42 protein-coding genes and 3 pseudogenes are annotated in these 44,781 nt (G+C 44.2%); 19 read left to right on the plus strand and 26 right to left on the minus strand.

What is annotated here, in order from left to right; genetic code table 11:
* The 3 genes from F6K57_RS17820 to F6K57_RS17830 form a co-directional block, all read left to right on the plus strand.
* Nucleotides 1–1,378: AAA family ATPase (locus F6K57_RS17820; RefSeq protein ID WP_293069621.1), on the plus strand; the 1,378-nt coding region annotated here is incomplete at its 5' end.
* 6 nt (nt 1,379–1,384) lie between these two features.
* The gene (locus F6K57_RS17825; RefSeq protein ID WP_293069623.1) at nt 1,385–1,837 is read left to right on the plus strand and encodes a hypothetical protein; all 453 of its coding nucleotides are present in this window, start codon (nt 1,385–1,387) and stop codon (nt 1,835–1,837) included.
* Nucleotides 1,838–1,968: 131 nt separating this feature from the next.
* Nucleotides 1,969–2,277, plus strand: a complete 309-nt coding sequence (locus F6K57_RS17830) for a DNA adenine methylase (RefSeq protein ID WP_293069625.1) — start codon at nt 1,969–1,971, stop codon at nt 2,275–2,277.
* Here F6K57_RS17830 and F6K57_RS17835 read toward each other — a convergent pair.
* From F6K57_RS17835 to F6K57_RS17850, 4 genes are all read right to left on the minus strand, one after another.
* Nucleotides 2,199–2,447: a hypothetical protein gene (locus F6K57_RS17835; protein ID WP_293069662.1), complete on the minus strand. Its 249-nt coding sequence runs from the start codon at nt 2,445–2,447 to the stop codon at nt 2,199–2,201. The two genes, F6K57_RS17830 and F6K57_RS17835, sit on opposite strands and share 79 nt — an antisense overlap.
* Nucleotides 2,416–2,754, minus strand: coding sequence for a hypothetical protein (locus F6K57_RS17840; RefSeq protein WP_070395690.1), 339 nt, complete (start codon nt 2,752–2,754; stop codon nt 2,416–2,418). The genes F6K57_RS17835 and F6K57_RS17840 overlap by 32 nt, the downstream gene beginning before the upstream one ends.
* A gap of 406 nt (nt 2,755–3,160) precedes the next feature.
* Nucleotides 3,161–3,592, minus strand: a complete 432-nt coding sequence (locus F6K57_RS17845) for a hypothetical protein (protein ID WP_293069627.1) — start codon at nt 3,590–3,592, stop codon at nt 3,161–3,163.
* Nucleotides 3,593–4,393: 801 nt separating this feature from the next.
* Nucleotides 4,394–4,729 carry a XisI protein gene (locus tag F6K57_RS17850; RefSeq protein WP_293069629.1) on the minus strand — a complete coding sequence of 112 codons (336 nt, stop codon included), beginning with the start codon at nt 4,727–4,729 and terminating at the stop codon, nt 4,394–4,396.
* 370 nt (nt 4,730–5,099) lie between these two features.
* Here F6K57_RS17850 and F6K57_RS17855 point away from each other — a divergent pair, with 370 nt between their 5' ends.
* The gene (locus tag F6K57_RS17855) at nt 5,100–5,741 is read left to right on the plus strand and encodes an LON peptidase substrate-binding domain-containing protein (protein ID WP_293026920.1); all 642 of its coding nucleotides are present in this window, start codon (nt 5,100–5,102) and stop codon (nt 5,739–5,741) included.
* A 9-nt stretch (nt 5,742–5,750) separates the two neighbouring features.
* Complete coding sequence (locus F6K57_RS17860) at nt 5,751–5,903, plus strand: hypothetical protein (RefSeq protein ID WP_293036581.1); 153 nt, start codon at nt 5,751–5,753, stop codon at nt 5,901–5,903.
* Here F6K57_RS17860 and pheA read toward each other — a convergent pair.
* Nucleotides 5,900–6,760, minus strand: a complete 861-nt coding sequence (gene pheA / locus F6K57_RS17865) for a prephenate dehydratase (RefSeq protein ID WP_293069631.1) — start codon at nt 6,758–6,760, stop codon at nt 5,900–5,902. The genes F6K57_RS17860 and pheA overlap by 4 nt on opposite strands.
* 593 nt (nt 6,761–7,353) lie before the next feature.
* Here pheA and F6K57_RS42045 point away from each other — a divergent pair.
* Nucleotides 7,354–8,361: pseudogene (locus F6K57_RS42045) on the plus strand (cobalamin biosynthesis protein); the annotation flags it as partial.
* On the opposite strand, the gene F6K57_RS42050 reads toward F6K57_RS42045, so the two are convergent.
* Nucleotides 8,356–8,484: a pentapeptide repeat-containing protein gene (locus tag F6K57_RS42050; RefSeq protein ID WP_364303417.1), complete on the minus strand. Its 129-nt coding sequence runs from the start codon at nt 8,482–8,484 to the stop codon at nt 8,356–8,358. The pseudogene F6K57_RS42045 and the gene F6K57_RS42050 overlap by 6 nt on opposite strands.
* A gap of 357 nt (nt 8,485–8,841) precedes the next feature.
* On the opposite strand from F6K57_RS42050, the pseudogene cobJ reads away from it, so the two are divergent.
* Nucleotides 8,842–9,573: pseudogene (gene cobJ, locus F6K57_RS42055) on the plus strand (precorrin-3B C(17)-methyltransferase); the annotation flags it as partial.
* A gap of 95 nt (nt 9,574–9,668) precedes the next feature.
* Here cobJ and F6K57_RS17875 read toward each other — a convergent pair.
* Entirely contained in the window at nt 9,669–10,085 is a 417-nt protein-coding gene (locus F6K57_RS17875; RefSeq protein WP_293069633.1) for a hypothetical protein, read from the minus strand.
* A 397-nt stretch (nt 10,086–10,482) separates the two neighbouring features.
* On the opposite strand from F6K57_RS17875, the gene F6K57_RS17880 reads away from it, so the two are divergent.
* Nucleotides 10,483–11,328, plus strand: a complete 846-nt coding sequence (locus F6K57_RS17880) for an alpha/beta fold hydrolase (protein ID WP_293069666.1) — start codon at nt 10,483–10,485, stop codon at nt 11,326–11,328.
* A 21-nt stretch (nt 11,329–11,349) separates the two neighbouring features.
* Here the strand turns inward: F6K57_RS17880 and F6K57_RS17885 are convergent, their stop codons facing one another.
* Nucleotides 11,350–11,556, minus strand: a complete 207-nt coding sequence (locus F6K57_RS17885) for a DUF433 domain-containing protein (protein ID WP_293069635.1) — start codon at nt 11,554–11,556, stop codon at nt 11,350–11,352.
* A 170-nt stretch (nt 11,557–11,726) separates the two neighbouring features.
* Nucleotides 11,727–12,344: a hypothetical protein gene (locus F6K57_RS17890; protein ID WP_293026931.1), complete on the minus strand. Its 618-nt coding sequence runs from the start codon at nt 12,342–12,344 to the stop codon at nt 11,727–11,729.
* A gap of 926 nt (nt 12,345–13,270) precedes the next feature.
* Between F6K57_RS17890 and psbQ the strand changes: the two genes are divergently transcribed.
* From psbQ to F6K57_RS17910, 4 genes are all read left to right on the plus strand, one after another.
* Nucleotides 13,271–13,771, plus strand: coding sequence for a photosystem II protein PsbQ (psbQ, locus tag F6K57_RS17895; RefSeq protein ID WP_293069637.1), 501 nt, complete (start codon nt 13,271–13,273; stop codon nt 13,769–13,771).
* A gap of 235 nt (nt 13,772–14,006) precedes the next feature.
* Nucleotides 14,007–15,143, plus strand: a complete 1,137-nt coding sequence (locus F6K57_RS17900) for an FAD-dependent oxidoreductase (RefSeq protein WP_293069639.1) — start codon at nt 14,007–14,009, stop codon at nt 15,141–15,143.
* A 233-nt stretch (nt 15,144–15,376) separates the two neighbouring features.
* The gene (locus F6K57_RS17905; protein WP_293069641.1) at nt 15,377–16,093 is read left to right on the plus strand and encodes a hypothetical protein; all 717 of its coding nucleotides are present in this window, start codon (nt 15,377–15,379) and stop codon (nt 16,091–16,093) included.
* Nucleotides 16,094–16,122: 29 nt separating this feature from the next.
* Nucleotides 16,123–16,953: a biotin--[acetyl-CoA-carboxylase] ligase gene (locus tag F6K57_RS17910; protein ID WP_293069643.1), complete on the plus strand. Its 831-nt coding sequence runs from the start codon at nt 16,123–16,125 to the stop codon at nt 16,951–16,953.
* A gap of 85 nt (nt 16,954–17,038) precedes the next feature.
* Here F6K57_RS17910 and F6K57_RS17915 read toward each other — a convergent pair whose 3' ends face one another.
* Nucleotides 17,039–17,209 carry a hypothetical protein gene (locus F6K57_RS17915; protein ID WP_293028244.1) on the minus strand — a complete coding sequence of 57 codons (171 nt, stop codon included), beginning with the start codon at nt 17,207–17,209 and terminating at the stop codon, nt 17,039–17,041.
* Between the two features lie 159 nt (nt 17,210–17,368).
* Between F6K57_RS17915 and F6K57_RS17920 the strand changes: the two genes are divergently transcribed.
* Entirely contained in the window at nt 17,369–18,853 is a 1,485-nt protein-coding gene (locus F6K57_RS17920) for a peptidoglycan DD-metalloendopeptidase family protein (RefSeq protein ID WP_293069645.1), read from the plus strand.
* 151 nt (nt 18,854–19,004) lie between these two features.
* On the opposite strand, the gene F6K57_RS17925 is transcribed toward F6K57_RS17920, so the two are convergent.
* Complete coding sequence (locus tag F6K57_RS17925; RefSeq protein ID WP_293028250.1) at nt 19,005–19,970, minus strand: GDP-mannose 4,6-dehydratase; 966 nt, start codon at nt 19,968–19,970, stop codon at nt 19,005–19,007.
* Between the two features lie 1,077 nt (nt 19,971–21,047).
* On the opposite strand from F6K57_RS17925, the gene F6K57_RS17930 reads away from it, so the two are divergent.
* The 3 genes from F6K57_RS17930 to F6K57_RS17940 all read left to right on the plus strand — a co-directional run bounded on the left by F6K57_RS17930 (nt 21,048) and on the right by F6K57_RS17940 (nt 23,286).
* The gene (locus tag F6K57_RS17930) at nt 21,048–22,769 is read left to right on the plus strand and encodes an SLBB domain-containing protein (RefSeq protein ID WP_293028285.1); all 1,722 of its coding nucleotides are present in this window, start codon (nt 21,048–21,050) and stop codon (nt 22,767–22,769) included.
* Between the two features lie 92 nt (nt 22,770–22,861).
* Nucleotides 22,862–23,062, plus strand: coding sequence for a type II toxin-antitoxin system HicB family antitoxin (locus tag F6K57_RS17935; protein WP_293069647.1), 201 nt, complete (start codon nt 22,862–22,864; stop codon nt 23,060–23,062).
* Nucleotides 23,062–23,286, plus strand: a complete 225-nt coding sequence (locus tag F6K57_RS17940; RefSeq protein WP_070395705.1) for a type II toxin-antitoxin system HicA family toxin — start codon at nt 23,062–23,064, stop codon at nt 23,284–23,286. Before F6K57_RS17935 ends, F6K57_RS17940 begins: the two co-directional genes overlap by 1 nt.
* A gap of 30 nt (nt 23,287–23,316) precedes the next feature.
* On the opposite strand, the gene F6K57_RS17945 is transcribed toward F6K57_RS17940, so the two are convergent.
* The gene (locus F6K57_RS17945; protein WP_293069649.1) at nt 23,317–23,721 is read right to left on the minus strand and encodes a type II toxin-antitoxin system VapC family toxin; all 405 of its coding nucleotides are present in this window, start codon (nt 23,719–23,721) and stop codon (nt 23,317–23,319) included.
* A complete protein-coding gene (locus F6K57_RS17950) occupies nt 23,721–23,963 on the minus strand; it encodes a hypothetical protein (protein ID WP_293028263.1) in 243 nt (80 codons plus the stop codon). The genes F6K57_RS17945 and F6K57_RS17950 overlap by 1 nt, the downstream gene beginning before the upstream one ends.
* A gap of 365 nt (nt 23,964–24,328) precedes the next feature.
* On the opposite strand from F6K57_RS17950, the gene F6K57_RS17955 reads away from it, so the two are divergent.
* On the plus strand, nt 24,329–25,642 hold the full coding sequence (locus F6K57_RS17955; protein ID WP_293028267.1) for an acetyl ornithine aminotransferase family protein: 1,314 nt from the start codon (nt 24,329–24,331) through the stop codon (nt 25,640–25,642).
* 245 nt (nt 25,643–25,887) lie between these two features.
* Here F6K57_RS17955 and F6K57_RS17960 read toward each other — a convergent pair whose 3' ends face one another.
* The 4 genes from F6K57_RS17960 to F6K57_RS17975 all read right to left on the minus strand — a co-directional run bounded on the left by F6K57_RS17960 (nt 25,888) and on the right by F6K57_RS17975 (nt 28,002).
* The gene (locus tag F6K57_RS17960; RefSeq protein ID WP_293028270.1) at nt 25,888–26,010 is read right to left on the minus strand and encodes a hypothetical protein; all 123 of its coding nucleotides are present in this window, start codon (nt 26,008–26,010) and stop codon (nt 25,888–25,890) included.
* A 21-nt stretch (nt 26,011–26,031) separates the two neighbouring features.
* Nucleotides 26,032–26,235 (minus strand): hypothetical protein, encoded by a 204-nt coding sequence (locus tag F6K57_RS17965; RefSeq protein ID WP_293069652.1) that lies wholly within the window; start codon nt 26,233–26,235, stop codon nt 26,032–26,034.
* 113 nt (nt 26,236–26,348) lie between these two features.
* Nucleotides 26,349–27,380, minus strand: a complete 1,032-nt coding sequence (locus F6K57_RS17970; protein WP_293069654.1) for an alpha/beta fold hydrolase — start codon at nt 27,378–27,380, stop codon at nt 26,349–26,351.
* Nucleotides 27,381–27,387: 7 nt separating this feature from the next.
* On the minus strand, nt 27,388–28,002 hold the full coding sequence (locus F6K57_RS17975; protein ID WP_293028282.1) for a class I SAM-dependent methyltransferase: 615 nt from the start codon (nt 28,000–28,002) through the stop codon (nt 27,388–27,390).
* 205 nt (nt 28,003–28,207) lie between these two features.
* Between F6K57_RS17975 and F6K57_RS42060 the strand changes: the two are divergent.
* Nucleotides 28,208–28,351 (plus strand): annotated as a pseudogene (locus F6K57_RS42060) (transposase); the annotation flags it as partial.
* Nucleotides 28,352–28,513: 162 nt separating this feature from the next.
* Here the strand turns inward: F6K57_RS42060 and rpsJ are convergent.
* From rpsJ to F6K57_RS18015, 8 genes are all read right to left on the minus strand, one after another.
* Entirely contained in the window at nt 28,514–28,822 is a 309-nt protein-coding gene (gene rpsJ, locus F6K57_RS17980) for a 30S ribosomal protein S10 (protein WP_198954346.1), read from the minus strand.
* A gap of 104 nt (nt 28,823–28,926) precedes the next feature.
* Complete coding sequence (gene tuf / locus F6K57_RS17985; RefSeq protein ID WP_293036344.1) at nt 28,927–30,156, minus strand: elongation factor Tu; 1,230 nt, start codon at nt 30,154–30,156, stop codon at nt 28,927–28,929.
* A 23-nt stretch (nt 30,157–30,179) separates the two neighbouring features.
* Nucleotides 30,180–32,255 (minus strand): elongation factor G, encoded by a 2,076-nt coding sequence (gene fusA, locus F6K57_RS17990; RefSeq protein WP_293069657.1) that lies wholly within the window; start codon nt 32,253–32,255, stop codon nt 30,180–30,182.
* A gap of 142 nt (nt 32,256–32,397) precedes the next feature.
* Nucleotides 32,398–32,868 (minus strand): 30S ribosomal protein S7, encoded by a 471-nt coding sequence (gene rpsG, locus F6K57_RS17995; RefSeq protein WP_008179641.1) that lies wholly within the window; start codon nt 32,866–32,868, stop codon nt 32,398–32,400.
* A 595-nt stretch (nt 32,869–33,463) separates the two neighbouring features.
* A complete protein-coding gene (gene rpsL / locus F6K57_RS18000) occupies nt 33,464–33,835 on the minus strand; it encodes a 30S ribosomal protein S12 (protein ID WP_071106977.1) in 372 nt (123 codons plus the stop codon).
* 88 nt (nt 33,836–33,923) lie between these two features.
* The gene (locus F6K57_RS18005; RefSeq protein WP_293036351.1) at nt 33,924–34,268 is read right to left on the minus strand and encodes an iron-sulfur cluster assembly accessory protein; all 345 of its coding nucleotides are present in this window, start codon (nt 34,266–34,268) and stop codon (nt 33,924–33,926) included.
* Nucleotides 34,269–34,540: 272 nt separating this feature from the next.
* The gene (locus F6K57_RS18010; RefSeq protein WP_075904465.1) at nt 34,541–34,969 is read right to left on the minus strand and encodes a cupin domain-containing protein; all 429 of its coding nucleotides are present in this window, start codon (nt 34,967–34,969) and stop codon (nt 34,541–34,543) included.
* Nucleotides 34,970–35,285: 316 nt separating this feature from the next.
* On the minus strand, nt 35,286–37,346 hold the full coding sequence (locus F6K57_RS18015; RefSeq protein WP_293036355.1) for a phosphodiester glycosidase family protein: 2,061 nt from the start codon (nt 37,344–37,346) through the stop codon (nt 35,286–35,288).
* 938 nt (nt 37,347–38,284) lie between these two features.
* Between F6K57_RS18015 and F6K57_RS18020 the strand changes: the two genes are divergently transcribed.
* On the plus strand, nt 38,285–43,093 hold the full coding sequence (locus F6K57_RS18020; protein ID WP_293069694.1) for a glutamate synthase-related protein: 4,809 nt from the start codon (nt 38,285–38,287) through the stop codon (nt 43,091–43,093).
* A 714-nt stretch (nt 43,094–43,807) separates the two neighbouring features.
* Here the strand turns inward: F6K57_RS18020 and F6K57_RS18025 are convergent.
* The gene (locus F6K57_RS18025; RefSeq protein WP_293069660.1) at nt 43,808–44,107 is read right to left on the minus strand and encodes a hypothetical protein; all 300 of its coding nucleotides are present in this window, start codon (nt 44,105–44,107) and stop codon (nt 43,808–43,810) included.
* Between the last annotated feature and the right edge of the window lie 674 nt (nt 44,108–44,781).

Consider the following 44,781-nt stretch of genomic DNA (forward strand, 5'->3'; position numbering starts at 1 on the left):
TAAAAATTTTGCTGGTATCGAGGAACTAGAGATTGAGGTTAAACGAATCAATATCGTGATTGGACCTCAAGCTAGTGGCAAAAGTGTATGTGCTAAACTTCTTTTTTACTTTAAAAACTTTGTTTGGGAAATTTTAGATACAGTAGAAAATGAACAAACTCAACTTGATCTAGATTATAGTTACTCTCAAACTTTTCAAGAGTACTTTCCACCAGATTCCTGGGGAGAATATGATTTCTGTATTAAGTATGAAATATCTAATGTTTTTATTGAAATTACCAGAAGTAAAGAGAATAAAAACAAAATCAATCTTAATTACTCAGAGTTTTTAAAAAATTTAAAAGGAGAGCTATTAGAGAAACTAAATAATTTCGATAGAGAACGAGATTTAATCAATCTTTTGATAGAAATTCAAAATAATTTAATAGAAGCAAATATCCTAAAATATGATGATATAACTTCTTTATTAAAGGATATTGACCTCTTCTTAAAAAGAACAAAAAAAAATCCAGAAAGTAATAAAACTATAATAAAAAAATTATTTTCAAGAGAATATTTAATAGAATTATTGAGGAGTTCATTATGCGATGATGCAGCTTATACCCAGCTTTTTATTCCTGCTGGTCGCTCTTTCTTTGCTAATCTCAAAAGTAGTATATTTTCTTTGATGTCTAAGAAGACCGTTATCGATCCATTTCTGATCGAGTTTGGTTCCACTTATGAAAGTATAAAAGCTTTGAATGGGAGAATCATCAAAGAAACTGAAGATATAAACAAAAAAAAGATAAACGATGAAATCGACACGCTGATCAATAAAATTTTATGTGGAGAACATATAGAGGAAGAAGGCGAAGATTTTGTGAAGATGGCAGATGGAAGACGGATTAGTATTGCTAACTCTTCTTCTGGTCAGCAAGAAACATTTCCCCTGATGATTATACTTTCAGCATTACCTTTTTTAGTTGATGCTAGTTCGGCTGGACAAACTGTTTATATTGAGGAACCAGAAGCTCATCTATTTCCAAGCGCACAACGAAACATGGTTGAGTTAATCGCCTGTGTTTTTAATTCTGATCGGGAAAAACTTCAATTCTTTATCACCACCCATAGTCCTTACATCCTAACTTCAATTAATAATCTGATTCAAGCTGGTATTCTCTATCAAGAATCTAGCCAGGATGTCTTACCTAAATTAGAAAAAATCCTTCCTAGGTATAAAGCCCTGAGGACTTCTGATTTATCAGCCTATGTCCTAGAAAATGGCAAGGCTAAAAAAATTTTAGACGACAAAGAGACAGGTCTGATCAATGCCAATCTTATTGACGGTGTTTCTGATGAGCTAGCGATTGAATTTGATGAACTTTTGGACTTAGCGTGAGTATTTATGAAACGTTTCCCAGATTGTGAGGAATATAAAGATGACAATGAAATCGTATTAAAGGAAAACAAAAGTAAACTAACTTTTGAGAATTCCAAGCAATATCAAATAAGAATAATTAAAGTTGATGGCTGCCCTATCCTAGATAAGGAGGGTAAGCGCTGTGATTATGCTCTTGTTTGTAGTAACGTAGAAATTTATGTAGAGTTGAAAGGAAGTAAGATTGCCCATGCAGTTGAGCAGATAGAATCGACGATTAAGTTACTTTCAGATAACCCACAAACAATCAAAAAGCTGTGCTTTGTAGTTTTTACTCGCTTTGGCCTACCCAAAGGAAGAACGAATATACAAATTATAAAAAGTAAGTTTAATAAGAAATATAATGCTACTTTAATAGTTGAGAAAACTCCATTTACTTATGATTTAAGTAATATCACCATCAAGAAAAAAAGTAGGTAAGCCTAGGCTTATGCTTCTTTTTCTTGACTTTCTTGAGAGTAAAGTCACTGTATGCTACTTCAGTCTCCTGATTTTGAGCGTAACTGTTAGAGCTGTGTCTATTTTATAGGGAAGTCTGAAGAAAGGTGACAATGACTCAACTTGAGCTATTTAATACTGCCTCTCTCACCAGTCCTAAAAAAGTCATAAATGTAGCTAGTGTCCCCCAACGTAGCCCATTTCGCTATGCTGGTGGTAAAACTTGGCTAATACCCCAAATTCGCCAATGGTTGTATAATAAAGGTGGTACAGATAAGGAACTTTTTGAACCTTTTGCTGGTGGAGATCGTGAAACCCGCGAATGTAGAATGAACAGGAATCTTTATAACTCCGATGCTGAAAGTCGCCCTTCCATTGGCTCGTATTCATCTTCCAACAGCCAAGTTTGGGTTTCATCATAGGTTGCTCCAGTAAACACAACCTTGTAATTCTCAGCAGGATCGTACACACGACAACTACCTGATGAATTACCGAGTAACAGCAGGATGTAGGGAGGGGATAGCATGGGGTCAATCCAAACTTCAGCGAAATCCCACTCACTATTGGCTGGGTCGAGTACGGGGAATAACATGGTATTGGTTTTTTCCATCAATTTTCACCTCTCCATAAAACAAGGGAGTGCTTGGGCTACCATCGGGGCTGATTCTGTAACCAATTGAATCAGCGAAGAACAAACCGTAACGCTCATATCCTCGTATGACTCCGGTAAACTCTCCTGTCTCTATGATGGCTTGAGCAACTCTTTCCATTGTGGCTTGATTGTTAAAAACATGAGCCGATCGGCCTCGCCTGAGTAACCGCTGTACTTGTGGTGTGCCAGGTAGATGCTTGGCAATGTGTCTAGAATCCAGAAAAATCTCACGATCGATGCCACTCATACACTAGAAAGATCGAGTGTTTTGATCATACCAAATTTATGGTATCGAGCAAGACCACAAAACCCCCTCAACTGCAGCAGACAAAAACCTCTCCTTGAGACTAGAAATACATCAGCAACTTTCGGGATGACTGATCGCCTCCACCCCCTAGAGCATCTGCTGTGATAAATGGTTAGGAAACCAAGCAACCTCAAAAATTCCAGCACTTTTGTGCTTAGCAGACTAACCGTCAATTAATGATGGGTTACGCTATCACTAACCCATCCTACTGGACTTACTGATTACTGACGGCTTTGAGGTCTGGGGGTGCTACTTAAGATCGTATTGGTTTTCTCCATGCTTGATTGAATGTTCAGCAACAATCGGAGATTAAACGGTTTATGGAATTCTCCCATCAAGCTTTAGTCTAAACTCCAGTTCTACGATACGGCTTGCTTGCATTACCTTGAAGACTTTGCATCTCTTCTTGAACAGTTATTCCAATTTGGATAGCTTCATTGAATAACCGACCATATTCACTCGATTGCTCACTCAGCTTTAGAATCTGTAAAGGTTCTAAATTGACGGCAAAACTATTTGAAGTGAAATCTGGATTTTCTCTGAATATTTTTTCGAGTTTTAAGGCAGCAATTAAATCAGCTCTAATAATTGTCAGAGCTTCAATCACTTTTTCTTTATTTTCCAATCTATCTAAACCAACTGAACGCCCAGCCTGATCCAAGGCGTCAACTCCTTCAACAAGAGAATTAAAGTTTTTCACTGATTTATATAATCTCTTGAGATGCCTGAATTTATGGTAACCTTTTTTAGCCTCTTTAATTAAAGTATTAATTAACAAAAAAGTAATTATTAAAGAAGTTGAATCTACTAAAAATTTAAAAAATGCACTAAAATCATGGTTATCAATAAAGACTTCAGTGCATAAAACAATAAAAATAATTAATACAATAATAATAAAAAATAATATGTAAAAATAATCAGTTGTTTATGATACTTTTTATCATAAACTAACTCAAAAACATTTTTTTATAAGTTTGAAGCCTGTAAAACCTCTGTATGGGATATCTTTAGATTTGCAGGGTCATATTTATGCATAAGTACTTGGCAAGTTTTGTCTAAAGTTAACTGTGCAAGCAATCAGGGATCTATAGGAGAGTATCTATATAAAAAATATCAAGAAAAACTCCTGAGAGGGAGCAATTGGAAAAAATAATAGGTAAAAATCAGCTACAATTAGTCAGTGGAGATGAGTCGTCAATCCTACAGAACTGATTTGAGTAACCAACACTGGAAATTAATTCAGCCTTTTTTCCCCTCCCCTAAATCAGAAACAGGAAGAGTAAAAATTTGCTTGGTTAGGTAAACAAAGAGATTTAATTAAGATTATGAGAGACTGCCAGAAGTAAGTTAATCAGTTGCTTATGTGGCACGGATTCCACTAATGTAAAATTCTCTGACTACTTAATAGTCTAGTTATAGAAACTTTCTAGTGTCAAGCTCACTGGCGGTAGAAATATTTCGGCAATGCAACAGATCGCCAGTGCTTCCAGTGCATCGACCCTTCCGATAACTGCAATTTTGTTGCCTGCAAGCCTTTTGTCTGATAACTACGGCAAGGTCTGATGGCAGCGTTACTATATCAAGCGACACCATAATCAGTGTACTGCCGCTTGTAAGGAGCCTGTAAACCCAAGACAATATCTTCTCGTGGAACGCCCATGTCAACTAAATCCTCAGCAGGATTAAGATCTGTAAGATTTTGCTGGAGCCAAATTTTTCCGTCTTTGATATCTAAATGAACGATAGAACGGTAAATTCGATTCAAATCTTCCCAACCCACATTCATCCACTGATAATGATCCCGAAGAGTGTCAAAAATTAGTTGTACTTCCACCTCATCATTAGAAATATCATCCTTGGCGTAGTCGTTCAGTAATCTCTGAACGTACTCGCGGTATTGAGCTACTTTCTCCATTCCACAATCACCTCTTTCGCTGAATCATACACAATTATCAAGACCTGATACTGTTGTATACCAGCATGCTTTAGCGTAAAGATCCGCTGTAAGAGTTGGAAGTTATAGCACTAGGCATTAATATGTTTGACATTTCTAAACTCCGAAACCTAATCCTAGCTTACTTTTGACTTCTGACTTTTAACTTCTGACTTGCGCGTAGCGCTATATCACTGCTATTGCTGACAAGCTCAAGCCTACACTCCCCTACCCTCGTGAGTGTAGCTATGTCACTACAAAAGACTACAGGACGAATTATGCCTTGGAGTGTCAAACACAAAATCCGTTACAGTATGTAAATAAGCGAAGTTACCTTTTTAACCCAGGCACAATGGTATCCTCTTCCTCGATAGCTGTCAGAGAACTCCCCATCTTTCCCCTACCTGAAGTCGTTTTATTTCCTGGACGCCCTCTGCCGTTACACATTTTTGAATTTCGCTACCGAATCATGATGAACACGATTTTGGAGAGCGATCGCAGATTTGGTGTCTTAATGTGGGATCCTGTAAAACAGGAACCAGCTACAGTTGGCTGTTGCGCTGAAATTATTCACTTTCAGCGTCTTCCCGATGACCGGATGAAAATAGTAACGTTAGGTCAGCAGCGGTTTCGGGTCTTAGAGTACGTTCGTGAAAAGCCCTATCGGGTTGGACTAGTGGAATGGATTGAAGACCAGCCACCCGCTGAAGACCTCAGACCAAAGGCAAAAGAGGTGGCACAGTTATTGCGGGATGTTGTGCGTCTTTCCGCGAAGTTGACCAACCAGAAAATTGAGCTACCAGAAGACCTGCCCGATCTACCGATTGAGTTGTCTTACTGGGTTGCTAGCAATCTGTACGGTGTAGCCTTAGAACAACAGGCACTTTTAGAGACCCTGGACACCGCACAACGTCTAGAACGGGAAACAGAAATTCTCACTTCAACTCGCAATCACTTAGCAGCACGCACTGTACTCAAAGATGCATTGACTTAAGCTTTATCTATGAGGTACACAGGATTTTTTGCCAGATCCGCTGCTCTCGACTCCCGACTCCCGACTCCCGACTCCCGACTCCCTACTTCCATTAACCCAGAACGAAAGTACCTCACCCAATTAGTAACTGCTATAACAGTTTTGTTCACGGTTGACGGTTAACTGTTGAAAGTCAAATTATCAACATTTATGAGGGTGTAGCTGCCAAAAATCTTGAGGATTTCCTGATCAGGAATTATTTCCTCAAGAGCAGCTTTAAATAATGGTGCATAGAGATCTGATTCCAGTTCAATAAAGAATATGTACTCACCAAGTAATCGCTTGGTGGGACGAGACTCAATCCGACTTAAATTAATGCCTCGACGGGCAAATACCTGGAGTGGTTTAGACAATGATCCAGGTATATTAGCAGGAGGACTAAATGCTAAGGAGGTATGACTACCTCCAGGAGATGGCTTTAAACTCAGCACCCAAAATCGAGTGAAATTATCGGGATAGTCATTAATGTTAGATGCGAGTACTGGTAGAGTATAAAGCTTTGCTGCTCGTTCAGATGCGATCGCTGCTGCATTGTGATCTTTGTCCAAAAACTGTAGCGCTTCAGTAGTGGAGTTGGTAGGTACCAGTTGCACTGATGGCAGAAACTGCTCTAACCACCGCTGACACTGAGCCAGGGCTTGGGGATGGGAATAAACCGTTTTAATTTCTGCTATGGTTGATGCCCGTGACATCAGACAATGTCTGATTGGCAAAACCAGAGCCTGTTGGATTTGGAGCTGATCTAGTTGCCAAAGCCGATCTAGTGTCATGGCGACACTGCCTTCAATGGAATTCTCTACAGGTACCACTGCTAGATCAACTTGTTGGTTAGCTACTGATTGTAAGGTTTGGCCAATGCTGGGATAAGGACACAAGAGGGATTGTTGACCCTGTTGTTTCTGGAGTCGCTCAGCATAAGCTGTGGCAGCGGCTTCTGTATAAGTTCCTGGTGGTCCGAGATAGGCAATAGAAACTGACATAATAGACAATATAATTTGAGTTGTGAACAGAATCGTTTAGGGAAGGGCAAGAGGCAAGAGGCAAGAGGAACCCACCCCTAACCCCTCCCAGGAGGGGAAGGCAAGAGGCAAGAGGCAAGAGGCAAGAGGAACCCACCCCTAACCCCTCCCAGGAGGGGAAGGCAAGAGGCAAGAGGCAAGAGGCAAGAGTTAATCAACTATATAATAGTAATTTTTGGTAATATCAAAAACTGTAATCCTTGTCTTGATGCAGTCGCTATGATAATTTTTTGGTGTGATCATAAATCAGGATTGGATTTGATGATATAGTTGGAAATGCTATCTAGGTTATGGGAGTTTAATTGTAATAAAATAATCAATAATAAATTAGAATTAGATCAGATTTTTATGTGCTTTGTATTGCTCAAGAAGTAAACTGTAAAATATTGAAAAAAATAGCCCAAGTTCGTCATTATATCAGTTGTTATTAGCCTGGGTATTTTTATGCTGGTTTGGGAATCGAGGAACCGATAAACAGCAAGCGCGAATATTCTATTTTAAGAGTAAAGCTGGGTATCTTAAGTGTGCCCTAGGTAAGGTCTATTTCTTTCATGATGGCATCGGTTTTTGAAAATTTCCAACCCCTAGCTGCGATCGCTACCACTCCTACTGGGGCTCAAATCCTGCAACCCCTCTGTCAAACTACTGGTGGAACCCTTTGGGTACCTAATTCTCTGAGCACCCTAGAACAGGTTGCTGTCTACAAGGGTTCCCTCAAAGACCACATTGCCTCCCTCTGGCCAAACCACCGTGCCTTGGTGTTTTGTTTGGCAGCTGGAGCAGTGGTGCGCTTAATTGCTCCTTTGTTAACGGATAAATCCAGTGATCCAGCGGTGGTGGTGGTTGATCAAGGGGGAGGTTTTGTAATTAGTTTGTGTAGTGGTCATCAAGGGGGAGCAGATCAACTGACACGGTTAATTGCGTCCCAACTGGACTCAACGCCTATTTTAACGGGAGCAGCAGCAGATTTAGGTCTACCTGGAGTTGATGTCTTAGGTATTCCCTTTGGCTGGTATCGGGGAGAAGGGGATTGGACTAGAGTAAGTGCTGTGGTTGCCCGTGGGGAAATAGTACAGGTAATTCAAGAGGCTGGTTCCACTCTTTGGCAAGCTCATCTTAGAGATGGACATCCTTTCTATTTCGGATTTCCAGACAATCGCGCTACAACTGAATCCGAGTCGATCTCACCCAAAGCCAGGATTTGGATTAGTGCCACCCAACAGCAATTTTCCCCAGAATCGGATTTAGCAAACGTGCAGTGGTATCCACGGGTACTGTGGTTGGGAATTGGTTGTGAGCGAGGGACATCGAAGCAGTTGATTGAAATGGCGATTCGGCAGACCTGTGAGGGTTATGGTCTATCAGAAAATGCGATCGCAGGAATTGCGACTATTGACCTGAAAGCCGATGAAGTCGGTATAGTCCAATTGTGCCAAGAGCGCCATTGGCCCTTACGCACTTTCCCAGCTGAGGTACTCCGTTCCGTAACTGTACCCAACCCATCGGATGTGGTGGCGGCAGAAGTTGGTACTCCCAGCGTTGCCGAAGCAGCAGCTCTATGTGGGGCTAGAGGGTTGAAGGTTAGCACGTTGGAGGTTAGCACGTTGGAGGTTAGCACGTTGGAGGTTAGCACGTTGGAGGTTAGCACGTTGGAGGTTGTTCGCGAAGCGTGGCCTTTTGGCCAAGGTTCTAACCTACAACCGACTAACCTTCAATCAACTAACTTACAACCGACTAACCTCCAATCGACTAACTTACAACCGACTAACCTTCAATCGACTAACTTACAACCGACTAACCTTCAACCGACTAACTTACAACCGATTAACGTTCAACCAACTAACCTACAACCAACTAACCTTCAACCGACTAACCTTGGCCAAAAGGCCACGCTTTCGGCAAAGCCGACGCTGCGCGAACGCGAACAACCTTTATTAGTTCCCAAACAAATAGTTAAATCAGCGAATCAAGTAGGAGCAGTAACTGTAGCGATCGCTCAATCCCCAGTAGAATACACTGGACGTATTGGCAAACTGTTGCTAGTTGGTATCGGTCCGGGAAATCTTGACCAAATAACCCCAGCAGCTAAAACAGCTATATCCAGCGCTGATGCTGTGATTGGTTACTCCCTATATATCAATTTAATTGCAACCTTGCGACGTCCAGGACAAATTATCGAAGCATTACCGATTACCCAAGAAACCCAACGAGCAAAACGTGCCATTGAACTGGCTGAGTGGGGATTAACGGTAGCAGTGGTTTCCTCTGGTGACTGCGGTATCTATGGTATGGCGGGGTTAGTGTTAGAAGAATTGCGCTCTAGGGGCTGGGATGGTAAGACACCCGAGGTGCAAGTGTTTCCTGGTATTACAGCGTTACAAGCTGCTGCCTCTCGTGTGGGAGCACCCCTGATGCATGATTTTTGTGCCATTAGTTTGAGTGACCTATTGACCCCTTGGCCAGTAATCGAAAAGCGTCTAGAAGCCTCAGCCGCAGCAGATTTTGTGACTGCGTTGTACAATCCGCGATCGCGTAATCGCACTGAGCAGATTGCGATCGCACAACGGATTTTTCTCAAGCATCGTAAACCTGATACTCCTGTAGCCATTGTGGTTTCCGCCTATCGAGAGGATGAAAAAATCACTCTCACAACTCTTGACAAAATGCTGGAAATACCCATTGATATGCTGACTATGGTGCTGATTGGTAATCAAAGCACTGATATTCATCAGGATTGGATGATTACACCAAGGGGATATCGGATTGAAGGTTGAAGGTTTAAGGTTGTTCGCGTAGCGTGGCCAAAGGCCAAGGTTATTTGGTTGAAGGTTTAAGGTTATTTGGTTGAAAGCAGATTTGGCAAGTTAAATCAGAGAAACAACTCAAACACCTGACGACAGAAATGTTTTAGCTTCTCCCCCACTTCAGCTGATGGCTGACAACTACCGATAATTTGCCAACGCTCCACTGTGGAGAGTCGCCAAGCTTCTCCTTGATGGTTAAAGGCGGTCGCTTCCAAACCAATCAACCGATGAGATTGATCCAAGTGGTCTTTATGAAACCGAATCTGTAACAAAATACTTCGACTTTGGAAGCGTCTACTCCAGCCAGGGAAGTGAAAGCCAATGTCAATAGAGTTAGGATCCACCAGTTCTCGGGTTTCCGGGTCATTTGTCCAAGGCTTGAGGTCAGCCTTGGCATCAGGGAATTCAGACTTAAACAAATTCACAACAGCCGCAATTTTGGTGGTGACTTCTAAGCCGATTGCTTGTTCAGCTGCGTTCACGCCTAATCTCCTATGGTTAACTGCTAGTAACGTAATTTGTATCTTTTTATTACAACCTAATACAAATCTACCCAATTATTTATAAAAATTTATACTTTTGTAGTATAAGTTAAATATTTAATCAAAACTAGAACCAGGTCTTCTGACATGGGGGCATTTCCTATAACTGCCCCGCTTCTCCTACTTCCGTTCCGCTTTAGATAAATCATCCTCCTAAGTTGCCTAAATTACCACTCAGCGGTAAGCTCATATAGCAATCCCAGCTGAAAAGTGGACAGTAACAGTTCTTACTCAAAACTCAGCACTCAGGACTGACGAACTATTTTCAATGGAAGTATTGTTCACAAGTCGATCAGGATTGCCACACGACAAGCAACAGCGTAAAGGCAAAACAACCGTGTCAATCAGTGAACAATCTATAGAAGTCGGGTCTTGGGAATGGTTCTATCGGGAAGCTAAACCAGTTGGGGATAGTAGAGGAGTGCCAGTAATACTTCTTCATGGCTTACCATCCCAGAGTTTTTGCTGGTGTGAGATCATGCCAGATTTAGCTAAAGTAGGCTACGATGCGATCGCACCAGATTGGCTCGGTTCTGGATTATCCGCAAAACCGGACCGGCTTGACTTTCCCTACACACCAGATGCTTTCATTGAAGCCTTAGGCGATTTCCTTAAACACCTCGAAATCGAAAGGTTTTCCTTAGTTGTCCAAGGGTTTCTCGCCTCAGTGGGACTTCAATATGCCTTGCGTCACTCAGACCAGATTGAGCGTCTAGTGATTCTAAATACACCTGTCTCCTCGGCTGCCAAGTTACCCAGCAAAATGCAGCAATGGGGATGGCCATTCATCGGAGATATGTTAACCCAAGACCCCTTGTTAGTTGACCGAACTCTGGAAGGGGGGTCGCGCTATCGCATTGAAGACAACTATTTAGATCTCTATCGCAAGCCCTTTCTGAAAAGTTCCGATCCTGGACGTTCTCTGGTAGCGACTATCAAGAATATCCAGATGAACAAGTGTATGGCAGAAATTGAATCAGGTTTCCGCAACTGGGACAAGCCAACCTTAATTGTTTGGGGACTCAAAGACCCTTGGCTTCCGGTTGAACAAGCTGAGCAATTTGCTAATCAGCTTAAGAATAGGGAATTAGTGAAGCTGGAGGAAGCTGGACATTACCCTCAGGAGCATTGGTCGAAGGAAATTAGTGAAATCCTGGTGCCGTTTCTACGACGGAAAGCTTGAATTGTTTAGTATCCGTGCCAATTAAAGGATGTTGCGATCAGCAGCAAATTCTAGGCAAGCTTTAATGTCTGTTTTGCTCAATTCTGGAAAGTCATCGACAATTTCGGCGTGAGACATACCAGCTGCTAGCCAGCCTAAAACGTCATCAACTGTTATGCGCATCTGTCGAATAAAAGGTTTACCACCTCGCTTATCCGCTTCGATGGTAATAATATTGCGATCGCTCATTTTGCCAATAGGTTCGGTCTTATTAGTCTCATTCTATAGCATACTAATACTGGGCTGCAACGGAAAAAAGCATTAACAACTATAGTGCTGCATCGCTACTCCCTGCTGCAAACCTCCCTGCTCCCATTAACCTACTCCTAGCGGTGCGACCCTAGGGCGATTTACTCGCCCTAGGAGGGGCGCACCGTAGATGACTTCGCAGCTAACTCCACAACAGAGCAAACCGAACCAAATACCTCACTTAAGTCATTAATAGTTACCCTAGAATAATTCTTGGTAAAATGTTTTCCATCCAGCTTTCCAAACTGCCACAACTCAGCATCAGTAACTATTCCATATACCACCAGACTCTCAGTTTTATTTAACTTTTGTGCAGCTACTAATTCTGCCAAACATTGCCCCCAACCTTTCATGAAATCGTTTTGTTTTGCCTCTACAATCAAAATCAGCGGATACTCTATTACGTTTTTACCCAGTTCTGAACGTTTACCAAAAATATAATCTGGTGTTCCCGTTAAAATACTATCTGCATAAATCGATTTATGGCTCCAGATTGAATATTGTTCAACAAACTTTTTACATGCTTCACGTAAAATCGGGTAGATAACGTTTTCACAGCGGGCAGCCTCGGATGAGAAAATATCAAAGTTTTGCCTGCTAAACTCGTAATCTTGAATAAATTGCTCTGGTGGCGAGACAGAAGAAATGGGAAGAAAGTCTTCTTCGGTATAGTTGATTCGATATGCCTTCTGTACTTCGTCAGCAGATTTAAAATCTGTAAATGCCATGATATATAGCAGTTCTCAATTCGGTAAGGTACTTAGGCCCTTAGATTAGGGAGTAGGGAGTAGGGAGTAGGGAGTAGGGAACAGCGGATATGGGAATAGTAAAAAAGATATCCAAGGATTATTTACTATTATAAATCAGATTTGCTTTTATGATAGCTTGGTAAAAGCTATAGTTATAGCAATCCTAAATCAATTGTGATAATTTTTGATGCAATATTCCCTACTCCGGTGATCCGCTGTTCCGGTGATCCGCTGTTCCGGTGATCCGTTGTTCCCTTTGCTATAGAAACTTTTTAATATTATATCTGTACAGCTCATCTACAAGCTTGAGAAAGGCAAACAGCTTTCAGCAGCGTCTACCTAAGCAGATCGTGAATTGATTAGTATTTCGCCAACCAAGATCTTGCTGAAAGTAGTGCTTGGGTCGGTAAGCTTTGACACAATCAGTGGTCAAGCTGCCATATTGAGTATTAAACTTTGCGTTTGATGTGACCAATATTAGGTTATAGTACTTGACCAAAAATTTTGGGTTTAAAGCCCCGTTATTCTAGGACGGCTTTTAAGTAAAGTGTGATAGAATAAACATGTAGCCTAGTACAGGCAGGATTCGTCGGTACTGCCAATTTAAAACAACGACGTAAAGCGATACTAGTACACGAGGAGCGCGCATACCTCGCCAAAACGCATGGATCTTAACAGATACCGAAACCCCAGTAAAATAACCTTTTAAAACTAAACGTACCGTGGGGCACACGGGAACGGGGGAGACCCAACGCTTAGGGAGATAAGCCCACGCTCGTTTAGTTAAATTAGGCTCGATATGCGCGTTTTTAAACGGCTATTTGGCTTAAGTACTGCCTTTGACGGATAACTAATTTTAAGGCGTGTCGTAGAACTAAGAATCCCCGCTCATAAGCGGGCGGGGAGTGTCAAGAACCTTAAATAGTTTTCCCGATCGGTTGGCTAGCGAACAAACAATGATGATGAGAAGTTATCGGTCTATTCTGACTGTGATTCTGGCAATGGTGATGACCTTTTTGGTCAGCTGTGGTAGCCCAAGTGCAACCACAGCTCCTACCTACACCCCTGAAAAAATTGCCCAAATCCAGACAAGTGCTACTAGAGTGCTTGAGCTTCGCGAGAAAATGCCAGTTCTCGAAGCCAACATTCAAGACGAAAACTGGGTAGATATTAGTTCATTTATCCATGGTCCGTTAGGAGATCTAGGGCGCAGCAGTAACTATCTGGCTGGTCAACTTCTTCCCAAAGACCAGAAAGCTGCCAAGCAAGCGGCTGAAGTATTGTTGAAATCTTTGGTGAAAATTGACAAAGCTTCTGTAGAGCGCAACTCCGAGCTAGCACTCAAAAACTACGCAGCAGCGCTGAAAAACTTTGATGACTTTTTGGAATTAATTCCCACTAGTTAAAAAGTTATGAAGTATGAAGTGTGAAGTGTGAAGTGTGAAGTGTGAAGTGTAAAGTGTAAAGGGTAAAGTGTGAAGTGTAAAGTGTAAAGTGTAAAGGGTAAAGTGTGAAGTGTAAAGGTGGAATAAAAACCTTATCCATAAGCATAATTCATAATTAACACTTCTGAAATAACACTTCACACTTCATAATTCATAATTCATAATTCAAACTTTAAACTTTAAACTTCATAAAATTGTGAGTAAAGTCGCTATTATTGGATGCGGTATCGTTGGAGCAGCGATCGCATATGAACTTAGTCGGGTAAATGGGCTAAGTATCACTGTCCTCGACCAGCATCTGCCAGCACAAGGCTCTACTGGTGCTGCTTTAGGGGTACTCATGGGTGCCATTAGTAAGAAAGTCAAGGGTAGGGCGTGGCAGCTGCGCCAAGCCAGTATCCAGCGCTATCAGAGCCTGATTCCTGAATTAGAGGCACTCACGGGATACCAGATTCCAGTTAATCGCAACGGTATCTTGAAGCTGTGTTTGCCTGGAGAGGACTTGGCGTCTTGGGAAAAACTAGTACAAACTCGCCTCTCCCAAGGTTGGCAATTAGAAATTTGGGATGTTCCCCAAGTTAAGCACCGTTGTCCTCAGCTAAGTCAAGATAAATTTATTGCTGGAATCTATTCTCCCCAAGACCTACAAATTGATCCAACTATCCTAACTCAAGTATTAGTGGCTGGTGCTGAGGCCAATGGGGTTAGGTTTAATTTTGGAATCACAGTTAGAGGGTTTGAATCCATAGGTTCCGAGCTCAACAATTCTCTCAATTGCTCCCAAATCTATACGGATGCTGGAACCCTAGAGATAGATTGGCTAGTAGTGGCTGCTGGGTTAGGTTCATCTGGGTTGATTAAGATGCTCCAACCACAAGACTTGCAAGTTAGTCAAGCTCTACCTGTGAGTATAAAACCAGTACTGGGACAAGCATTAAAATTGCGGCTGCCCCAGCCCATGGGAGATGAAGATTTTCAGCCAGTGATTACTCGTGATGATGTTCATATTTTGCCAGTAGGTAAGCAAGACTACTGGGTGGGCGCAACGGTTGAGTTTCCCGATGATGCAGGTCATGTGGAAGCACAACCAGCCTTACTGGAGGTGGTCAGACAGAATGCGATCGCATATTGCCCTCCTCTAGCCACAGCAGAGATTATCCACACATGGTACGGGTTACGCCCTCGTCCAGAAGGACGACCTGCCCCTGTTATTGATCAACTGCCTGGTTACAATAATGTTTGGCTAGCAACAGGTCATTATCGCAATGGTGTACTCCTTGCTCCGGCTACAGCACAACTAATTCGGGAACAAATTATTGGATCAGGAAAATAGCTAGAGGTGCGACCCGTGGCGAATTTAATAATTAGATGCGGAAAGCGCACCTATGGTTTTTGTTGAGAGTTAATCTTGACATTTCACAGTTAACCGTCAATCGTCAAAAAACACCGATCAATTAAAATATATAGGTTAAATGTTCATTAACTGATCTTTGTAGGAGGCGCGGCGCAACCTCTCAGGTTTAACCCCAATGGGGTGTCAGGGGAGTATCCAGCCGTGAATTTTTGATGAAATCTCGATGGTTAATCACGAGTTTGCTGATGGTGCTGATGAGCTGTGGCGAGTCGCCTACTCCACCACCTAAGACAACAACAAGTTCCCAACCGATGCCAAGCCCGCCTAATTTAGAGGACACATCTAAATCTGGCAGTTCAAAGTCCACAGCCAAACTGTCTCCTCCGGCATCAGATGCCTTTACTATCTCTGCTAAAGGAATTGGACCGGCTAAGTTGGGAATGACTTTGGGACAGCTAAAACAATCCCTAGGGGATAAAGCAAAATTTGAGGTGAAGTCACCGTTTATTGTCGGTTTCGATGCGATCGCAGTTATCCAATCAGGACAACCCCAATACTATATTCTTTACCCTGCGGGGACACCTATGGGGAATTCAAGCGTAATCGAAGCGTTATTCACCACAAATTCTAACTATCGTACCAGCAAAGGTGTTGGTCCTGGCACATCCGTCAAACTAGCTGAGCAAGCCTACGGTGACGCTACCTTGTCCTTTAACTATGCCAGCGAGTCTAGGGAATACGTCAATTTTGCCAACCTATCACAAGATATAGCCTTTCGCATGGGAGTAGCCGCCAATGATACTAATAATCAGTTTTCTGGCCTTTATGCCTCACCCTTGAAAGAATATAACCAAACCCAGAACTATCGCGACTCAGCGACAATTAAATCTCTAGAAGTCTATTGCCGAGATAAATGTCCTTCACCCTAAATACTCATTTACGTGAGCTTATCATTTAAATGCATGAGAGCTCATTTAATCAACAAGCGTTTGAAATTGCTCTGGAAGCAGTAAGGGAAAAGTTGCCCCTCAACTCCCCAGGCATGGGGAAATTCTCACCAATTCCCCTACAGGTATTTGACACTCTCCCATCCACCAACCAAACCCTTTGGGAATTGCTCAACCAAGGTGCAACAGTTCCCTCGATGGTTATTGCTGGGCAACAGACAGCAGGGCGGGGACAGTGGGGACGACAATGGCAATCTCCAAAAGGTGGACTCTACTTATCCTTAGCTTTAGCTCCCAAGTTACAGGCATTGGACAGCGCCCAGCTAACCATGTGTAGTGCTTGGGGAATTGCTACAGCCTTGAGAGCTTACGCTATGCCAGTGTCTCTGAAGTGGCCCAATGACCTACTGCTTAAGGGACGCAAACTTGGAGGTATTCTAACACAAACCCGTGTGCAACAGGGTCAAATTACCAAAGCAGTCGTGGGTGTCGGAATCAACTGGAGCAATGAGGTGCCGGAATCTGGCATCAATTTGTGCTCATTTTGGCAACCCGAGCCCTCTCCCACTGTGACTTCTATAGAAATGCTGGCTGCCATTGTTTTACAAGGACTACTGTCCGGATATCAACTCTGGTCAGAGGAAGGAATGAATAGTTTGCTACCACGATATCTAGCGCTATTCAATTATCAAGGAAGCCAAGTCATGGTAGAAGGAAATCCAGGCATCATAACAGGGGTAACCCCTAGGGGCGAACTGCGAGTGCATCTACACGATACTCCGACCCCAAAAGAAATTTTGCTCAAGCCCGGTACAATCAGTCTTGGCTATCGTAGTTGTTGAGAACTATTACGGTTAAGGGTCAAATGTTAAGCATCAACTAATCAACAAAACAGGAATTATGGCGTTGCTTAATAATGGAATGATTTTAAGAGTTTTGTGGAATGGGCATCTTGCCCGTTCCTGGCGGTGCGACCCGTGGCGAATTTAATTCGCCAACGGTCGCACCTGTGGAATGGGCATCTGGCCGTGGCATGGGCATCTGGCCGTGGAATGGGCATCTGGCCGTGGCATGGGCATCTGGCCGTGGAATGGGCATCTGGCCGTGGCATGGGCATCTGGCCCGTTACAATTTTCGGGCGGGCAGGATGCCCACTCTACTCCTATTCATTCGAAGACTGACGCAAGGCCGGAATTATGGCTGATAGCTAACAAGCGCGAGTATAACTGTGTAGTAATTATTTTTAGTGAGTCGTAAATGACCAAAGAAAACTCCCCTGGTAGCACCCTGTATAGCATTTTCTACCGATGCCCAAAACTCATCCATGGACTGAGTGTGATGAGTAGTATTGGTGTCCTCAGCAGCGGTATGGTTGTGGCAAAAACTCAGTCACCCATAGAAGCTGTATCAGTCAACACCACTACCAAATCTATAACGGAAGCAGCATTTGATCCAACTCTTATTGCTGCTTTGCCTAAACCTACACCCCCAAGCTCCTTTCCGGTGCCAGCTGTGCCAGTGGCAAAACCAGCTCCAGCAAAAGCTGCTGTCATACCAGTAGCAGCAACCAAGGTCACTAAACCCATTGCCCCACGAGCACCAAAAGCTGCCCGGAAATCAGTAGCTCCCTCCGTGGCTATCAAGGTCAAGAAACCGATTGCTCCACCAGCTAGGAAATCTGTCCGGACAAAAGCGATCGCAGTCAAACCAGTACAGCGTAGAACCCAATTCTCTGTACCAGCTAAAGCCACTGTCGCCAAGCCACCAAAAGTCAAGCTCAATCCAGTAGCATTACAGCCTAGTGTTCCAAAAACCGCTGCTAAAAATAGCTATATTGACCGCACAAACTACAATGTTGGTGCCACTAAACGGTACACTCCCCCCTCGGCAGTTGTCTTAACTGAACGGTCAAGGGGTTGTCGCACCGTAGCCAGAAATGGGCAACTCAGGGGGAATTGTGGTGTTGCCCCGAGGCGTCAACCAATTGCTATCACTGGAGGTAGACGGAACGGTAGAGTAACTCAATTACCCAGACCACGAGTAATTGGTACTCAAACTGCTAGATATAATCCCGTTCGACCAGTCAGATATAATTCAGTTCAACCGGTCAGATTTAATCGGGTCAAACCTGCCAAAACTCGTCCAGCTAAATGGGTTCCTCGTGGGATTAGCGTTGCTCGGAGGAATCGGTCTGTAAGGAAACTTCCTACAGCCTTAGCCTACTACAATCTCACCCAACGACCCTCAGGATTGGCCAATTTCAGGCAATCCAGCTTTGTGTTCCCCGTAACCATTCCTTCTGCCATTAGCTCCCTATTCGGCTGGCGGATTCATCCGATTTCCGGTAATCGCCGTTTCCACGCTGGTACAGATATAGCAGCACCCCTAGGTACTCCAGTTGTTGCTGCCGCTGATGGTGAAGTAGTAACAGCTGACTTCTTAGGTGGCTACGGTTTGACCGTTATGGTGCGCCATGAGGAAGGTACCCAAGAAAGCCGCTACGCTCACCTATCAGAAATCTTCGTCCAACCTGGGGAATGGGTACAAAAAGGAACTGTAATTGGCCGCGTTGGCAGCACCGGTAATTCTACTGGTCCCCACCTACACTTTGAATGGCGGCATGCCACTCCCCAAGGCTGGGTAGCAGTGGATGCTGGCTCCCATTTGAAATATTCTTTAGGTCAACTAGTCCAAGCCTTACAGGTAGCCCAAAATACCTCCTTTTCCCTACGAGGATTTTAGGCTGGTGATAGGGTTATGGGGTGATGCAGTGATGGGGTGATGGGGTAATGGGGACAGAGTTATATCAGCAGCACCAGTTATATCACCGTCTCAGTCCCCAGTCCCTTTTCACCCTTTACCCTTTACCCTTTGCATCCAACCATGCAAGCCTTCACTCAGACAAACTCTCCAACCGAGCTTCCACCATCATTCGCACCACATCCGGCATTTTGTATTGGGCTTGCCAGCCTAACTTATCCCTTGCCTTAGCTGGGTTAGATTTCCCTAAAGCCAAATCAGTTGGTCGGAACAAGCTGCTATCGGTCACCACATGGTCTTGCCAGTCCAAGTCAACTGTAGCAAACGCCGTTGCCACGAAATCTTCTAATTTATAACTCTCCCCTGTCGCTATTACATAATCATCTGGCTGGTCTTGCTGTAGCATTAAATACATTCCTTCAACATATTCAGGAGCCCAACCCCAGTCACGCTTAATTGCCATATTGCCCAAACGAAGCTTCTCTTGACTACCGTTAGCAATCCGACAAGCAGCACTAACAATTTTTTGGGTCACAAATCGTTCTGGTCGTAGGGGAGACTCATGATTAAATAAAATACCAGAGCAGGCAAATAACCCATAGGCTTCACGGTAGTTAGCTACTTCCCAAAACGCTGCTGCTTTAGCAACACCATAGGGACTTCTGGGACGAAAGGGAGTCTGTTCATCAGCTGCTTGTTCTCCTGTATCCCCAAAGCACTCACTAGAACCAGCGTTATAGAGTTTAATGGGAGCACCAGTAAAGCGAATTGCCTCTAGTAAATTAATCGTGCCAGTCGCTATGCTTTCTAGGGTTTCTACCGGTTGTCCAAAAGACAAACCCACTGAGCTTTGCCCCGCCAAGTTGTAGACTTCATAGGGTTGGAATTTTGTCAGCACTTGCAAGACACTGCGAAAATCCGTGAGTGTCATTGATTCCAACTTAACTTGGTCTCGGATACCCAAATACACCAAGTTACTAAAGGAGGACATTTGAGCATCCCGTGACGTGCCACAGACAGTATAGCCTTTGTCTAAGAGCAATTTCGCTAAATAGGCTCCATCTTGACCAGATACTCCACAAACCAGTGCCTTTTTCATTAACTTTTCTCAGGAAATAAACGATTCATGTCATGATAATATTAACTATCCATGTTAGATATCACGAATCGAATTGTACACTATAATAAAGAACAAGAATGCTAATTGATAGCCCTGAGCGACAGTCTTTTAAATTCAGGTAATCATCCTAGATTGTCGTTAAAGTATGGCTAATGCTAATTCATTGACAGCGGTTTGCAATTCAGTCAGGTACAAATTCTTGGGTTTTAGGGAGCAGGGAGCAGGGAGCAGGGAGCAGGGAGCAGGGAGCAGGGAAGAGGGAAGAAGGAGAAAATCCTGTGTACTTGATAGTTATGCAAACCTCCGTATGGATAAATAGGGATAGATATAAATAGGGAGATTATGAGTGAAAGATTAAGGTTAGTGTTGGCAATATCTAAACGCGAGGCCAGCTCTAAATATAGATAGGATTTAGTTGATTACCTAGGTAAATAAAACTATTATAGCATAACTTATAATTATTATTTTAATAATAACTCTTGTTGAAAAAATATTTTCTTGATGCTGTTTTAATCAAGTATTAGTACCTGTTACCTGTTCACGACAACTGCAGCTAAATCTATTGTGTTATTAAATAACTTTTGTTCTATTTTAAATCGTCAAAAAAAAAATAAGACCCCCTTCTGTCTTGATGAATAGCAAACTACTAGTCAAGTATAACCTGCTGACTTAGAGTTGGCAAAGGGTAACAGATTGGTGTCAGTGCTATTATGTGGGTATTAAGAATTAAGTATGACTAATAACTTATAGCAGCAGTTGCTCAGATAGGGAACTTTCCAGCTACGAGTATCCTCTAAGTAGAACAAACCGATAACGGCTCTTTAACAATGTTGCTCTACCAGGCTAATCTATGTGTTCACCAATTGTCAGTTGTCAATTGTTATCAAATCCCAACCACAATCAGAGACGTCATAGTAGTGAGTGCGCTTTACCTATAGCTTGCCGATGAAGGGATGAAACCCTAGACCAGATCAAGCTCACCAATAACCAATAACCAATTACAAATGACAGGCCAAAGAAAGCGTCAACGAAGCCTAAACAACCCTAAACACATTGGTGAGGTGGCTTGAGTCACAACATATTCCGGATTTTCTGCACAATTTAGTGTGTCTTTATCTAGCAAGAGTCAATATGTTTATGATCAATACAGTTAACCTAGGGAAAAAAAGACCCCAAGAGATATTAAGCGAAATTGCTAAGAATCACAGTATTACACCACGATTGACTAGACCAGTTGTGGGTGTAAGCTTACTGGTGGTTTCCGCTATTACCCTACCTACACCTACCCTAGCTCAAATTCCTTCAATCAAGGTACCAGCTTCAACATCCCCGAGCCAGGTACCAGCTCCACCATCCCCGAGCGAGGCACCAGCTCCACCATCCATTGCTGACTTCATTAAGGTGAATCAGAGTAACACGGTATCAGCAGCCACACCCCCTGTGCGTAACTCTTTACCACCAGACAGAGCTTATACCCTTGATGCTGGAGATGTTCTTACCCTGAATATCTTTGATGTTGATGAATACAGTGGTCAGTATCAAGTACTGGTGAACGGTTCCCTTAACTTACCCTTGATTGGTAGTGTATTTGTAAGGGGAAAAACTCTCGATCAAGCTAGCGAACTCGTCACCAGTGCCTTTTCAGTTTACATCAAACGCCCAGTAGTTTCCTTGAGTCTGGTGAAACCCCGTCCTTTAAAAATTTCCGTGGCTGGGGAAGTGAGTCGCCCTGGAGCCTACACCATGGGTCTGAATGAAGGACAGCAATTTCCCTCCCTGACTCAAGCGATTAATTTGGCTGGGGGGGCTACCCTAACAGCAGACGTTAAGCAAGTAGAACTTCGGCGTCTTGAAGGCTCTGGGCAGCGCAATACTTATTATATCAATCTCCAGCAATTGATTAATAGAAGTGATATCAGGCAGGATGTTACCTTGCGGGATGGGGATGAAATCTTGCTCCGAACTACTACTGCTATCAACCCAGAGCAAACCCGTCTATTGTCCAATGCCAGTTTTGCAGCTAATGCCAGCCGTCCGATTCAAGTGGCTGTGGTAGGGGAAGTGGTTAACCCAGGAGCTTATGTGGTCAAGGGAGAAACTCTGGGTAATAATAACATTAACATCGGTAGTGCTGATATCCGTAGCACCAATGCACCACCAACTGTAACTCAAGCGATCGCGATCGCTGGAGGCATTACCCAAGACGCTAATGTTCGCCAGGTTAAAGTGCGACGTTTGACCCAAGGGGGTACACAACAAGAAATTGCCTTGGATTTTTGGCAATTGTTGCGACAGGGTGACCTAACTCAGGATATCCTCTTAAAGGAGGGAGATACAATTCTTGTCACCAAAGCTGACGAAATTGCTCCAGAGGTAGCATTGGCATTAGCAGATTCCAACCTTTCTGCTGCTGCTATCCCGGTCAATGTGGTTGGTCAAGTTAAACAACCTGGTAATATCGAAGTCAAGCCCAATGCTCCTTTGAATGAAGCCTTGCTTGCCGCTGGGGGATTTGATGACGTTCGTGCTGAAAAGGGTTCTGTTGAATTAGTTCGCCTGAATCGCAATGGCACAGTTGAAAAAAGAGAAATTGAAATCGATTTTACGGCTCCAGTTAACGAGGAAACTAATCCGACCTTGCAGCCTAATGATGTGATTATTGTTAAACGGGATGGTGCAGCAACAACTGCGGACAATGTCGAAAGGATTTCGAGACCTGCTAGTGGTATTTTCTCCCTAATTGAATTACCAATTAGATTATTTAATCTTCTATTCTAGTTTAGCTGTCAGCGATCAGTATTAAGCATTCAGCAAATAAGCTGAATGCTTAGTGCTTACCAATTTTAATACTGAGTTTAGAGATAAGTCTGATGAAATGGAGAGTCATTCTTGAGCCTGATCTAGATAACGGAGACTGGGCAGCTTGGTGCCCCGAACTTCCTGGTTGTACTTCCTGTGGTGAAACTCAAGTAGAAGCAATAGAAAATATTCGTGAGGCTATTCAGCTCTACCTTGAACCTGCACCCCTTGAGCTGCATGAAGGTTCTGTGACTTGCGAGGTTACTATTTAATGGGCGATCGGATTCGCCGGATGAATGCTAGACAAGTTGAGGCTATCCTTGCTCGGTACGGTTTCGATCTGATTAGCCAGAAGGGTAGCCACCGGAAGTGGCGCAACTCTCAACAAAACCTTCAAGTTATTGTTCCGTATCACAAAGGACGAGACTTACCGATTGGAACACTGAGGAATATATTTGTGAGTGCAGATATTCCTGAATCAGAGTGGAAAGGCTAGGAAGGCTCTCCCCCTTCCACTCCAGTAAGTTTATAGCTGCCGCCAGTTTTCGGTCTGTAAACCAGGCACTCGATCAAATTCCCGCTGGTTTGCAGTAACCATAACAAGATTATACTGAAGTGCAGTAGCCGCTATCAACACATCGTAAGCACCGATCGGCTGTCCTTGAGATTTGAGGATGGCACGGATTTGAGCCGCTTGTTGAGCTTCGGTGGTGTTGAAAGGAAGAATCCTCACAGAAGCAATAAAGCTGGCGATGATCGGTTCAACTTTCTGGGCGTGTTGAGGATTGAGTGCCAAGCCATAGCGTAACTCCATGACTGTAATAGCAGAAACAGCAATGTCCCTAGGTGGCGTTTGCTTGAGTCTAACTTGAGTGCCAGCTTCACCTTTAATAAAGTCGCTGATCACGCAAGTATCGAGAAGGTATCGCATCAGAATAATTCCGGTTCACGAGGTGGCAGGAGTTGATCACGATAGGACTCGAAAGCCGGGAAATCAGGAATTCCTTCATAAGACAGGACGACATCCGACCACTGGGAAATAGAGCTAGGTGCTGTTTGGATTAGCTGGCGTAACGCTTGGAGAACAAGGGTTTGGATCCCGACATTTGATTCAACCGCTTGGCGGATGAGGTCTTGTTCGAGATCTGGGGGTAGGTCGATTGTAATTTGCATAGGTCAGATTCTTTGTATTAAAGTGTTGAATTTTTATTGAAGTTGATGAGCTTGCGCTCTATTCAGAACTGGTTTTAGGGAGGAATCGAGCCATGTTGGATTATCTGTGCTGATCTCGTATAGCCAGTAACCGCTCACGTATCCAGTAGACATTTCAAAATAAGATGCGAATAGCGCTGGTTGTTTTGGGGAATCAGCTAATGGATGTGGATTGAAATCGGTTTGGAGAAGCTGCTATAAATCTTCTCATTTCTGTCGCCCCTTCTTTTGGGAGCTAGTTAGCTAATAACACTCGCTAACTAGCTCCCCTTTTTGTCCAAAGTCCAATATAATTGCTCTGTTACCCATTGAAAATGATTACTTAAATGCTTAGCATTCCCACCAACCGCACTCAGCCTCGGGTTCCCCAACTGAGAACATCCTTGCCTGGACCCCGTGCCCGGGCGCTTATCGAACGCGATCGCGTCGTGAGTTCCCCCTCCTATACTCGCAGCTACCCGTTAGCAGCTGCCAGAGGTGAGGGCTGTATGGTCGAAGATGTGGACGGCAATGTTTTTCTAGACTTTACTGCAGGAATTGCGGTAACTGCAACTGGTCATGCTCATCCTCAAGTGGTTCAGGCAATACAGAACCAAGCAGCTAATCTCCTACATATATCGGGAACTGATTTTTATTATGAACCGATGGTGAAACTAGCGGAAAATCTAGCTGTACGTGCCCCTTTTCCAGAGTCAGGAGATGGTCGTGCCCGTGTTTGTTTCACCAACTCTGGAGCAGAATCAATCGAAGGTGCTATCAAACTAGCCCGCTACTATACAAAGCGATCGCGAATAGTTTCCTTCCAGGGTGGATTTCACGGGCGCACCTATGGGGCGATGTCTCTAACAGGTTCCAAAATCGTGCAGCGTCAAGGATTTGGACCGTTGCTTCCCGGTGTTACACACATTCCCTATGGAACCCATGCCAGTCTTGATTATCTAGAAGAAAAACTCTTCTCAAGTGTATTGCCACCAGAGGAGGTCGCTGCGATCGTTCTCGAACCAATTCAAGGGGAAGGCGGCTATATTGTACCGTCCGATGGCTTCTTGGAGCGGATTCGCCAGATTTGCTCTCGCCACGGTATCCTGATGATTGTAGATGAGATTCAGTCGGGAATGGGGCGGACTGGGAAACTTTTTGCCATTGAACACTGGGGTATGATGCCTGACATTATTACCCTGGCTAAAGGCATTGCCAGCGGTCTACCTCTGGGTGCTATCCTGTCTAGACCGGAACTAATGACCTGGCCTCCTGGCTCCCATGCTGCAACCTTTGGGGGCAATCCAGTAGCTTGTGCTGCTGCCAATGTCACCTTGGAACTATTACAAGCAGAACTGATCGATAATGCTCACCAGATGGGAGAGGTATTGCAGGCAGGTCTAACTGAACTGGCACAGCGATTTGACCAGGTTTCCTTGCCACGGGGGAAGGGTTTAATGATGGCAATCGATCTAATCGATGCCGATGGAAATCTCGACCCAGACCTACGAAATCGCATTGTGGATGGGGCTTTCTATAAGGGTTTATTGCTAGTCGGTTGCGGTAAAGCAGCAATTCGGTTTTGCCCACCCCTGATCATCAATAGCGATCAGATTCAGGTTGCTTTAGAGATCCTCACTGAGTTGTTTGAGGGAAAATAAAAAAAGTCAATATATAGCAATTCTCAAATAGGTGAGGTACACAAGTTTGGTATTTTAGGGAACAGGGAAAAAATAGGTGTGCGTGCCTTATTAATGTGCGTGCCTTATTAATATGAGAACTGCTAAGCTGTTCAGCATTTAGATTGGGATACCTAAATTGTTCAAAGGGAACAGCGGATATGGGAATAGGGAACAGATAAAAAGCAATTTAAATGCGCATCAGCTTATAACTAATAAATGTAATGTTAATAAGGGAACAAATATGGATCTTCCGTACTTGTTATGATAACTAGACTTCCCGGCAGTTGTCGGGAACAGGGAACAGGGAATAGGGAATAGTGGACAATAATTGACGCAAACACTATCATAAAAATACTTTTGCAAGAGGTCTAATAAACACTTTGGCAAAGGGAATTCGGAGCAGGGAGCAGGGAGTAGTGGGAAGAGGCCGTATTCAGGAAATTTTGTTTGTTAGTTATACCAAGGGAAGTATGGTTTAGGACATAGTCTTTTGCTGGAAAGGGAGCAGGGAGTAGGGAGCAGGGAGGAAAAGATGTCTTAAACTTTACTTCGACTGCTATAAATAGCATCATTTCACTTGTACAGTAAGCTTTCTGAGTGTTTTAACTGGAAATTTAGCATAAAAGGTACTGAATAACCAACTTTTATGAATTAAGAACCTTAACCGACTTGCATTATTTTACTATCAGTCATAGTTGTTATCGCTGTATTTGATCTGGCTTAACATAAATTGAGCCTGCAAATTAATGACTTCTCGATACGTTTCTACTGATTTCCTGTCCCAAAGATTGTGCCCTGCATCAAGTATGTGCAACTGATTTTTTTCGTCATTTTCTGCAAATGCCTTCAGTGCATGGGCATACTGGGGAAATAAGTTGAAGGGATCACCCAAGCTAACCAAAGTTAGGATTGGAGATAGGGATGGTCTAGATGGATAGTCAAAGTCAGGTGTGAAAGTCTTGTAAGCTTCCCAGCTACGCTCGTGTAGGGTCACACCTGGGGCATGGAGAAGGTCAGCCAGAACTTTAGCTTTATCCTCCAAATATTGAACAGTAAACTGAAACAGTTCTGGGTCGGGATGGGGCGGATTGACAGCAATTGCCCCGGCTAGATCATCATAATGCTGGGCATAAAGTATGGCAGCTATACCGCCTTGGCTGCGTCCAGCAATAAAAACTGGGCGGTCAGGATAGAGGCGTGATAACACAAGATGGACGTGGCGAATCACGGTTATAAGGCCCTGTTCGCTGGCAAACTCAAAGGGGGCATTTGAACCCATACCATTGAGGGGCAGGTCAGTTGGAAAAGAGGCTACACGGAACGTCTCACCATCAGGCAGTAATTCAGTTAATAAACTTTGGTTGCTCTTTCGCCCACGTCCACGGTTCTTGCTTTTTCGCCCATGAAAGGTTCCTGCAATATCACATAGTGTCTCGGCAACAGAAAAAGTTGTTCCTGTACCCGGTAATAGAATCAGGATTGCACGATGAGTCTGATCAACTGACTTGTTGGGCTCCAAAATGCCTGTGAAAGCCATCGGTAGATATAACTTCGTGAAGGGCAGCCTTTGTTTAGCTTCGCTGGTTGCACCAACTCGATGAACCAACTCTTGGCTTTCTTGAATCACGTTCATATCCAGCAATTCACGGTGACTAATCTCACGAACCCTCGCCAGTTCCTGGTTAACTTGTTCGAGTTTTTTCAATTCTGAACTCATTTTTTATTTACGATTTAGTTGTATTTCCAATTTTGGATGCTATAAGATACATGGGGTCGTCGTAAATCGGCATAACCTTGGAATCGATAAGAGTCCATTCTGGTTGGTCGAGGACTTCCTGAAGTTGAGGCAAAAAGCTCTGACGTGCTGTGAACACTAAAATTCCTTCAGGCTCAATACTGTCTTGAAGTGTGCTCAGTTCTCCTGGTCCAGCATGGCTCTCGGCAAATACTCCTGTGGCAATGATGCCACTTGCCCTTCCCAAGTTTCTGAATCGTTCATCGCCGATCGAGCAGCAAACTAAGGAGCTATATACGCCTTTTTCAGCCGCTTTGGTTAACATAGCAGGCGATATGTCAATGCCTATCATCTGTTCAAATCCCAACCCAGCCAATGCAACACCAACTAGACCTGTTCCAGCCCCGACATCAAGGATTACACCCTGCTTGTCGTCCATATACTCTGCTAGCATAAATGCCGCTGTCATGGGAACAGGTTCCCATACTCCACCAACATCTACTTCATACTGATCTGCCCATTGATCATAGTTCTGACGTAGCTGATCAAAATTTTGACTTGAACAGATCCACTTCAACCACTCGTTTGGTTGTATCTCAGACATTTTTCTCCCACCACATCAATAGTTAGACATTTTTATAGGATGCTCATCTACTTCGATTTCCTCACCGCCTCATCCGCTCAGTTCCCTTTATCGGCTGTTGTGCCACAAGTGTCTAACTAAAGAGATGTTGGAATCGCTTGTGGAGATATTTCGAAATTTCCTGGTCAAGTGGCAATGCACATTATTATAGTTTGCTGGTGAAGGTGATCATGTTCATTTACATTTTGAAGCACACCCAACCTTTGAACTCGGTCAGTTAATCAAAAACCTAAAGTCTGTCTCAGCTCGTAGAATCAGGTCTGAATACGGTGATTACTTAGCAAAATATTACTGGAAACCTTACTTCTGAAATCATGCCTATACTTTTACTTTCGTAGGTGGGAGAGCAAACCTAGAGACTCTATTAGTTTATAGTAAAAATCAAGATGAACCAGCAAGATTAAAAAGCGTTGGCTCCTATACTAGGGATTAATCCTGTCGGATTTAATCCTAGGATAAGGAGCCATTTTGATCAAAGCTTAACTTCAATATCAACTCCAGCAGGCAAATCCAATTTCATCAGAGCATCAATAGTCTTTGAAGAAGGCTGATAAATATCAATAATCCGTTGGTGAGTACGTGTTTCAAAGTGTTCCCGAGAATCTTTATCAACGTGAGGCGATCGCAAAACACAGTAAATACGACGTCGAGTGGGTAAGGGAATCGGGCCAATAGCTGTAGCATTTGTCCGGTTTGCTGTATCCACAATCTTCTCACAGGAGGTGTCTAGCAAGCGTCGATCAAAGGCTTTTAGTCGAATCCGAATTTTCTGCTGTTGAATAGTTGCCATTTTTTTAATTTTCTAGGTTCTTTTAGGTAAAATAAACATGAATAAAGAGCAGAGAAGCTAGAACTTCCCTGCTCCTACTCTATAGTAGAGTACTGCTATTCGAGAATCTTGCTGACCACACCTGAGCCGATGGTGCGACCACCTTCACGGATAGCAAAGCGCATTCCTTGTTCAATCGCAATGGCGTTGATCAGGCTCACTGTCATTTTGATGCGATCGCCTGGCATCACCATCTCAGCTGTAGAGCCATCGTCAGCAGTAAAGGCATCAATAGTGCCAGTCACATCGGTGGTTCGTACATAGAACTGAGGGCGATAGCCCGAGAAGAAGGGAGTATGACGTCCACCTTCTTCTTTCTTGAGGACGTATACCTCAGATTCAAACTTGGTGTGAGGGGTGATTGAACCGGGCTTGGCAAGTACCATACCCCGCTCAATGTTCTCTTTTTGGATACCCCGTAGCAGTAGCCCAACATTGTCTCCAGCCATCCCTTCGTCTAGGGTCTTCTGGAACATTTCCACACCAGTTACGGTGGTGTTACGGGTCTCTTTAAGCCCGATGATTTCTACCGTCTCACCAACTTTAACCTTACCCCGCTCGATTCGACCGGTGGCAACAGTTCCCCGACCAGTGATGGAGAAGACATCTTCCACTGCCATCAGGAATGGCTTATCCACATCCCGCTCTGGTGTGGGAATGTATGAGTCTACATTCTCCATCAGTGATAGCACCACATCAGTCCACTCATTGTCACCTTTGGCAATGCTTGGATTCTCGGTCAGGGCGTTTACAGCCATTAAGGCTGACCCAGCCACAATCGGGATATTGTCCCCGTCAAAGTCGTATTCGCTCAACAGTTCCCGAATTTCGAGTTCTACTAGCTCTAGGAGTTCTTCATCATCTACTTGGTCTTTCTTATTTAAGAAAACCACGATGTTAGGCACTCCCACCTGCCGAGCTAGGAGGATATGTTCTTTAGTTTGTGGCATGGCACCGTCAGCGGCAGAAACCACCAGAATTGCCCCATCCATTTGCGCCGCACCCGTGATCATGTTTTTCACATAGTCAGCGTGGCCTGGGCAATCCACGTGGGCATAGTGGCGATTTTCGGTTTCGTACTCCACATGAGCAGTATTGATGGTAATCCCCCGTGCTTTTTCCTCAGGAGCTGCATCAATTTCCTCGTAGTTCCTCGCTTTTGCCTTCCCTTGAGCCGCCAATGTCATAGTAATAGCAGCAGTTAGGGTAGTCTTGCCGTGGTCTACGTGACCAATCGTGCCAATGTTGACGTGGGGTTTATTCCTTTCAAACTTTTCGCGTGCCATGAATTACATGTTCCTTTTTTTTGTTATGCGTTCCCTTGATTCTTAGCAATGATGGCTTCTGCCACATTGCGAGGTACTTCATCATAGGTTTTAAACTCCATAGAGAAAATACCCCGACCTTGGGTCTTAGACCGGATATCCGTAGCATAACCAAACATCTCTGCTAATGGAACTTTAGCAGTGACTTTGGCAATGCCGTCTTCAGAACCCATACCTTCAATCTGGCCACGGCGGGAGTTGAGGTCACCCATGACATCCCCAAGGAAGTCTTCCGGCACTTCCACCTCAACTTTCATCATAGGCTCTAGGAGTACTGGGGCAGCCTTCATCACAGCATTCCGCATGGCCATAGAACCAGCAATCTTAAATGCCATTTCTGAAGAGTCTACGTCGTGATAAGACCCATCTACTAGGGTAACTTTCACGTCGATCACTGGATACCCTGCTAGAATTCCCGATTCACAGGCTTCCTTCATCCCCTGTTCAGCAGGAGAGATGTACTCTCTCGGTACAGAACCACCTACGATCTTGGAGACGAATTCAAAACCACTACCAGTATCTCCTGGTTCCAATTCAACAATAACGTGACCGTACTGACCTTTACCGCCACTTTGACGGATAAATTTACCTTCCGCCTGGACTGATTTACGAATCGTCTCTCGATAGGCTACCTGGGGAGCGCCCACATTCGCTTCTACCTTAAACTCTCGCAGCATCCGGTCTACCAGGATTTCCAAGTGCAGCTCACCCATGCCCGCAATCACGGTTTGGTTGGTTTCTGGGTCAATGCTGACCCGGAAGGTAGGGTCTTCTTCAGATAGGGCTTGGAGGGCTTTGGATAGCTTCTCCATATCCTGCTTAGTTTTTGGCTCTACTGCCACCGAGATTACTGGTTCTGGAATAAAGAGGGATTCCAAAATAATGGGAGACTGCTCGTCACAAATAGTATCCCCAGTGATAGTATGCTTTAAACCAACGGCAGCCCCCAAGTCTCCAGCCCGCAACTCCTCTACTTCAATGCGGTCATCAGCCTTCAAGACAATCAAGCGAGATATTCGTTCCTTCTTACCCTTAGTGGAATTGAGGATATAGCTCCCCTTCTTGAGTACCCCAGAGTATACCCGCAGGAAAGTTAGGCGACCATAGGGGTCTGCCATAATCTTGAATGCCAGAGCTGACATAGGAGCCTCGTCATCAGCCACCCGCTCGACGGTTTCACCCTTAGGCATAGTACCTTGAATTGGCGGAACATCAATCGGAGCTGGTAAGTAATCAATAACCGCATCCAACAGCAGCTGAACCCCTTTGTTCTTGAATGCAGAGCCACACAACATAGGAACGATTCTGCCCTCAATGGTTCCTTTGCGCAGGGCTTCACGAATTTCCTCTGCCGTGATTTCCTCTCCTTCAAGGTACTTCTCAATTAACGCCTCATCAGTTTCAGCCACCGATTCCACTAGTTTGGCACGGTATTCTTCGGCTTGCTCTTTGACTTCTTCAGGAATTTCTGTATCTTCGATGTCAGTTCCCAAGTCATTGGTGTATATCTTGGCTCGCATCCTCACCAAGTCAACAATGCCTCTAAATTCGCTTTCACTACCAATCGGGATTTGGATGGGAACAGCATTGGAGCGCAATCGGTCACGAACTTGCTCATAGACCTTGAAGAAGTTTGCTCCTGTGCGGTCCATTTTATTAACAAACGCAATTCGAGGCACCTGATAGCGGTCTGCTTGCCGCCAGACGGTTTCAGACTGAGGCTGGACACCACCTACGGAGCAAAACACAGCAATCACACCATCCAATACCCGCATGGAGCGCTCAACTTCAATGGTGAAGTCAACGTGACCGGGAGTATCGATAATATTAATCCGATGCTCTCGCCAGTTGGTGCTAATTGCAGCAGCAGTGATCGTGATTCCCCGCTCCCGCTCTTGGTCCATCCAATCAGTTACAGCTGTACCTTCATGGACTTCACCAATTTTGTGAACAATTCCGGAATAAAACAGGATTCGTTCAGTTGTTGTTGTTTTGCCCGCATCAATATGAGCTGCAATGCCGATATTGCGTGTTTTATCAAGCGGGATGGTGCGTGCCACGGTTACCTCCTTTGTCTGGTGCCACCATTTCCTCACCAGGTAGCTATCTATTTACAATTTTATACTTTTTTTAAGTTTTTTTAGGCATTTGTGGACATTATCCTATAGCTACCAGGTTCTTGTTCTAGGCTTTTTAGGATAATTAGTACCGATAGTGGGCAAAAGCTTTATTTGCCTCTGCCATTCTATGGGTTTCTTCACGCTTGCGAATAGCATTTCCGGTTTCATTGGCAGCATCCATCAGCTCATTAGCCAATTTGCTAGCCATGCTCCGACCGGAGCGACTTCTGGAGAATTTAATCAGCCAGCGTAGGGCTAGAGTAGTCCCTCGCTCAGCCTTTACTTCCATAGGAACCTGATAGGTTGCCCCACCAACCCGGCGAGCCTTGACTTCTACTAGAGGGGTCAAGTTACGCACAGCTTTTTCAAAGGTTTCTATGGGATCAGCTCCAGTTCTTTCTTCAATGATTTTCATTGCGTCATAGATAATTCGGTAGGCAAGGGATTTCTTGCCATGACGCATGAGTCTACACCCCAACATACAAATCAGGCGACTGTTATAGACTGGGTCAGGGGGGACAGGACGCTTTTTAACAACTGAGCGACGAGACATAAGTAAGCTTAAGAAAAAATCAAAAATACAGTTTACTATTAAAAATTAACCAAGGCAATCAACTACACTCCTGTGATTAATCCTAGTGTGATTAACCCTGGTGTGATTAACCCTGGTGATACAGTTAGCTTTTGACACTCCCGTCGCTAAATCGAACGCGCCCCGCGTCGGGCAAAGCCCGTAGATTATAGCGTTCGCGTAGCGGCTCCTAGGTCGCTGGGATTCTTAAGAATTTTACACTCTTAATGGCTGAGCCAAACAGCCTCTAAACCCTCCAATAAAATTATTGGGCTTACTTTTTAAATTTTTGGTTTATGCTTGATTCAGAGGCTTTTCAGCTTGCGCACAAACCGCTACTCTTTCGAGGGCATTAATTATTAATAATGCTCAAATTATCAAGGAAGCGCAACAGTTCTAGTCTCCAATTCCCAAGGGGCTGTGTGGGTCACCTGCGGGAGCACTTTATACGCCCGGTCTTCCGCTAAGTCGGTCGGCTATAACGGGAGTCCCCTTGGGGTTTAGATGGGCGTGGGTGAGAACACAGCAACTCTATTGCTGAAAGTCTCTTACTTTAGAGGAGTCAATTCTCGTGAGTTTACTTAGGGCGCTTTGTCCCATACTTAGAACGACCTTGACGCCGATCCTTAACTCCTGCCGTATCAAGGGTACCCCGAATAATGTGATATCGCACTCCAGGTAAGTCCTTAACACGACCACCTCTGATCATAACGACGGAGTGTTCTTGTAGGTTATGACCAATACCAGGAATATAGGCTGTTACTTCAAATCCTGAAGTCAGACGAACCCTTGCCACCTTTCGTAAGGCGGAGTTGGGTTTTTTGGGTGTAGTTGTGAACACCCTAGTACAAACACCACGGCGCTGGGGACATTGTTTCAGCGCTGGGGACTTAGTTTTCTTCTTAGCTTTGAAGCGCTCGCTACTAATGAGCTGCTGAATGGTGGGCATGAGTTACGGCTTAATAAACATTGGTTGATTGAACTTAATCAACTACAAACAAACCAAAGGTGATTATATCGCATTTAACACTCTGGTGTCAATCTGAATCCTTTGATGGGTCTACACGAAAGGAATTACCGCAGCCGCAGCTTTCTGAAGCTTTAGGGTTATGGAAGCGAAACCCTCCTCCCATCAGGTCTTCTGAGTAATCTAGAGTTAAGCCATTGATAGTTTTTAGGCTTTCCGGGTCTACGATGACACTGATGCCATCACAGTCATAGACCTGATCCTCATAATTGATCACTTGCTCAAAGTCAATAGTGTAGTAAAAATCAGCACACCCACCCTGGCGGACACCTAGACGCAATTTGGCGTCTGGGTTTTGACGCTTGGACTGTACACGTCTAATCTCACTCGCAGCAGCTTTACTCAGTTTAATCATTAACGATACTAACTATACGCAACAACTAGCACCAGCTAATGTTACCTCAAAAAGGAATAGTCATTAATCATTAGTCATTAGTAATTGGTCACTGCCAAGAGGCTTTTTTTGACCTACTAAAAACTTCTAACTAATGACTAATGACTACTAACTAAAGAATTGTCAGCTGTCAGCCGTCAAGATTAAACGAATGCTTACCTCTTTTATTCAAAAGCTTAAAGCTGATTGCTGATAGCTGATTGCTTACAAATACTTACAACTAATGACTTAATCTATTTGTCTTCTGGTTTGCTGCGGGCATAGTCATCTTCAAAGCGAATAATGTCATCTTCTCCGAGGTATTCTCCATTCTGGACTTCAATTAAAACGAGGGGAATAACACCAGGATTCTCTAGTCGATGAGCATAGCCTTGGGGAACATAGGTTGATTGATTTTGATGAATAATTTCTTCTTTATCGCCACAAATAACTTTAGCTGTACCACTGACAACAATCCAGTGTTCGCTCCTATGGTAGTGCATCTGCAAACTTAAGCGATGACCCGGCTTGACTTCAATGCGCTTGATTTTGTATCCCCGTCCTTCTTCTAAGACAGTGAAAGACCCCCAAGGTCGTAGTTCGGTAGCGGCAACGCCTTCAGCTACTCGGGATGACTGTAGGGTAATGGCCGAAACTTGAGAAATTTCTTTTGACTGAACCATGGTTTTGTTCCTGAAAACGTCTAGCTAAGTGATTTTGGGAAAGTTTACTAATTGCTTACTAATTCTAGGTTAGACAAAATCAAGGGTAATTGACTATCGAAAAATCTAGCAAACTATAACTAAATTTTTCAGGCCAAATTAGTGGATTACCTGAATTTATATAAAGTCTTTACACTCTTATATAGTTATCTTTACCTAAGTATCAGCTGAATAAACCTATAGTTAAGGGATTCGTGATTTACAAAAATCTTAATAAATCTGAACACTTCATACTTCCTTCATAGTTAATACTTAATACTTAATACTTCTTAAACTATCAGGGAACAGGTGTAAAAAAGATGCCCAGACCGTTGTTAACTGGTGCTGCTGTATAGGGAGACCGATCTAGGAGTTGACCACCTAGATAAAGTCCAGTTGAGCTACCCCCGTCAAGATTGAGGGCACTAATGGCTCCCAATTTCTGCATCAACTGAGCTGTTTCCCTTAAGGTTGGGCCGTCTCCAGTATGACTATACTGAAAAGCAGCAATAATCAATGTGCCATTAGCAGTGGTTCCGATAGCACTGCGTGGAGCAGACTGCTGAATAAAGGCATCACTAAATTGTTCCGATTTGCCATCCAAAACAATTTTTCGATCTTGTAGTAGCAGTGGTCCACCACCGAGAATATGGGGGTAGCCATTGAAGTCAGCAGGAAACGTACTCCCCTCAATTCGCACTTGGGTACCGATACTAAGATCATGAACGGCTGTGCTGTTGGCTCTAAGGGTAACTAGATAGCCATTGGGGGGGATAGGAAAGGCTTGCTGACCGGCAAGTCCTCCAGGCAACAGATGGGTGACCGAGTTGTTCTGGACAACTACAATGATTTCATGATCAATTAAGGGAGTGTAGGTTGGTCCGAAGGCGGGAGTGTAGCGGGCAATGCCAGCTTTGACATAACCACTGTTGACGAATAGTACTGGCAAACGTTTCCGGTTTGAGGTAACTAAGGTTTCGGTGAGGCTGAGTCGTCCCAGTTTAAAGTGACCGCGATCATTCCAAGCGATCGCTCCCCGATTCAAAATTGGACCAGATAACCATCGACTGTCACGGCGAATTGCTCCTAAGGGCAATTGGTTGTTACGGTTGAAAAAGCCAGCATTAATTGCAGCAGATGCTTGCCACCACTGAGCAGCTTTAATTAGTGGGGCTGTTCCCACTTGGGTCGTAGCATTACTGCCAATGGGTCTGAGGCGTAACCGGTGAGATTTGGGGTCAACCTCCAGCCACACCACTGGGAAGCTAGTATCTTTGAGACTAATCAACTGCTGACGCCACTGGATGCCGGGTGCCCAGAGAATATTTTTCTTTACCATGGCATCGGGTCGCAAATCAATCACCAATCGAAAAGGGTTAGGCAAGGTGAAAACTCGCAGACGTTTACCTTTGGGGAAATCCACCCTGAGCCTAGTTTGGTTCTGATGGCTTTCTAAGCGGATAACCGGTTTATCCATAGGAGCACCCACGGAAATGGGAGCTACATCTTCAGGCCCTTGGATCTTGGTAGCCTCTAGAGCATTAAAACCCTTGACTAGTGACAGGTCCGCTGAGGCAGCTACTGTAATCACACCTTCAGTGCGTCGGTCATTGACTTGCCAGAAGGTTGGGCGGTCTAAATCAAGAACAATACGATTACCCCAAGGCTGACGTCCCTGGCGAATAGCCTTCACCCTGGCTGGCATGGAAGAGATATACAGCTTATCCCCGTGAACTTGTAACTGCCAACCTGCTGTTTTGGCAAAATCGGTAATATCTAGATATCGATAAGCACCACTAACTTGGCTGGGGAAGACTACTGATGTACTCCGGGGTTTAGAAAACCACCGAATCGGTTGCTGGGTAAAATCTTTACTATTGAGCATTTCTATCCCCAAAGTTTGCATCGCTCCTACATCACTGATGCCAGTGCGCACTGAGGTTCCCACCAGCCACTGCTGCCAAGGTAAGTTGATCCGCTGACCATTTAAATACACTTGAAACCCTTGTCGGATCACCTGGGGGGGGACAGAGAAAAATTCTACCTCTAAGGTGTTATCAGGCATGGGTGGTAGCTCTTCCAATAGTTTCTTCCCCTTTAAAACTAGGATGTTCTCCTGGGTGGTTTGGGATAAACTTTGAACGAGGACAGGGGTCTCTTCATCTGCTGGGGGCAACTGGTTAAGTAACTCTTTAAAGCTATTTAAGATTAAGGGTTCAATTGCTCCAACTCGCCTATTTGCCGTAGCTACGGATGCTGGGAATAGAATTAGGAGCAAGAGGGTAATGGCTAGCTTGGAGATCTTAGTCCACACTTTTGTAGTATCAATTCCGGTCTTTGGTGTTACTCTAGTCACCATCAAAGGGTTCCATTGAGCATTGGTTGCAGCTAGTAGCCTGTTTCCTCAAAGGACTGATTTGGCTGAAAGCTATCCTTTCATAGCCTAAATCAGTCAGCAAAAACTATAGAGAAGGTTTAATTTCAAATACTCTTAACCTAGGCTCTAGGCATTGAGGCTCTAGGCATTGAGGCTAAGTGGGTTCTAAAAAAGTTATGAAGCGCTCCGGGTCAAGCACGGAGGCCCTCAACTCCCCCTTTTGTAAGACCTAAGACCATGAGCCTAATACCTAGGCATTTAGAGAGGAGATGCCACCTGGTCTAAACTAAGACTGTGATGAAGGCTACTGTGACAACATCAAGTCCTGTCACTGTAAAAGAGTCGTTAAGAAAGCTATTTTGAGTTTCGCTCAATGGTCTGGAAGACTGCTACGGTAAATCCACGAATTTCTTCCGGAGTAAAATTTTCAGTAGGTTTATGGAGAAATTAGGTATTGCTATCGCTAACCTATTTCTTATATCATGACTATCCACCTATATATGTAAGTTTCTAGGATTTATGCCAGCGTCATGGAACCCTGGTCACTTTGGTCATCAGCTAGGTGGTTAGTTGCATGCCATTTTAGTTGCATCCCATTGTTGAAGCACGCTTACGTGTTGCTACTGGTAAAACCTGTAATGGTTAACTACATCCGTTGCTCTGTGTCGGAGGATGTAGCTTTTTTGTCAGCAGCTGACCAGATTTCATTGGATACTCAGGATAGGAGTTTCTAAGGGAAAAAAGCTTGATAGATTGTTTCACCCAGGGAATCGGGATTAGACCCAACCAACTTCTGGCTCACCATTGATGGTAAATCATTGTTGATTTTTCCAGCCTAGTAGCAGTCTATAGGTCACTGCTACTAGGTTAATAGTCCTCAATCTGTAATGAAAGCATCACTAAACACCGTGAATAATTGGATGAATAATATCGATAACCAGAAAAACCAGGAAGATCTACAACAGTATCACACAAGGATACCCTATCCAGGTCAACGTTGGTTGGTGGAGGAACGAGATGCCTGTGGGGTTGGCTTTATTGCGTCTGGCCAGGGTATAGCTACCCATAAATTGATTGAACAAGCTCTAGTGGCACTGGGTTGTCTAGAACACCGGGGGGGGTGTAGTGCTGACCAAGATTCAGGGGATGGTGCAGGCTTATTGACTGCTATTCCCTGGAAACTGTTGCAAAAATGGTTCACCGAACAAGGAATTGACCAGCCTCCTACGGAACAGTTGGGAGTTGGGATGGTATTCTTGCCTCAGGATAAGAGCTTGGTTAGCCAAGGTAAGTCAATTGTTGAGGAAGTCCTTGCTCAAGAAGGCTTAAAGGTTTTAGGCTGGCGTGTGGTACCAGTATGTTCAGAGATCCTGGGTATCCAAGCGAAAGCTAATCAACCCCATATGGAACAGTTGATCGTAGCTTCTGAAGGGGAGATAGGAGATGAACTGGAGCGTTTGCTGTTTAAAACTCGCTGTCGCATTGCTAAGGCACTAAAATCTCAGAGTACCATCCGAGTGCCTGAAGATTGGTATTTTTGCTCTTTTTCCAGTCGCACGATTGTCTACAAAGGCATGGTGCGCTCAGCGATACTTGGAGAGTTTTATTTAGACTTAAAAAATCCTGATTACCAAAGTGGTTTTGCTGTCTATCATCGACGCTTTAGCACCAATACTATGCCCAAGTGGCCCCTCGCTCAACCGATGCGCTTGTTGGGACATAATGGTGAGATTAACACTCTGTTGGGCAATGTCAACTGGATGATAGCCCGGGAGGCTGACTTGGCTCATCCGGTTTGGGAAAAAGGGTTGAAGGCAAATAACCTTGAACCTGCAACCGACACTAACCTCAAACCAAATAACTCCTTAGATGAGATCAAGCCTATTATCAATCCAGAAAACAGTGACTCAGCCATCCTAGATAATGTATTTGAATTACTGGTGCAATCTGGACGCAGTCCTCTGACCGGATTAATGATCATGGTGCCGGAGGCTTACCAAAATCAGCCGGATTTGGATAACTATCCGGAAATTGTTGATTTTTATGAATACTACAGTGGAATTCAGGAAGCTTGGGATGGTCCAGCGCTATTAGTATTCAGTGATGGGAAAACAGTGGGAGCCAGCCTAGACCGAAATGGATTACGACCGGCTCGTTATAGCATTACCCGGGATGGCTATGTGGTGGTGGCATCAGAAGTGGGGGTAGTGGAGTTGCCAGAATCCGAGATTGTGGAAAAGGGCAGACTCGGACCAGGGCAAATGATTGCTGTTGACCTGCAAAGCAACGAAATTCTAAAAAACTGGGACATCAAGCAACGGGTGGCAGCTCAGCAACCCTATGGTCAGTGGCTCAAGCAGTACCGTGTAAAATTGGAACCCCAACCCTTTACTGAGGCTCCTGAACAAGAGGCGGCTGAGTTACTGCGTCAGCAGACCGCTTTTGGCTACACTGCTGAGGATGTGGAGATGATCATCCAGCCGATGAGCACCCAGGGGAAAGAACCTACTTTCTGTATGGGAGATGATATTCCCTTGGCGGTACTCTCCAATAAGCCTCGGCTTCTCTATGACTATTTCAAACAACGGTTTGCCCAGGTCACTAACCCACCGATTGACCCTCTACGGGAAAGTTTGGTGATGTCGTTGAGTATAGAGCTGGGTGAGCGAGGGAATATATTAGAAGCTAAGCCGGAGTACGCCCAGTTGTTAAAGCTGGAAACCCCAGTCCTCAATGAGGCGGAGTTGGCAGCGGTGAAAGGGTCAGGGTTTGAAACAGCTGAACTGTCTACTCTATTTGAAATTGCTACTGGTCCAGGGGGGCTAGACGTAGCTGTGAATCGTCTGTGTGACCAAGCGGCTGAGTCGGTAAGGGCTGGTAAAACGATTCTGATTTTGAGTGATAAAACTGCTGGAGGGCTTTCTGAAAACTACTCCTATATTCCACCGATGTTGGCTGTAGGTGCGGTTCACTACCACCTGATCTCTCAAGGATTAAGGATGAAGGCATCTATTATTGTGGAAACGGCTCAATGCTGGAGTACTCATCACTATGCTTGCTTAATTGGTTATGGTGCATCAGCAGTTTGTCCTTATTTGGCTTGGGAATCGGTACGGAATTGGTGGGCTAATCCTAAGACTCAGAAATTGATGGGCCAGGGGAAACTGGAAAGCCTGACTATAGACCAAGCTCAGAAAAATTATCGCAAGGCGGTACAAGCAGGTTTATTGAAAATCCTATCTAAGATGGGAATTTCCCTATTATCGTCTTACCATGGTGCTCAGATTTTTGAAGCAATTGGCATTGGTGGGGATTTATTGGCACTAGCCTTTAAGGGAACTACATCCCGGCTGGGAGGTTTGAGTATTGCTGATTTAGCTCAGGAAGTGATGGAGTTTCACAAGCGGGCTTTCCCCCTGACTGCTAAGAAACTGGAAAACTTTGGCTTTATCAATTACCGTCCTCGGGGCGAGTATCACATGAACAGCCCTGAAATGGCTAAAGCCCTACACAAGGCGGTTTCCTCTTTCGTCCGTGACCAATCCTCTAAGAATGGTAACGGTAAAAATCACAAAGAGTTGGAAGTTAGCAAGTTGCAGGTTAAACCTTCAAGCCTTGACGCTAACAAAGAAGCTTACGACCACTACGATGTGTATCGGAAACTGTTGGAAGAGCGTCCAGCAACTGCACTACGAGATTTGTTGGACTTCAACAGCGACCAACCTACTATTCCGATTGAGGAAGTAGAACCTGTTGAGGAAATTGTCAAGCGCTTCTGTACCGGAGCAATGTCCCTAGGCTCTCTATCCCGAGAAGCTCACGAAACTCTAGCTATTGCTATGAACCGGATTGGCGGTAAATCCAACAGTGGTGAAGGGGGAGAAGACCCAGTGCGCTTCAGCATTCTGAATGATGTGGATCAGACTGGTCATTCTCAGACTCTACCTCACTTAAAGGGATTACGTAATGGGGATGTTGCTTCCTCTGCGGTTAAACAAGTAGCATCTGGTCGCTTTGGAGTAACACCAGAGTACCTGATGAGTGGGAAGCAGTTAGAAATTAAGATTGCTCAAGGTGCTAAGCCAGGGGAAGGGGGTCAGTTACCAGGTAAGAAGGTTAGTCCCTACATTGCTAAGCTGCGGCGTTCCAAGCCAGGAGTAACCCTAATTTCCCCACCACCCCATCATGATATCTATTCCATTGAAGACCTAGCGCAGCTGATTTTTGATTTGCATCAGATTAACCCTCAAGCTAAGGTATCTGTGAAGTTGGTGGCAGAAATTGGGATTGGAACTGTTGCGGCTGGGGTAGCTAAAGCTAATGCGGATGTAATCCAAATTTCTGGTCATGATGGGGGTACTGGAGCATCTCCCCTGAGTTCAATTAAGCACGCTGGAGCGCCTTGGGAACTGGGAGTAACTGAAGTACATCGGATCTTGATGGAAAACCAACTACGCGATCGCGTTTTGCTGCGGGTAGATGGTGGCTTAAAAACTGGTTGGGACGTACTGATGGCTGCCTTGATGGGAGGACAAGAGTACGGTTTCGGTTCGGTATCGATGATTGCTGAAGGTTGCATTATGGCACGGATTTGCCATACCAATCAATGTCCTGTAGGGGTTGCTACTCAGCAAGAACGCCTGCGCCAGCGCTTTACCGGGGTTCCAGGCCACGTGGTCAACTTCTTCTACTTTGTGGCTCAGGAAGTGCGATCGCTTCTTGCCAAACTAGGTTACCGTTCTTTAAAGGATATCATTGGTCGGGCTGATCTACTCAAAGTTCGGGAGGGCCTTGAGTTGACTAAGACATCTATGTTGAATCTAGATTGTCTGACTCAGCTGCCTGATACTCGCACAGACCGCAGTTGGCTCAACCATAACGATGTCCACAGCAACGGAGCAGTCCTAGATGATCAACTGCTGGCTGACGCTGACCTGACGAATGCTATTCAAAATCATGGGTCTGTGACTAAAGATGTGGACATCGTGAACACTGACCGTACTGTAGGGGCTCGAATTGCCGGGGTAATTGCCAAGCAGTATGGTAACAGTGGTTTCGATGGACATATTACTATCAACTTCAAGGGGGCTGCCGGTCAAAGCTTTGGTGCCTTTAACCTGCCCAGTATGACCCTGATTTTAACTGGTGAAGCGAATGACTATGTAGGCAAAGGGATGCATGGTGGTGAAATTATTATCAAACCACCGGCTGATGCCACCTATGACCCAGCTAACAATGTGATTGTAGGTAACACCTGCCTCTACGGTGCCACTGGTGGAACATTATTTGCCCATGGCGGTGCTGGTGAGCGGTTTGGTGTGCGCAACTCCAAAGGCTATGCTGTGATTGAGGCAGCTGGTGATCACTGCTGTGAATACATGACCGGTGGTGTAATTGTAGTCTTAGGGAAAGTTGGACGCAATGTAGGTGCTGGTATGACTGGTGGTTTAGCCTACTTCCTAGATGAAGAGGAGAGTTTTCCGGCCAAAGTGAACCAGGATGTCAATATTCAACGGGTGATTTCAGCGGCTGGAGAGCAGCAGTTGAAAGGCTTAATTCAAGACCATGCCACTCGGACTGGTAGCCCGAAAGCCAACATGATTCTGGACAACTGGTCTGAATATCTGCCCAAATTCTGGCAAGTGGTACCCCCTTCTGAGGCGGATACTCCTCAAGCCAATCCTGATGTGGTAGAAGAACGGGAGTTAGTTTCTTCGACAGTAGGCTAAAGCAGTTAAAGGTTAAAGGTTCCAGGTTGGATTGGGTTACCAGTTGCAGGTTAGAAGGTTGAAGGTTGGTTTGATCACCTTTAACCTTCAACCTTTAACCTGGGAAAGAGAATATTAAGCAAGGTAACAAACATCTTTGAGTGGCGGGACTCGTCGATGGAGTGATTACGACCTAACCTAGTAAAATCCTGGTTTTGGATGCACTGGGATAATTGCCAAGCCTCTTGAGAACCCTTGCCTTATTCCGGTGCATTGATAATTAGAGAGTTAGCAAACCACTCTCGATGACGAGCGCACTGGCGATACAAATCACCTCCCCATGCCATGCCATGGGGAGGTTAGTGAATCTGACATGCTTCGGTCAGAAGATTAGTATAATTCTCAAAAGTCTGATTTTTATAACCTTCAATATATGCGATCGCTAATTCGCTGATAGAGCTCATGACTGTATTTTTGTTAACTCTTGACCCTTAACTGCTGACTATTAACAGTCAATTAAAAGCTGTTTAATTATTTAAAATTAATTAATTTTATTAACTAATAATAGCAACTTTATGAGTATCTATGGCTGGTAATTGCTAAGTATTACCATTAAGCATTACTATCAAATAGTTTACCTATTTTCAGACAGGTTAATACCAAATCCGCGCTGATTTTATTATGACGATATTAAACTTGGATTTGGGATAAATGAATGATGAAGTTGTTAGATATCTAAATTTCTGGGAATAACATCTCTTCATCACCAGGAAAGGCCATAATGCGTATTTTAAAGCAATCGCAATCAAGTTTGATACCATAGGGGGTTGGATGATAGTTAAACCCTTCTGGGGGGTTTGGGAAAATTTGCAATATAAATCCATGACCAACGTTGTCTGGAAGTGATTTTATACCTAATCTTCTACTCCCTTTAATGGATTTGATATCTTCCTCACTTAAATCAAAGCTAATTGGCTCGAAGTTATTGAGATCTTCGATAGTCATTGAATTTATTTCTTGATTGTCATTGTTCATAATTTATAGTCTTTCCAATGTTGGATTAGCCGATTTATTATCTGGTAAACTAGATAGACAGGATAAATTAATACCCAATTGCAGGAAGAATGAACCTTGACTTTTGACCTTGGGTGTCACAACTATGAAACCCTACAACCACAAGGAAAGCTGTAGAGCATAAGAACACAGGACTTACGTATTCAATCTACGTCTAGGGTTTGTTATTAAAGCCAACTACTAGATAAATACACCATAACTACATAAGCGCGTTTGGTGCCGAGTTTTGGGTAAGTCATGAACTTTGGGTAAGTCATGATCAGTTAACCGTTAACTTATCAACAGTTAACAGTATTGTTTTGGTTGAAGATTTCAATCTCGGTTTGCTAGGTTAATTTGGGTAGATAACTTATCGAATAGGATAACTAAATTTCAGAAAGCTATGTCGCCATTTTGGCGGTAAAATTAAGAATAAAAGATACCAAGGTCAACAATCAAAGCCTCCAAGGTTAGGTTAATCTCAAGTTGAGCATAACTGATTACCTATTTATGGGTTTAAAGTTGACCATTGACTGTCAAAAGCTAACGGTTAACCGTTGATAAGTAATTACATGTCACTTCTGTTCTTTTTGTGCTATCTCCAACTCTTTTCGTGCCATATCCAACAATTCCGGTACAGTCACAAACTGGTAACC

Origin of the sequence: Moorena sp. SIO4A5 (genome assembly GCF_010672005.1) — a bacterium.
Taxonomy (GTDB): domain Bacteria; phylum Cyanobacteriota; class Cyanobacteriia; order Cyanobacteriales; family Coleofasciculaceae; genus Moorena.

Bases quoted from the DNA above. Each gene is read 5' to 3' on its own strand.
- F6K57_RS17825 (WP_293069623.1), top strand. From the start codon at position 1,385: ATGAAACGTTTCCCAGATTGTGAGGAATATAAAGATGACAATGAAATC.
- F6K57_RS17830 (WP_293069625.1), top strand. From the start codon at position 1,969: ATGACTCAACTTGAGCTATTTAATACTGCCTCTCTCACCAGTCCTAAA.
- F6K57_RS17835 (WP_293069662.1), bottom strand. From the start codon at position 2,447: ATGTTATTCCCCGTACTCGACCCAGCCAATAGTGAGTGGGATTTCGCT.
- F6K57_RS17840 (WP_070395690.1), bottom strand. From the start codon at position 2,754: ATGAGTGGCATCGATCGTGAGATTTTTCTGGATTCTAGACACATTGCC.
- F6K57_RS17850 (WP_293069629.1), bottom strand. From the start codon at position 4,729: ATGGAGAAAGTAGCTCAATACCGCGAGTACGTTCAGAGATTACTGAAC.
- F6K57_RS17855 (WP_293026920.1), top strand. From the start codon at position 5,100: ATGGTATCCTCTTCCTCGATAGCTGTCAGAGAACTCCCCATCTTTCCC.
- F6K57_RS17860 (WP_293036581.1), top strand. From the start codon at position 5,751: ATGAGGTACACAGGATTTTTTGCCAGATCCGCTGCTCTCGACTCCCGA.
- pheA (WP_293069631.1), bottom strand. From the start codon at position 6,760: ATGTCAGTTTCTATTGCCTATCTCGGACCACCAGGAACTTATACAGAA.
- F6K57_RS17885 (WP_293069635.1), bottom strand. From the start codon at position 11,556: ATGAGCGATCGCAATATTATTACCATCGAAGCGGATAAGCGAGGTGGT.
- F6K57_RS17890 (WP_293026931.1), bottom strand. From the start codon at position 12,344: ATGGCATTTACAGATTTTAAATCTGCTGACGAAGTACAGAAGGCATAT.
- F6K57_RS17905 (WP_293069641.1), top strand. From the start codon at position 15,377: ATGAAATCTCGATGGTTAATCACGAGTTTGCTGATGGTGCTGATGAGC.
- F6K57_RS17910 (WP_293069643.1), top strand. From the start codon at position 16,123: ATGCATGAGAGCTCATTTAATCAACAAGCGTTTGAAATTGCTCTGGAA.
- F6K57_RS17915 (WP_293028244.1), bottom strand. From the start codon at position 17,209: ATGCCCATTCCACGGCCAGATGCCCATGCCACGGCCAGATGCCCATTC.
- F6K57_RS17920 (WP_293069645.1), top strand. From the start codon at position 17,369: ATGACCAAAGAAAACTCCCCTGGTAGCACCCTGTATAGCATTTTCTAC.
- F6K57_RS17925 (WP_293028250.1), bottom strand. From the start codon at position 19,970: ATGAAAAAGGCACTGGTTTGTGGAGTATCTGGTCAAGATGGAGCCTAT.
- F6K57_RS17935 (WP_293069647.1), top strand. From the start codon at position 22,862: ATGAAATGGAGAGTCATTCTTGAGCCTGATCTAGATAACGGAGACTGG.
- F6K57_RS17940 (WP_070395705.1), top strand. From the start codon at position 23,062: ATGGGCGATCGGATTCGCCGGATGAATGCTAGACAAGTTGAGGCTATC.
- F6K57_RS17945 (WP_293069649.1), bottom strand. From the start codon at position 23,721: ATGCGATACCTTCTCGATACTTGCGTGATCAGCGACTTTATTAAAGGT.
- F6K57_RS17950 (WP_293028263.1), bottom strand. From the start codon at position 23,963: ATGCAAATTACAATCGACCTACCCCCAGATCTCGAACAAGACCTCATC.
- F6K57_RS17955 (WP_293028267.1), top strand. From the start codon at position 24,329: ATGCTTAGCATTCCCACCAACCGCACTCAGCCTCGGGTTCCCCAACTG.
- F6K57_RS17960 (WP_293028270.1), bottom strand. From the start codon at position 26,010: ATGATAGTGTTTGCGTCAATTATTGTCCACTATTCCCTATTCCCTGTT.
- F6K57_RS17965 (WP_293069652.1), bottom strand. From the start codon at position 26,235: ATGATGCTATTTATAGCAGTCGAAGTAAAGTTTAAGACATCTTTTCCT.
- F6K57_RS17970 (WP_293069654.1), bottom strand. From the start codon at position 27,380: ATGAGTTCAGAATTGAAAAAACTCGAACAAGTTAACCAGGAACTGGCG.
- F6K57_RS17975 (WP_293028282.1), bottom strand. From the start codon at position 28,002: ATGTCTGAGATACAACCAAACGAGTGGTTGAAGTGGATCTGTTCAAGT.
- tuf (WP_293036344.1), bottom strand. From the start codon at position 30,156: ATGGCACGCGAAAAGTTTGAAAGGAATAAACCCCACGTCAACATTGGC.
- rpsG (WP_008179641.1), bottom strand. From the start codon at position 32,868: ATGTCTCGTCGCTCAGTTGTTAAAAAGCGTCCTGTCCCCCCTGACCCA.
- rpsL (WP_071106977.1), bottom strand. From the start codon at position 33,835: ATGCCCACCATTCAGCAGCTCATTAGTAGCGAGCGCTTCAAAGCTAAG.
- F6K57_RS18005 (WP_293036351.1), bottom strand. From the start codon at position 34,268: ATGATTAAACTGAGTAAAGCTGCTGCGAGTGAGATTAGACGTGTACAG.
- F6K57_RS18010 (WP_075904465.1), bottom strand. From the start codon at position 34,969: ATGGTTCAGTCAAAAGAAATTTCTCAAGTTTCGGCCATTACCCTACAG.
- F6K57_RS18015 (WP_293036355.1), bottom strand. From the start codon at position 37,346: ATGGTGACTAGAGTAACACCAAAGACCGGAATTGATACTACAAAAGTG.
- F6K57_RS18020 (WP_293069694.1), top strand. From the start codon at position 38,285: ATGAATAATATCGATAACCAGAAAAACCAGGAAGATCTACAACAGTAT.
- F6K57_RS18025 (WP_293069660.1), bottom strand. From the start codon at position 44,107: ATGAACAATGACAATCAAGAAATAAATTCAATGACTATCGAAGATCTC.